A 57,671-nucleotide genomic window follows, 5' to 3' on the forward strand; every position below is an offset into this window, starting at 1 on the left:
TGGTTGTTTTACTGAAGCTCCGGTTTCAGCGAAGCAAGCCGGAGTACTTCACTTACCGCCAGACTGAATTGACTTGTTGTGGATGGCTGGATCTTCAGGTTTTCTGTGCCATTTACCATCATTTTCTTGTTCGTATTCATTCCTGACACTATTCCAAGCAACATCACGGGCGTCATCTTCGCTCATGCCATTTTTTTGGGCTGCATCGAATGCGGCCACAAAAATCTGCTGGGCGTGTTCAGGTAATTGTTCTCTGATTTCTTGTGGTAATTCATTTATTTTGTCAGGCATAAACCCACTCTTATTCCTGATAACTTGTTTGGGTATATCCTCAGAAAGTAAAATTTAAATTCCCTCTTTCTGTAATTAGAAATAAAAATTACAATTGCTATAATTTAATTACCAACTAATATAATCATGCCATTTTTCTGTCATTCTGGTGCTAATTCCCGGAACTTTTGTTAAATCTGCCAAAGATGTAAATTTCTGCTGCTGACGGGCATTGATTATCCTTTGTGCTAACTGCTGACCAATACCCGGAAGCGTGATTAATTCTTCTAAAGTTGCTGTATTGATATTTACCTGTTTAATTAATGATGTTGGTGCTTCTATCTGAGGACACTGTTTCTTCTCATCTGCAATTCTTTGTTGAACAGATGGCGGTACGCCTAGTCTAGCATCAGCATAAAGACGGTCAAATTCGCGGACATAATGGGCTGCAACAGTGGGACTGTCAATTACTAAAACTGTTTCATCATTACCATGATTGGCAGATGCTGACCAATTGTGAGAACCAGCAATTACAGTTTTTTGATCGATGACAGCAAATTTGTGATGTAACAAATCACCTTTAGCTAAGGTAGGTATGCCAACGGTAGTAATAGGGTTTTTCCAAGGCTTATTATCAACGTCATATTGACAATTATTACTTAGCGCCACTCCCATCATGTCTAAACCTTCACTATAGTAACGGTAAGCAAATTGGGAATCAATTAAAGCCCGAATGGGGATATTTTTTTGATGACGAGTTTCTAAAATGTTAGAAAGACGCTGTTCAGAAAAAACAAACAATGCCATATCAATAGATTTAGTTGCAGCATCTAAAGTTTTCCCAATTAAACCATTGCTAGATTTACTCCAAGGTTGAGTAGGTGAAGTAGGCGAAAAATAGATGGTAATTTTAGTTTCACCTAAGGTAATTATTTGAGGCGATCGCAATGGCTTTTTTAGACCAAATCGACTATCTGGCTTACCTCCTGGGCCATCCCCCCACATAATATTAAATTCTTCGGTAAATAAGGCAGCTAGTTCAGGACTGTCTATTTGCATAAAATTATTAGCATTGCCCAAACTACTCGGATTGGTATAATCACCGTGGACATCACTCAACGTAAAATTAGCTGAAGTTTTAATTACCAAACGATTATCGACAATCACAAATTTGTGATGCATCAAATTACTACCAGCAGAACCATCGGCTCTGTCATCTATCCAGGGTACTTGGGCATTATTTAAAATAACCAAGGCATCACGTTGATTAATTTCATCTTGGCTGAGTTTATGATCTTGATTGAGGTCGGCAAATTGAACAAATTCTTGATAATGTGCTTGTTCTCTAGGAGCTAATTTTTGCACTTCATCGGGTGTTAAGCTACTCCAAGGGCGATTATAGTTATCTTCTAAAATCACTCTCACTTTGATCCCCTCTTGGTGTTTCTTTGCTAGGGCTTGAGATATTTTTGGCAACCGTAATTCTTGTACTGCTACATCCACCGTAGACTTAGCTTGAGAAATAGCATCAATAATCTGCTGTTCTAAGTTATCCCCAGGGCGAGTTTGCTGGCGATAAGGTTCTTGGTATTCTGAGGATTGAGAATGATTAAAATAAACTTGAACCAATGGATCTTGCGGTAATGGGGCCAGCCGTTGACTAGAAGATTGGACTCTTTGACAAGCTGCGATCGCTACTATCAAAAAGAAGAGAAAAACATACTTGCGTTGAGGAAAAATATGCACGGTAATCTGCTAAAAATAGATGGGATATGAACACATTTATATTCGCCAAACTGAAGTATGCCAAATTTGGTAGATAAATAGCCAGATAAATAGTGTGAAAAAATCCACCCATTGATACAGAATGATTCAGATGTTTTCAGGATTTACCAACTGCTCTGTATATGCTGAAAATAGTAGGTATAGCAGTTCCCAATTAAATCAGGTTACTAGCCCCTAGCCTAAGCGCCTCTAACTCGTTGACAGTGTGTGATATGCAAATATACCTAGATTACAGCGCTACTACTCCCACTCGCCCAGAGGCGATCGCAGCTATGCAAGCAGTCCTCAACCAACAATGGGGCAATCCTTCTAGTTTGCATGAGTGGGGACAACGGGCAGCTACAATTGTGGAACAAGCGAGAATGCAAGTTGCAGGCTTAATTAATGCTGCTGATCCAGAATCAATTATTTTTACGGCTGGTGGAACCGAAGCAGATAATCTTGCTATTATGGGTGTTGCCCGATTGTATACTGCGCCGCAACACATAATTATTTCCCGTGTGGAACATTCCGCCATTACTGAACCTGCGCGGTTATTGGAGAGGTGGGGTTGGGAAGTGACGCGCCTTGAGGTAGATAGCAAAGGCAGAGTCAACCCCTTAGATTTAAAGACAGCGTTGCAAGATAATACAGTTTTAGTGTCTGTAATTTACGGTCAAAGTGAAATTGGCACAGTGCAACCAATTACCGAATTAGGTAATATTGCGCGTTCACATGGGGTTTTATTTCATACCGATGCGGTGCAAGTCAGCGGACGCTTACCTATAGATGTACAACAACTCCCTGTAGACTTATTGAGCCTTTCTAGCCATAAAATATATGGGCCACAAGGGGCTGGGGCTTTGTACGTCCGTCCTGGAGTGGATTTAGTACCCTTATTAGCTGGTGGTGGACAAGAAAGAGGATTACGTTCGGGGACACAAGCCGTACCTGCGATCGCCGGGTTTGGAGTAGCCGCAGAATTAGCCACCCAAGAACTACCCCAAGAAACGCCCCGATTAATTAAGTTACGCGATCGCTTGTTTGCTCAGTTAGCAGATATTCCTGGTTTAATACCCACAGGAGATTTTCAGCATCGCTTACCACATCACTTGAGTTTCTCTTTAGAACACGCCGACGGTAAAAAACTCAGTGGTAAAGCCTTAGTACGACAAATGAATTTGGCTGGTATTGGCATTAGTGCTGGCTCTGCTTGTCACAGTGGTAAACTTAGCCCCAGTCCCATACTTCTAGCAATGGGTTATTCCCAACAAGCTGCCTTAGGAGGAGTTCGCATAACCTTGGGACGTGACACCACCGCAGCCGATATTGATTGGACAGCAATGGTATTTAAACAAGTTTTACAAAGGCTGACACCGGATTTATCTTTAGCTAAAAGTTAAATATGAATGGCCTCTAATTAAAAATATAAGGCTTGTTTACGAATCAACTAAGCTAGAAGTAACGCTTTTAGATAGTCGATAAAATCATGGTTGAGCAAATTCTCATCAATGAAGATGACTTCTACATACCAGATGCCAACCAGCTAATCACTGAAGATGATACACCTGTGGACAATTTCGCATCTGCCAAACAACAACGCCTATTAGTTGGTTCTCTTTACAGTTCTTTACAAAACCAAATTTTGTTAGCTGAAGCTAATGTAGGTATTTACTATACAGACCTTCAGCCTGCAATTGTACCAGACGTTTTTCTGAGCTTAGATGTCCAAGTTCCCGACAATTGGTGGGAAAAAAACAATCGTTGTTATATGGTGTGGCGTTTTGGTAAACCCCCAGAAGTTGTACTAGAAATTGTCTCTAATAAAGAAGGCGATGAACTAGGCAAAAAACTAAGAATTTATGAGCATATGCGGGCGAGTTACTACATTGTCTATGATCCGACGCAGCAATTAGGAGAAAAAATACTGCGGGTGTATGAACTCAGGGGAAGACGCTACTTTGAAACGTCAGAAACTTGGTTAGAACAAGTCGGTTTAGGTATCACTTTGTGGTCAGGCGAATTTGAAGGTAGACAAGATACATGGTTACGCTGGTGCTACCAAGACAAAACTGTTTTACCTACTGGAGATGAACGCGCAGAACAAGAACATCAACGCGCAGAACAAGAACATCAACGCGCAGAACAAGCCGAACAACGCGTCCAACTGCTAGCAGAAAGACTTCGCGCTATGGGCATAGATCCTGATACTCTGTGAAGTACTCCGGCTTGCTTCGCTGAAACCGGAGCTTCAGTAAAACAACCATCATCGTTTCGCGTCTCATTCGTCGTTGCCACGTTGGGTATATCACAAAGATATTCGGGACTAAACCCGATCATGGTCTTACACAGCGTCTCTGGTATTGCTACCTTGATCTTCTCAAGGAAGAACCCGCGCAGCCATCCCACTTCCTGGGACAGTTTGATTACTTTCTCGTACACCTCTGTATGGCTTATTTTTACCGCAGGACGTAACCTTGCGAACCATTAAAAACACTTTGTGTCATTGGGCGAATTACAAAATTCTTCTACTCGCCCTTGAACCTTCTCCAACAAATCAGGATCATCCGCATCAAACCACTCAATTTGCGGATACGCCCGAAACCAAGTACGCTGACGCTTGGCAAATTGTCGCGTATGTAAAACTGTTAATTTTTTCGCCTCATCCAAAGAAATTTCCCCAGCTAAATATTGCTTAATTTCTTGATATCCCAAAGTATTCAACAAAGGTAAATCAGCACCGTACTTTTGACAAAGATATTCCACCTCAGCCACCAAGCCATCAGCTATCATTTGCTCAGTACGCTTGTGAATACGTTTTTCTAGCTTGTCTAGTTCACAATCTAAACCAATTTGCAAAATCGGATAATTGGGTGGGTTTTCTCCTTGTTGCTTAGAGATTGGCTTACCAGTAATATAAAATACCTCTAATGCTCGTAAGGTTCGCACAATATCATGAGGATGAATTTTTTGCGCTGCGATGGCATCTACTTGTTGTAGTATGCCATAAAGTGTACTTTGACCAAGAGATTCTAACTGCGATCGCAATGTCTTATCTGGTGCAACTTTGGGAATTTTCATCCCTTGAACAATGGAACGAATGTATAAACCAGTACCTCCAACCAACAACAATGGATTAGCCGGTAACGCTGTAATTAAACTTTGTGCTTGCTCTTGATAGTCAGCCACAGTCATCGTGTTTGTCGGTTCGCAGATATCTATTAAATAATGTGGGACTAATTTCTGTTCTGCCAATGTGGGCTTGGCTGTACCAATATCAAACTCACGGTAAACTTGACGCGAATCTGCGCTGAGAATTACAGAATCCCCGCCAATAGCCAAATTCACTGCCAAACCTGACTTACCCGTAGCAGTAGCACCACAAATTACAATCAATTTCGTCATTAACTCAGTAGTCAGTTGTGATTCTTTGCTTTGTATCTTGAACTTTTATCGGGTAACATCCCCTGTATCAACTTCTCATAAAAATGCCTTGCAGGTGGCAGTAAACCTTTTGTGTTAGAATCTTGAAGTTTTTTAATGTCTCTTAGCAAAAGCAATGGTTTTACCACCATTCTTGAAGTTAACTTTTATGACAAATATATAATAGTATCCCAAAGTATTCCCCCATTCCCCACTCCCTACTCCCCACCCTTCACATTGATGAAATTTGAAATCCTGGGGCAATCAATTCAAAAAACTTATGGGGATACATCCCCTATGTAAACTTCTCCCAAAAATGCCCTACAGTCGCCAGTAAGCCTTTTGTGTTAGAATCTTGGTGTGTTTTAGACTTTTTTGTTTTTGGGCGATTTCAAACCCACGCATCAGGAGAATTTTCATGACGAGCAGTTACAGTGCCGATCAGATTCAAGTTCTGGAAGGTCTGGAAGCCGTCCGTAAACGACCAGGGATGTACATCGGTACCACCGGGCCGCGAGGACTCCACCATTTAGTTTACGAGGTGGTAGATAACTCTATTGATGAAGCTTTGGCAGGTCACTGCTCTCATATAGAGGTAGAGATCAATGCCGATGGTTCCGTGACTGTAACAGATGATGGTCGGGGTATTCCTACCGATACTCACTCACGAACGGGTAAATCGGCTTTAGAAACTGTATTAACAGTACTCCACGCTGGGGGAAAATTCGGCGGTGGTGGCTACAAGGTTTCTGGAGGATTACACGGGGTGGGTATTTCTGTGGTGAACGCCCTGTCGGAAATGGTGGAAGTCACAGTTTGGCGAGATCACAAAGTTCATGTCCAGCGTTATGAACGAGGTTTACCTGTTACCGAACTGCAAGTCAAACCAGAAAAAGAGGGGAGAACCGGAACTTCTGTCAAGTTTAAGCCAGATACCCAAATCTTTACTAACAGCATTGAGTTTGATTACATTACTTTATCGGGCCGCCTGCGGGAGTTGGCATATCTAAATGCCGGCGTCAAAATTACCTTTGGCGATTATCGGTTAGAACTTCTCAAAAGTGATACACCCAGGATAGAAACCTACGAATACAAGGGTGGCATCAAAGAGTACATTGCTTACATGAACCGTGAGAAGCAACCACTGCATGAAGAAATTATTTATGTGCAGGGAGAACGCAACAATGTACAAGTAGAAGTTTCTTTACAGTGGTGTACTGACGCGTATACAGATAACGTGCTGGGTTTTGCCAATAATATTCGCACCGTTGATGGTGGTACACACCTAGAAGGTTTGAAGGCGGTGCTGACGCGGACATTAAATGCGATCGCCCGTAAGCGCAATAAAATTAAAGAAAATGAATCTAACCTCAGTGGCGAACATGTCCGCGAAGGTTTAACAGCAGTCATTTCGGTGAAAGTCCCCGATCCTGAATTTGAAGGACAAACCAAAACCAAGCTTGGTAACACCGAAGTTCGGGGTATTGTCGATTCTTTGGTGGGAGAAGTTCTGACTGAGTACTTAGAATTTCATCCTGGTATCGCTGACTCGATTTTAGATAAAGCTATTCAAGCCTTTAAAGCCGCAGAAGCCGCCCGTCATGCGCGGGAATTAGTGCGACGGAAATCTGTTCTCGAATCTTCGCCATTACCTGGTAAGTTAGCAGATTGCAGTTCTCGTGACCCCAGCGAGTCGGAAATCTTTATTGTGGAAGGCGACTCAGCGGGTGGTAGTGCTAAACAAGGACGCGATCGCCGTACCCAAGCCATCTTGCCTCTACGTGGTAAAATCCTGAACATCGAAAAAACTGACGACGCTAAAATCTACAAAAATAACGAAGTTCAATCGTTAATTACAGCCTTGGGTTTGGGCGTAAAAGGTGATGAATTCGATGTTTCCCAATTGCGTTACCATCGGATCGTCATCATGACCGACGCTGACGTCGATGGGGCCCATATCCGGACACTGTTGTTAACTTTCTTCTATCGGTATCAGCGATCGCTCATCGAACAAGGTTTTATATATATTGCCTGTCCTCCACTGTTTAAAGTAGAACGGGGACGCAATCATGAATACTGTTATAGCGAACGTGAACTACAACAGTACCTGGGGACTCTTCCCAGTAATGCCAACTACAACATCCAACGCTTCAAAGGTTTGGGTGAAATGATGCCACAACAACTCTGGGACACTACCATGAACCCAGAATCTCGCAAAATGAAGCAAGTGGAAATCGAAGACGCTGCCGAAGCTGATCGTATTTTTACAATTTTAATGGGCGATCGTGTGGCACCAAGACGCGAATTTATCGAAACCTATGGCTCTAAACTCAACTTCACTGATCTAGATATCTAATATCAAGCTAATATCAGTTTTCTCTGCACTATTTAAAAATTTGCAGTGAAATTGCTAATTAATTTATGGTGGGTAATTGTGAGAAAATTACCCATTATTTTTTGTGATTTTTATCAGGTATCTCTACCAAGGCAAAAATTTAAAAGACTATATCTTATCTCTTCTGATGGATGTACTTTTACAAAAGTCAGTTGATTTAGAAAATTAAATTATTGTAAGAAATATAGCAAAATGCTTTTGTAGCAAAGAATCGGTGTAAATTACTGTGTTCTGAAAACTTAATTAAACTTATTTATCAAAAAATACATCTTGATTTAGATGTTTAATAAATTACGTCGTTAGGCTGAGGAACGATATCCATAAAATTATTGACTATGGTCAGTAATTCCCTACTTAACAGGACTTTACTCAGAGCTATGAAAGTCAGTCAAAATACAATAGCAAAAGCATTGTTCAATATTCTTGGTGTAGGGAGCATAGTTGCTCTATCGGCCTGCGCCCCTCGAACTGTGACAGAAGTCCCCCCGGCTGCGCCTCCTGTCACAGAAACTCCAACTGCTACTGCTCCTCCTGTTGCCGATACGCGTACAGAAACAACTGCTGACCTTAATTTAGCCGAACTATCACAAGCCGCCGCCAGAGAAGGACAGTTTCAAACTTTAACACGGGCAGTGGAAGCCGCAGGCTTACAGGATCAATTGACAACCCCAGGGCCTTACACAGTTTTTGCACCTACTGACGCCGCCTTTGCTGCCTTACCCGCCGGCACTTTAGATAATCTCTTGCGGCCAGAAAACAAAGAAGAATTAACGAAGTTACTTGCCTACCATGTTGTACCTGGGCAAGTTACCTCTAGCCAACTGACATCAGGAGAAGTCAACACAGTTGAAGGTACCCCTGTTACTATCAATGTCGATAATGCTACCAATACAATCACCGTTAATGATGCCAGGGTAACTCAGGCAGATATCCCAGCTAAAAATGGCGTTGTCCACACAGTTGACCAAGTAATTCTGCCACCCAATTTTCCTGCTAGTTTGCAGAACAATTGAATACCACACTAATTTAAATTAGGCAAGACTCCCCGGTTAAAGATTCAGAAAAAATACCGGGGAAATTTTTTTGTGCATTTTAGTCTGTGAAAATTGTTTGATAGAATACATAAACATTAGATTACTAAAACTATCAGTTTTTTATGGTGAGTAAATGCATAAATAAAGAATGCTGTCAAGCTTTTCATTAAGAATACTTAAAAAAGTGCTTGAGGGTGATAGAGATGTATATCTCAAGTCTCTCGGTTTCTAGCTAATGAATGCGGATTTAATAAAATACAGACCCTCACCCCCAACCCCTATCCTGACAAAGGAAAGACGGGGTGATGTCAAAAACAAGATTTGTCTGTTATTCAATTCATCTTCCTAAGTGTTGAGTTCATGACTTGCACAAGTTAGAAAAGCATTTGTTATGCTTGAATAGCAAATGTCAATATTGTCCACAAATTTGCATTAGCTAAATTTCTTAAGGATTGAATATCAAAAAATCACAATATTTTCCTTGGGGTGGCAGTATTAAATTTAACAATTCAATTACGCAAATTAAGTTTGCAAATAGATTTTTCAGCGACAATATAACTGTTTTAGATTTTAACTTCTCCCTGCTAACACTAGATAGCAACTTGCTAATCTCTTCCAGTTTTACAGGAGTGAAGATGATTGTTTTGCCTGTATCCGATAAAGATTTGCCTTAAGTAAGCAAATATCTGTAATTTTAACTGTCAAATCTCTGCTGAATTGATTAAAATATCGGTGGATACAATAAGAACAGTTTGTCAAGTTTCATAGGGTGGAAATCTCAGCAGTGCGCTAATGTGTGAATAAGACCAAATTAGTCAAATCTCAATTGATCGCCTTTTGGCTGATGCCGCCATAGCCTCAACTCCTTAGTTCAGGTCTTTGGCATTTATCCAGTTAAATGTATTGAGAGGAGCATCACTATTATTGCTTGATTTAGTCTGTGGTCAGCCCCGTGTAACCTAAAAACTGATTCATATATGAAGGAATTGTAAAAATGGGTGCATTAATATTTCTGGCCTAAGCTAACATGAAAAGCATTGTTTCTAGGTAATTAATGTTTTGCATCATACCTAAAACTGTATAAGGGTGAATATGCTTTTCTGTCAATCTAAAGAGGATGTCACTAAAATTCCAAAAAGCTTTAGAGAAAATTTAAGGGTATGACTACCATTTCCCAGATCTTTTTGATAATAGTGGCTTTACCTTACTTAAAGGCATCATGATTAATACACAAAAAGAGTGCAATTTCTGTGAAACAGGCTACAATCGGAACAGTCTTTATAGGAAAATATGCCAACAGTCATATTTTATTTATATGGAGTGGTAGATTTTTTCATTAAGACCAGTCTTTTTTAGACAAGCAAGTTAAAAGTTGTGTGCTAAGACAATACAGATAACTTTTAACTAATGTGAGTTAAGTCGGCATCAACTGCGACTTTTCACACACACCAAAAAATCCGAAAATATCATAGGGAAATCAGCCTAAAACCCTATTTTCGGTGATTAACTAGCTCATATTTAAAAGAGCAGTAAACCCATCTTGAGTAATTGATTCTGCAAGGAGCATGAGGAACGCGGCATGAACCAGGCTAACAACGTACTCGAAAGCATTTATCAGCCTGACCTAGAAATAATGAATCAGCCTGAGCTCGAGTTAGAACTCTTAATCGAAGAAGAAGAAGAAGAAGAGGACTTGCTGATTAACGATGACGGCGACGATGAATTTTTAGAACCTCAGTCTGATGAGGACGACGCAAAGTCTGGAAAAGCCGCTAAATCGCGTCGTCGGACACAAAGTAAGAAAAAGCATTACACCGAAGATTCGATTCGCCTTTATTTGCAAGAAATTGGTCGAATTCGCCTGTTGCGGGCAGACGAAGAAATCGAACTGGCGCGGAAAATTGCTGATTTGCTGGAATTAGAAAGGGTGCGGGAGAGACTTTCTGAGCAATTAGAACGCGATCCTCGTGACAGCGAATGGGCAGAAGCAGTACAACTGCCATTGCCAGCGTTTCGTTATCGCCTGCACATTGGCCGCAGGGCAAAAGATAAGATGGTGCAATCAAACCTCCGTCTTGTGGTGTCAATTGCCAAGAAATACATGAATCGTGGCTTGTCCTTCCAAGACTTAATTCAAGAAGGTAGTCTCGGTTTGATTCGCGCCGCAGAAAAGTTTGACCACGAAAAAGGTTATAAGTTTTCTACATACGCTACATGGTGGATTCGGCAAGCAATCACCCGTGCGATCGCTGATCAATCCCGTACTATCCGCCTTCCGGTTCATCTCTACGAAACCATCTCGCGGATCAAGAAAACTACCAAGTTGTTATCTCAAGAAATGGGTCGCAAACCCACAGAAGAAGAAATCGCTACTCGCATGGAAATGACCATCGAGAAGTTACGGTTTATTGCTAAATCTGCCCAGTTGCCCATTTCACTAGAAACGCCTATCGGTAAAGAAGAAGATTCTCGATTGGGTGATTTTATTGAATCCGATGGTGAAACACCAGAAGATCAGGTTTCTAAAAACCTTTTGCGTGAAGATCTAGAAAAAGTCCTGGATAGCCTTAGCCCTCGTGAACGTGATGTTCTTAGACTCCGCTATGGTTTGGATGATGGGCGCATGAAAACCCTTGAGGAAATTGGCCAAATTTTCAATGTCACCCGCGAACGGATTCGACAAATTGAGGCTAAGGCTCTGCGTAAGTTGCGTCACCCAAATCGTAACAGTGTACTTAAGGAGTATATCCGGTAGTCATTAGTCATTAGCTATAGACATTTGTCTAATGACAAACAACTAAAAACCTGGTGGTCAACTGTACTACCAGGTTTTTATTTATTGTTTTATCTAGCTAATTCTGTATAGTTAGACTTACAGAATTCCCCAGAAATGAAGGAAGCCTTGACCAGAAAACAACTCAATTAGTGCAGCTGCTAAAAAGCCAATCATCGCTAGGCGACCGTTCCAAATTTCTGCTTGAGGTGTAAAGCCCCAAGACCAAGCGTTGCGGTCTGTGGTTACCTGATTAGTAGCGTTTGTTGCGTTTGTCATGGTTGGCACTCCAAACTAGATTTACGAAGTATTATTGCCTTATGTAAACTAATATAACAAACTTTTTCAGGATTGCTATGTTTATTTATATTTTCATTGCTAAATATTGACTTTATTTTAATTAATTGATACCAAAAAAAAGCATCTATCCTCAGATAGATTTACTAAAAATGAAAATATTTTTTGCATAAATCGGCGGACAATTATGCTCCTATTCCTCGAAAGGATGGGATGACCGCCGATTTTTTTGTTGTTAGTGATGCGATCGCACTTCGGCAACAGTGATAATTTTTTCATCATGGTTGAGATCAAGAATGCTTTCACCCTTGCCATCTCTACCCAAAATAGGCACTGTCTCCACATCTATTCGCACGACACGCTCTTTATTAGTCACCAGTGCTACTTCCCCAGAGGCGATCGCCTTGACCATTCCGGCTAATTTATCAGTTTTACTGGCAAATTTCAGCGATTGTGTGCCTAAATCACCCCGATTAGCCCGTTTTAAACTACTTACAGACAGGCGTTTTGCATATCCTTCTTCAGTCACCAGCAACAGGTTATCTTCTCCAGCCACAGTGACACAACCAACCATTTGCTGGTGTTTCAGTAGTCGGAATGCTTGTAAACCCATTGCCGTCCGGCCCATAATTGGTAGTTGTTCATCATTGGCGGGGAATTTTAACACGCGCCCACCTGAACTAGCTAAAATTAGATGGTCTTTGGGGGTAGTTAACTGAGTAAATAACAATTCATCATCTTCTTTAAGCTTCAAAATTGTAATTCCTCGACGAGTTAGGTTTGTCAATTCTCCCAAAGACAAGCGCTTAATCCGTCCCTGCTTAGTTAACAAAACCATCTGTCTTGTTTCCAAATTTTCTGGCAGGATCAGGCGACTGGTTACGGCTTCTTGTGCGCCTTGAGCAGTACTTGTGAGCATGGTAATCAGTGGTGTTCCCCGTGGCGAACGCCCAGTAGTGGGGGGAATATCGCCCACATTCACAGGGTAGACTTTACCGCCACTGGTAATTACCAGCAACTCTTTATGTGTATTAGTAATATCGGTTTGGATAATGAAGTCATTCTCATGCAGCCCGTTTTCAACTTTTGACTTTTTCCCTGACAACGGTAGGCGACGCACATATCCCCTGTTGGTAGACTCCAAGCTAATTTCTTCTGCGGGTTCAGCTGTTGGTAAATTTTGTAGTTCGGCTGCGGCGGCTTTGCTTTTACTTTTTTCTGCTCCTTTATTTTGAGGTAACTCTGGACTAATGTGAGTTAAGAGCTTAGTCCGCCGAGGATTGTTATATTTGCGCTTTAGCGATCGCAAATCTTTTTTCAGTGTTTTCAGTAATTCTCGGCGATCGCTCAGTAATATTTGCAGTAAAGCAATTTGTTCGCTGAGTTGTTCAAACTCTTGTTGCAAGTTGTGCTTTTCTAAATTGGTGAGGCGGCGTAATGGCATCGCTAGAATAGCATCGCCTTGTTCCTCACTCAATTCCAGTCGGCTACATAAGCTAATTTTTGCCGTACTACCATCAGCAGCCTGGCGCAAAATTTCAATTACCTGATCCAGTTGAGACAGTGCTTTGAGCAAACCTGTCACGATATGCAACCGACTTTCCGCCTTACCTAACTCATAACTATAGCGACGGTTGAGCGTATGCTCTCGGAATTTCAAAAACTCCTGCAACATCTGGCGCAAGCTTAACTGGCGGGGTTGTCCATCCACCAAAGCCAAAAGAATCGCCCCAAAGTTACTTTGTAAGGCGGTTTGGTGATACAAATTCTGAAGAAGTTCTTGGGGATTGGTATCACGTTTGAGTTCAATTACTACTCGCATTCCTTCGCGATCGCTTTCGTCCCGCAGATCAGAAATGCCTTGTATTCGTCCTTGATTTACTAAGTCTGCTACTTTTTCAATCCAACCAGCCTTATTCACTTGATAAGGCAATTCGGTGATAATAATTGCTGTCCGTCGCTTACTACCCCTGGTAGGTGCAATCTCCTCCAGGTTGGCGACTCCCCGCAGCAAAATTCCCCCCTTACCACTGGTGTATGCTTCCCGAATCCCTGAATTACCAACGATTTCTCCTCCGGTGGGAAAGTCAGGGCCGGGAATTATCTGCCATAATTTTTCATCTGACAAATCTGGTTGGTCGATTAAGGCAATTAAGCCATCAACTAATTCTCCCAAGTTATGTGGGGGAATATTTGTGGCCATCCCCACAGCAATGCCAGAACAGCCATTTAGTAAGAGAAAAGGCAACTGAGCAGGTAATACTGTAGGTTCTTGTTGGGAATTATCAAAATTACCAATAAATTCTACAGTTTCTTCGCCAATTTCTGCCAGCATACCCTCATAGCTGATGGGTGCGAGACGCGTTTCTGTGTAACGCATGGCGGCTGGGGGATCATTATCGACGCTACCAAAGTTGCCATGTCCTGCTAGTAAGGGATAGCGGCAGGAAAATTCTTGTACTAACCTGACTAAGGCATCATAAACTGATTGATCACCATGAGGATGATATTTACCCAGCACATCTCCGACTACACGGGCGCACTTACGATAGGGTCTATCTGGCGTTAAACCTAGTTCATGCATGGCATATAAAATCCGCCGATGCACTGGTTTTAAGCCATCACGCACATCTGGTAAGGCTCGCCCAACAATCACACTCATGGCATATTCTAGATAAGACCGTTGCATCTCCGTGTGCAGGGCTGTTGTGATTACCTGTCCCGTGGGGAGAAGGTTTAACTGTTTTGCCATGAGTTTTTTCCCTGAAATTTAATTACACAAAGGTCGCTTGAATGAAACACTGTAGCAAACACAGCATAACGGATGAAATGAGATTCCTAACACAATCTTGATAGTCAAAGGATAAATAGCAGTAGTATTATCCTTGATGACAGGAATGCAAATTGATGATTAAAAAGGAGCTAGACAACAGTTTTAGTCAGCTTGTTACCTCCCTCACCTCTATATATAAAATTCTCATGAAAACCGTTTTAATTGTTGAAGACGATCTGATTAACGCTCGTGTGTTTTCTAAAATTTTGACCAAACGGGGAGGTTTGGATGTGAAACATACCGAAAATGTGGAAGAAGTAATCAAGATTGCTCAGTCGGGAGAAGCAGACCTAATTTTGATGGATGTCTCTCTTTCTAGAAGCGTTTACCAAGGTCAATCTGTTGACGGAATCAAAATTACACAAATGTTGAAATCCGACCCGAAAACAGCAAACTTACCTGTTATTCTGGTAACAGCCCATGCGATGGAAGGCGATCGCGAGAACTTCCTCAAGCAAAGTGGTGCAGATGGCTACATCTCTAAACCTGTTGTCGATCATCAAAAGTTTGTTGAACAAATTATTGCCCTTCTCCCTACAGATATACACTAAACCTTGACTACTGCTGTCAAGAATATTCGCCCAAAGCATTCACTGGGCGAATAATTCTCGTTTTATTTAGTATACATGTACTATGTAATGATAGTACTCGGCAAGTGTCAATGTCATAAAAGGCAAAAAGCAAAGATTTTTAATTTTTGCCTCTAGGCTCTGTTGTCAGCATAATTCGTCATTGATATTTCTAGCAACTAGAACCTTTAATGACGAATTACGAACTAGTAATTATGTCTTATCTGGGTGCTGACGAGTTATCCTGTTGCTGTAGAGCAGCTTGAATACCCGGCAATTCTAAGAATTGTTTTGTATCAGATAACAGACGTTCACCCCAGAGGTTTTCCTTGAGGAAATCCAAATCACCATAGCGCTGATCGATACGCAGTGCAGTTTCTCCCATTGACAGAGCTTGTTGGCGGTCGCCTTTATTGTATAGTGCCACAGCTAGGGCTAATAAAGGCTCTGCCGCTTGCTTGTCGATATTCACAGAGGTACGCCATTGCTTAATTGCCCCATCGATATTACCCTGTTCATAATTAATTAAACCAATGTTGTTAATCGCGGGCCAGAATTTTTGATCTTGAGAGAAAGATTTATTATAATTGGCGATCGCTTCGGATAATCGACCCATCATGTAATAAGCATTACCCAAATCAAACAATCCCTCGGCATTATCAGGTTTTAACTTCAAGCCCTCCTTGTAATAATCCGCCGCTGCTTGGTACTTTTGCTGTTGGAACTGAGCGGAACCTAATGCAAATGCAACGTCCGGATTTTGAGGATTGAGAGATTTTGCTTTTTGCAATGCATTTGTAGCTGCATCATAATCTTTAGCTTGTAAATGCAAACCACCTAAAAGAAACCAAACTCTCTCATTTTTGGGAGCCAGTTGACTCGCCAATCTCGCCCGTGGTAAGGCCAAGTCAAATTGCTGGAATTGACCGAGTTGAGCCGCTTCTTGTGCTAGGCGCAACCCTTGTTGCTCCAACTTTGTTGCATCTAGCTGCACAGTATGGGGGAGCAACGCTTGTGCGTTCACTGCCTTGGGCATACTCCACAAGCTGCAAACTACCAGAAGAGAAATTAAACTAACATTTTTAGGCACACTACCGCCTCTTAGCCACAAATCAAGGAATCTTCCAGCTAGCTTAAACGATCTCTGCTTGAGAAGAAAGGCAAAGTTTACTGTCGCTAGTGCTGGCTGTATCAGCATATACTAATTATTCAAATTTCAACTTCAGTTTAGATGAACCAGAACGAACAAAGATTACTTGATTCATGGGCTGTGAATGCTCAACCGTGGACACGTGTAGTGCGTGAACAGCAAATTAAAAGTCGTACTTTGGTGACAAATGCCGCTATTGTCGCAGCTGTAGTGGAACTTGCACCCAGAACATTCTTAGATATTGGATGTGGTGAAGGCTGGTTATGCCGTGAACTTTGCTCACGTGGGTTTAATGGGTGGGGAGTTGATGGTACACCTGATTTGATTGAGTCAGCAAAATCTCTTGGCGATGTCCGCTTTGTAGTATCTGCATACTCGGATCTGCCATTACGGAAATTTGGCAGCATTCAGCAATTCGCCTGCTTCATCTGCAACTTTTCTATTCTGGGAGAACGCTCCTTGGGAGAAATAGCTGAAGCGGGACAGAGTTTGCTAGAGTCTCAAGGCAAAATAATTATTCAAACACTCCATCCTCTAATGACAGGTGATGACTTACCATACGCAGATGGTTGGCGTTCTACTTCTTGGCAAGGAATATCAGATGAATTGTTTCAACCTGCTCCTTGGTATTTTAGGACAATTGAATCATGGATTGCAGAGTTTCATCTCAGGAATTACCGATTAGTAAAGTTACAAGAACCTTGCCATCCCCAGACTCTGCAACCAGCTTCAATGATTTTTATTTTTGAACGACAGTGAATTAGATTTCAGCCATAAGTTGCAACTGTATTCATCCCTCGTATTCTAGATTTTTGGAAGTCAAATTCTGGTTAAAAACTAGAACATCAATTCTCAAAATAACAATATTCAAGGATTTTTAATGCATAAATTATCCAAATAAACAAACCGCAAAGGACGTAATTTACACAAACAAAAGAAAAAGAGAGAGAGTTTTTCCCAATTATAGATAGGCAACTGAAGTACACACGAACCTTTTTTGTTCAAGTGACGAATATTTTACGCCTACGCCACAATATTTATCCACCACAACCTGATGATTTCCGCTTAACTAACCAAGCTGATATTGTCAGTACCTTCACCAATGTGGTGGGTTTATTTACAATTATGGTAGTAGCCATCGCCCGTGCTTTGGTTAACCTACCAGCATTGGTTTTGGCAGATGAACCTGCGGGTGCTTTAGATACTGAAACTTCTCACGATGTGATGAATTTATTAACAGAATTAAATGAGCAAGGAATTACCATTGTGATTGTGACTCACGAACCAGATATTGCTGCTCAAACTAAGAGAATTATCCGCGTCCAAGATGGTTTAATTGTTGGCTAAAATTTCTGTTAACTATCTGCGATAGTAATGCTGGCGCTGATTCTGTTTGCAAAAATGTCACTGCATCAGCACGTATCGGTTCGATGCTCAATTCGGTTTTTAATATTTCAATTGTTTGCGGTTCTTGATTTAATAACCACCGGATGAAATCACGGGGATATTTTTCGGCGAGGATTTTACACAGGTTGTCATATTATGCCATCTATAAAGATTATTTTAGATTAAATTAGCTTATGAATAGTTCAACCATATTACATACTCTAATCGTAGATTTGCCCACTACTGTTAGGTCTTGCTGGATAATATTGATATTACGGTATGAAATTCCTAAAATAGACCAATGAAAGTAATTTTTCCTAGTTAACCAGTATCTCTGATTGTCCAATATCTGTTGGGAGAGAAAGCCTGTTTTTCGATACACTATCTAAGCAATCTGTCAATACGTAAGTGCTAAATATAATATGAATTTTCTCTTATACTGTGTGCATTTTACCGGGGTTGCCGTGGCGATCGCTCTTCTTGTCCCTACTTTAGCCAAGAGCGTCAATGCTCAAATTCCCGTAGAAACACCAGCTAATGCTGTACAAGTTCCCGATTTCCTCAACCCTAGTCCCAATCCACTGCAATTTCCGACAAAGCCAGAAGAAGTGAGGATTCAGGGCACTCAACCCATAACCTTGGTTCAGGCTTTGGAACTAGCAAAACGCAACAATCGAGATTTACAAGTAGCTATATTAGAACTAGAGCGTGGCCAGTCTGCATTAAGAGAGTCTCAAGCTGCTTTGTTTCCTAATGTTAGTCTTGGTACTAATTTGACTAACAGTGGTGAAGGTTTTACTGGGACTGCGGCTCAATCTAGTACTTCTTTCAACGGTCAAGCGCAAATAAATTATGACATTTATACATCTGGTAGTAGGCAAGCTAGCATCCGCGCAGCTGAGGAACGGTTACGGATAGATGAACTCTCTGTGGAGAACAGGTCTTTGGAAATTGAGTTGAATGTCATCACTCAATACTACGATTTACAAGAAGCCGATGAACAAGTACGAATTAATCAGTCGGCTGTAGAAAATGCCCAGGCTAGTTTGCGGGATGCTCAAGCTAGGGAACAGGCGGGAGTCGGGACACGGTTCGATGTGCTGCAATCTCAAGTAAATCTGGCTAATGCTCAACAAGATTTAACTAATTCTCAGGCGCGACAACAAATCGTCCGGCGACAGTTTGCTACTTTGTTAAGTTTGGCGCAGTCGTTCAATATCAGTGCAGCAGATCCTGTGCAAATAGCGGGTCTTTGGCAGCCAACGGTTGAAGAAAGTATTATCCAAGCATTACAAAACCGTCCAGAATTGCCACAACAATTAGCACAACGGAATATTTCCGAACAACAGCGACGACAGGCTTTGGCACGGCTAGGGCCACAAATCAGTGTGGATGGTAACTATAACATAGCTGATCGATTTGATGATGGATTCAGTGCTACCGATGGTTATTCAATAGCACTTAGAGGTAGTTTAAATTTATTTGATGGGGGTGCAGCTAGAGCAAGTGCAGCTCAGTCACAAATTAATATTGCGATCGCCGAAACGCAATTTGCCAGTCAGCGCGATCAAATTCGGTTCGATGTAGAACAATTCTATGCTCAATTGCAATCAAATCTAGAGAATGTGCAAACTTCTAGCGTGGCTTTAAATCAAGCTAGGGAAGCATTAAATTTAGCTAGGCTGAGGTTTGAAGCTGGTGTAGGTACTCAAACAGATGTGATTTTTGCAGAAAACGACCTCACCAGGGCTGAAGGTAATCGAGTCACAGCTATTTTAAATTACAATCGTGCCTTAGCTAATTTGCAGCGGAGTGTGACTTTGAGGGCGGCCAGCTAAAGTCCCATCAACAACCTCACTCTGTTTACCTCATATGCCTCGCTTGAGTCAGGACAGGGAACAATCTACTCATAGGTAAACTCAGGGTGAGGTGTGGATTTCACTCTATCAGGTGAAGGCGGGAAAAAATACTAAAAGTTAGTATAAAAACAGATTAAGCAACTATAAAGCTGATTTTCAGTCTAGTTGTTTAGTTGATGGATAGTTATTTTATTTCTGCACTTGCTGGCTCAGGCTACTATTTATGATGACGCAGATAGAAGTTCCCTTTATTGGCAAAGTCAAGTATCCTTTTCGCTGGGCAATGGGGTTAATAGTAGCAGGTTCAGTCGTTGTCGGTACAACTACTACATATCACCTTGTCAACCAGAGATCACGTGAACAAGATATCAGCCAATTAACTGTTCCTGTGGAAGCTCAAAATGTCACTTTGCGGATTACTGCTAGTGGTAAGGTGGTACCTGTTCAAAGTGTCAATATCAGTCCCAAAAACCCTGGTGTGGTGGCACAGTTATATGTGGAACAAGGCGATCGCGTCCAACAAGGACAAGTTATCGCCCGCATGGATGTGGGTGATATTCAAGCACAGATTCTGCAATACCGTGCCAATTTAGCTCAAGCACAGGCACAGTTAGATCAAGCCCTTGCGGGGAGTCGTCCCCAAGAAATTGACCAAGCTAGAGCTAGATTAGCCCAAGCAGAGGCACAATTAGCTCAAGCCCGTGCGGGGAATCGCGCCCAAGAAATTGCCCAAGCCCAAGCCCAAGTAAATTCAGCCCAAGCACAGGTGACTCTCACCCAATCACGGGTGAACCGCTATCGAGAATTAACCCAGCAAGGGGCAACTTCTCAAGACCAATTAGAGCAGTATATTAGTGAAGACCAAAGAGCAAAAGCTAGTTTAGATGAAGCCCAAAAACGACTGTCACTATTAGAAAGTGGTAGCCGCAATGAGGAAATCACAGCTAGGGAAGCTGCTGTTACTGAAGCCCGCGCCGCATTAATTCTGTTGCAAAATGGCAGCCGTCCAGAAGAAATTGCTCAACGTCAAGCAGCAGTGAAAGGGGCGGAAGCTCAAATCCAAGCAGCAGAAGTCAGGCTCCAAGATACAGTTATTCGTGCGCCCTTATCAGGAATTGTCACCCAGAAATACGCCAATGTTGGTGCATTTGTTACTCCCACAACTTCGGCTTCTACTAGTGCGTCGGCTACTTCCAGTTCCATTGTCGCCGTTGCTAAAGGTTTAGAAGTGCTAGCGCAAGTCCCAGAAGTTGATATTGGCAGAATTAAACAGGGACAGCAGGTAGAAATTGTCGCTGATGCCTATCCCGACCAAATATTTAAAGGTAATGTGCGTTTAATTGCCCCCGAAGCCGTAGTAGAACAAGGCGTGACATCCTTTCAGGTGCGGGTGGCGTTAGATACAGGTATAGATGAATTGCGTTCTGGCTTAAATGTAGATTTAACCTTCTTAGGCGATCGCGTCAGTGATGCTTTGGTGTTACCAACGGTAGCCATTGTCACAGAACAAGGCAGAACAGGGGTATTGGTAGCCGATGAGAAAAATCAACCCCAGTTCCGTGAAGTGACAATTGGCGCCCAAATCCAAGACCAAACCCAGATTTTACAAGGACTCCAACAAGGCGATCGCGTCTTTATCAACCCACCACAAGACTACATCACTGAAAGAGCCAAACAGCAGAACAACCAATAAAATTACGAATTACTTATGAATTTCCTCGAAAGTATGCAAATGGCAGGAAAAACCCTGCTATCAAATAAGTTGCGTAGCGCTTTAACGATGTTGGGAATTATCATTGGTAATGCTTCGGTAATTGCCATGATTGGTATTGGTGAAGGCGGACAAAGGTTTGTTGCCCAAGAGTTGGAGTCTTTAGGGCCAAACGTATTATTTGTGATTCCCGGTAATCGCGCCACGCAGCGCATTTCTTTAGATTTACCCAAGACTTTAGTATATGAAGATGCTCAGGCGATCGCCAGCCAAGTACCAACTATTGCGGCTGTGACTGCTGAGTTAAATAGTAGGCAGGTGGTAACTTACCGTAACCAAAACACTAATGTCAATATTATTGGTACAACTCCCAGCTTCTTAAGTGTGCGTGACTTTGAAACTGCCACAGGACGGTTCTTCAACGACATAGACATGAGGCGCAGTAACCAAGTTGTAGTGTTAGGTGCAGACTTAGCAGAAAGATTCTTTGGTAATAGTAACCCTGTGGGTCAGCAGTTGCGGATTAAAAATGCTAGCTTTCAAGTTATTGGGGTATTAGAGGACAAAGGCTCAACTTTAGGTGTTAATTACGATGAAGCCGCCTTAATCCCACTGAATACTATGGCTAACCGCATTGTCGGGCGAACTTCTCCCTATGGATTGGAGTTAACTTATATTGTCGCCTCAGCCACAGATGCTGAAAGTGTGGATGCAGCCCAGTTTCAAATCACGAATTTACTACGTTTGCGGCACAAAATTACTGGAGAAGACGATTTCACCATCAATACACAAAAAGATGCGTTGCAAACCGTTGGTCAAATTACAGGTGCATTAACCATTATGCTCGCTGCGATCGCCGGCATCTCATTATTTGTGGGTGGCATTGGCATCATGAATATTATGCTGGTTTCTGTCACCGAACGCACCCAAGAAATCGGGTTAAGAAAGGCAATTGGCGCTAACGAGCAAGATATTTTGCTGCAATTCATGATTGAGGCGGTGATTGTTTCCGTCATTGGTGGTTTAGTGGGGACTGCGGTTGGGGTGAGCGGGATTGTTTTGGTAGCAGCTGTTACTCCCTTAGAAGCGGCAATTTCTCCCATAGCCATAGCTACAGCCGTTGGTGTTTCTGGTGGAATTGGGTTATTTTTTGGTGTCGTTCCCGCACGTCGCGCTGCTAAACTTGACCCGATTGTAGCGCTCAGAAGTGCTTAGGAATGTGGATTTAATAAAATACAAAACCTCACCCCCAACCCCTTTCCTTACCAAGGAGAGGGGAGACTTTGACGCAAGTCAAAGGCGGGGTGAGGTCAAAAAACGTTGGGTCGTCGAGCGCACTTTCGGATGGCTGATGGGCTGTCGGCGATTAGTCCGAGACTATGAATTATTACCCGAAACATCGGAGACTTTTGTCTATCTTGCCATGATCCGTATTATGGTAAGGCGATTAGCCTAAAATTTGACCCTGCAAAACTTTTCAAACATCCTCTTACTACTTCTTTTGTAATTTCTTAATCATCACGTTTACTGAAAGGCAAATCCTGATTAATCGCTGCCATTTCCTCTGCTTCCAATTGATTAACTTCTCTAATATAAGAACAGAGAATTTGTTCTAAACGATTATTGTAAAAGCGGTGCAGACTGTGATTAGGCAGAGCCGGAAAACCTCGGCGTTTTTTGTGCCGTCCTCCCGCACCAGGATCAAAGCTTTGAATACCGTGAGCGATCGCCCACTCAATTGGTGCATAATAGCAAGCATCAAAATGTAGGCAATCTATCTCTTGAAAACTACCCCAGTAGCGCCCATATAAGCGATCGCCTTTATACAAACAAAAGGACATCCCTACAGGTTGACGCTCATCTTGCTCATGATACGCAGCAAAAAATAACACTCGATGACGATAATTATGGTGTAGCTGCTCAAAAAACTGCTTAGTTAAGTATTTGCTACCCCACCAGCCGAATTTGTCACAAGTATCCGCATAAAACTGATACATCAAAGGAAATAAAGACTTAGGAATTTCATCACCAGTCAATGCTTGTAGTCGTAACCCAACTTTTTCTACAGCTTTACGTTCTCTCTTGATATTGCGACGTTGATTAGCGTTGAATAATCCTAAGTAATCATCAAAAGTGTTAAACCCGACATTTTCCCAAATGTAGCTGTGATGTAACCAAGTTGTAAAACCTTGCCGTTCCAGCACTAGACGCCATTGGGGATCGACATACAGAAAATGACACCCAGAAATATGATTTTTCAAACAAAAAGCATCAATTTCATGCACCATCATTCCTGTAATTTCATCCTCATCTTCCCCCGGAGCAATTAAAAATCGATAGCCCTCAGCTGGAGTAAATGGAGTCATTCCTAGTAATTTAGGATAATATCGGACTCCGATGCGCTCGGCTAACTCTGCCCATTGGTGATCAAAGACAAATTCGCCATAACTATGACCTTTTAAGTACAGTGGCGCCGCCGCAATTAGTGTCCTGTCTCGCCACAGCGTCAAGTGATTTGGTAACCAGCCTGTTTTAGCCGTAGCACTCTGGGATATTTCTAAATTATTTAGCCAATCCCATTCTAAAAAAGGCGTATTGAGTGGTATTGCCAAAGCATCCCAAACACTTTGAGGCACTTCCGCGATTTTATTGATCCAAACGCTAGAGTAGTGAGGCTTAATTTGTTCCACCATTGTCAGGCTTTTCAGGGGAATGTAGGGACTGGGGGGATGAGATGGGGAGATGAAGAAGTATTTTTCTTGTCTCCTTTTGTTTCCACTCTCTACTCCCTATTTCTCTAATAAGGTAATCTAATCTGCTGATTGTTGCAGCCGATAGTGTAAAAATACTTCCTGCTCAACTTGGTGAACTTCTAGAAGTTCTAATTTTGGAGCTAATTGAGAGATAAAGCCTGTGCCTTCTACTGGTGTGGGGGCAGTGACACCACCTAAAATTAATGGGCATACTGTCAGCCAGAGTTCATCAATTAAATCTAATTCCAGCATAGAAGCTACTAATTCGCCGCCTCCCAAGACCACCAAGCGTGTTATATCTAGACATGCCAGGTGTTGCAAAGCCGCTGACATGTCAACCTTGCCCGTTGATGTGTCAAAAACTATAATTTTATTAAATTTGGGAGGATAATCATGTGTGGATTTTACCCACGTTGATTGAAGTGTGTTTTCTCTGGCTTGCCAAAGGCTTGCTCCCTTTGTTGTTGTTAGTAACCAACGTTCGATTGGCTGTTGAAAAAACTTAATTTCCGGATTAAAGTCAGCAGAGTGTGTAATCACTATATGAACCGGCTGGGCGGGCTTGCCTTCCTGCATTCGGTGTTGCAGCAGAATTGCTTGTGATACGGTAAGTGTTGTACCGTAGGCACGAAGAGTGCCAGCACCTAGTAAAACGGCATCAGAGGCAGCGATTTGTGCTTGTAGGTGCGCTTTATCAGCCCCTGAGCCAAACCGAGCAGGCGATCGCCTACAATCTGCTATCTTGCCATCTGCACTCATTGCCAAAACTACTGTGGTATGAGGACGGCGTTGCATCATAGGGTTGGTTGGATAGTCTGGATATTTTTCTTGCTAGTGTGTTGATTGCACAAAATCTCTACCTGCAAGCTACTGTTTACCAATGTCATAACTGGATCTATATGCAACACAAGTCACTTTCACATCTACCTTATACAAGTTTTGGTATAGCATGTTTTAGCTTATATGTTCAATTTTTCTTACTTTTGGGGATTGACAATCCGAGTTTAATAACTTAGTCAAATGTCTCCTTTAGCTGTTCTGATGGCATATCAGTGCTTTTGTGGTTTACAGATGCGAAGTGAGTTACTAGATGGCTAAGTCCCGTCAATCATCCTTTCGACGTATTTTAGTAACAAGAATTTTGCTTTTATTTGTCCCAGTTTTATTATTGGGAGAGATTGTGGCGTTGAATAGAGCCAGGTCTAGCCTGTTGAAAACTGCCCGTCAGAATCTTACAGAAAGCGCTATTTTTAAAGGTGAGAAAATTGCTAATGCGATCGCAGCCCTAAAAACTCAATTCTTAGCAATCAGTCAAACAACAGTTCTTCAGTCAGGTTCTGCCACCGAAATTCAAGAATACCTCACTTACCTAGCAGAACAACTACCAACTCACATAGAGTGCCTGCAATTAACTGATCGACAAAGTAACGAGATCATTGCCAGTACCTGTGGCGACAAAGTAATTGCCCAACAGAGTTTACCTTTGAGTAACAAAGTTAATATCCAGAAAATATTACCGCCAAAAGTAGGTACAACTGGTAAAAAACATACGCTTAATCAACTGCAATTGTTGTTTTCTGCCCCAGTCTATTCTCCAAATGGAGAGTTGCAGTATGTTTTGAGTGTTCAATCAACATTGTATAAGCAAACCAGTAATCAACCAGGGTCACTAACAGGCTCTACCTTGGTGATTGCTAGAGACGGAACGATTTTAGCCCATCCCGTGGCAGAACAAGTAGGGCGTAATATTCAAGAATACCCAGATGGTTCCAGGCTCAAAAGAATAGTTAACCATGCGATCGCTGGGCAAAGTAGTTCGCTCAATTTATCTTTGCAAGAAGGGCCAGAATTAGTAGCTGGCTATACAGTTATTGCCGATCCTCTGACAGAACAGCAGGGGCAACAATGGGTAGTTTTAGCTGTAACCACTGTGGATAATGCTTTGTTTGGTTTAGAAGAAATCAAACTTATCCTCATCGTTTTGACAGTTGGTTTAATTGGTGCAAGTCTGTTGGCATCATTTTATCTAGCTCCTTACCTAGCGAGTCCTGTAGAAAAATTGCGAGACTATGCCCTCAACCTGCACAGCCACCACGCTGCACAACCAGTACCCCAAGACTTCAACATCCGGGAGTTCAATCAACTGGCACAAGCCATAGACCAAATGCTGGAAAGGCTGAAAGCCTGGGCAGAAGAACTAGAAATTGCTTGGAAAGAATCCAAAACTGCTAACCAAGTTAAAAGTCAGTTTTTGGCGACAACTTCCCATGAGTTAAGAAACCCACTCAATGGCATTATTAACTGTATACGCGTAGTTCATGAAGGCATGTGCGATAGCCGAGAAGAAGAAATTGAGTTTCTCAAACGTGCCGATGACACAGCTATTCACTTGCTAGGGATTATTAACGAGCTACTAGATATTTCCAAAATAGAAGCAGGTAAACTCTCAGTAGTTACAGTACCTATTGATCTACGCCAAGTTCTCCTGGAGGTAATTAATTTACAATCAGTTAATGTTCAACGAAAAGGTTTGCAGTTAAAAACAGACTTGGGTAGTGATTTAATACCAGTGAAGGCCGATGCCGCCAAGTTGAAGCAGGTACTAATTAATATTATTGGCAACGCCACTAAATTTACTGACGAGGGCAGCATTACCATTGCCACAGCCATTCAACAAGATAGTTATGAAACATCTCAAGTAATAGTCACCGTTACAGATACAGGTTTAGGCATAGAACCTGCACAACAGCACAAATTATTTCGCCCCTTCGTGATGGTAGATGGTGGTACAACACGCAAAGTTGAAGGTACAGGACTGGGACTAGCGATTTCACGAAATTTAATGGAACTCATGGGAGGTAGCATTACTCTAGAAAGTGCTGGTCTTAACCAAGGTACAACTGTCAAGATTACTTTGCCGATGATTGATATTGACCAATTAACTACTCCCACAAAGAAAGAAGATTATCAAAAGTTGGGAGTCTCTACTGGAGATGAGGCGGTAGGGGAAGTTAACTCAGATGCTACTCATGAAGAAGACACTCCGTCTAACTCCAACGGGATCAATGAATCTCACCCAGTTGAGTTAGATGAAGAAGACACTCCGCCAAATTCCCACGGGATCAATGAATCTCACCCAGTTGAGTTAGATCAGGGAAAATTTGAACTACCACTTGTGGAGAATAATTATGAAATGAGTCTCCTACCGCCCCAACAGCCCCTTCCCCTTCTACCCTCGGCAGAAGCATATGCTAACCAAACTACTGAAAAGTAGAAAATTGTCCCCAGACACGAGTCTATTCTAGAAACACAGGTTGTCCGCCCTGGTTCAGCGATGCTGTCAAACCAGAGAGAATTTTTACTAGTTCTGTGCCTACCCAGCCAGATGAAATGTTGGCAGGAGTATTCTCAATCATACTGACAATAAAGCGATCGCACACCCGCTGTAAAGGTTCACCGGGTTCTATTTTTAACACCTCTCGCCTTTGATTCACAGGCAAAAATTGATTTCCTTGATGTTCAAATTCACCATGTAGCAAAGTTAAAGGTGATGAGGGTGACATTTCATCAAAAATCAAGCTACCGAGGCTACCCACAACCACAAGTCGTCGCTGTTTATCAGGGTTGAGCCAGCACAGGTGAATATATGCCTGAAAGTTATTTGGATATGTCAGTGTTACCCACACTAAGTCTGCTAATCCTGATACAGTCCCTATACTTCCTTTTCCTTGCAACCATACAGTACCTGTAGCTTGTACCTTCACTGGTACTTGACCCAGCCAGTTGTTAAAGATGGCAATATCATGAATGGCTAAATCCCATAAAGCATCGACATCTTGCCGGACTGGCCCTAAATGGGTACGAGTAGCATAACCATAACGCAGATCACCTAATTGACCTGCTTGAACTACACCTTGCCCTTGCTCTACGGCTGGATGAAATAAGTAAGTGTGGTCAACCATGAGTATTAAATGCTGCTGCTCTGCCAATTGGCAAAGTTCCAGACATTCTGCTGTGTCTAGAGTTAGGGGTTTTTCTGCCAAAACATGGTATCCCTGCTTGAGAGCGTCCTTAATTAAGGCATAGTGGGTTGTAGCTGGAGTGGCAATTACTACTGCTGTCAGTTCTGGTAGTTGCTGTAAAGCTTCCCACTCGGTAGTCAAAAGTATATTTTCATCCAAGTTAAATTGCTGCTTCGCTGCTACCAACCTTTCTGTATGAGGGTCTACTATGGCCACCACACTCACTTGGGGATGTGCTAAAAAAATCCGTAGTAAATGTACTCCCCAACGCCCAATACCAATAACAGCTATTTTAATTTGGTTAGTCATTAATCATTAGCCCTTCTCTACGAGACGCTACCGCGGTAAGCGCAGCTATGCCGTAGGCTTTACGGCTACGCTCATGGTAAATCATTAGTTATTAGTCATTGGTATAAAAATTACCAACAACTCACAACCGACATTTTACCCATATCTCGGCTGATACGCTGCCTATGAGTTCAGGAATTTTCCTGATTAGCAATTGCTAAAAAAGCTACTTTAGCTGCTGCTTGTTCAGCGGCTTTAATTGAGCGTCCCTTTCCTGCACCTAATTTATTTTCATGTAGCCAGACTTCAGCTGCAAAACGCTCTTGATTTTGATTAGTTTGATGAACTTCTACAACTCGGTACTCAGGTAAAACTTTAAATTGTGCTTGTGTCCATTCTTGGAGAGCCGCTTTGTAATTCAGTCTAGCTGGATCGAGGCGAATTTCTGTGGCTAGTTTTTGGAAATGATCATCTAGCCAAGGGCGAATTAATTCTAAATTATTTGTACTGAGGTAAAGCGCACCTAAAACAGCCTCAAAGGCATCGGCTAGTCTTGATTCTTGACCAACTTTATCACTGGTAGCACTACCTGCAACTAGCAAATATAACTCTAAACCATATTCTCTAGCTAATTGAGCGAGAATGCGATCGCTCACCAACACCGAACGAATTGCTGCAAAATCCCCTACTGGACATTCTGGATATTTTTCCCACAACACAACCGCCGCAGCTAACCGTACCACTGCATCACCCACAAACTCCAACTGTTCATAATTTGCCGAATCTGAAACAGTGGGATGAGTTAAAGCTAAATCCAACAGTTCCCATTTGATGGGTAATCCTGTTGGTAGACCTAACTTTCTAATTAAACTTTCAAGTTGGCGTTGGCGACGTGGATAAACAAGTGTCATCAAATGAAGATGGGGGAGATGAGGCAGATTATATAACTCTTAGCTTATTTTAACAACTGGCTGGGGACTTTTAAGACTAAGTTTAATTACTGCAATTCAAGTAAAAATAAAAACATCAAAAATTGAATTGCAATGATTGCAGGTATATTCATTAGCTTTACTGGATTAGACAGATTAATCAATAAAATCTGGACACCAGCTGACAAAGCTTTTAAAAAATGGTGCTATTTAGACATACTTAAATTTACCTATCTTGTTGACAAAAATCCAGTAGTGGCTGGTCAATGCGTAAGTCCTATAATGAATAAAAATTAGCATGGCCAATATGAGAGCCAGAATTGAAAACACAATACTTTTTCTCCACCATGAAGACTTACCCGAATTAAAAAAGGGGGGTTCTGTAGTCAGAAATTCATACTTTTGGGCGTTACGTTCAATTGCTGGTCGAGCTTCCCGTTATCGTGATTGGGAATATGAACCAGAGGTTTGGTTAGCATTGGCGCGCATGTTGTTGTCGTTCGCTGAATCTGGGTATTTAGGTTATAAAGAAACTTTTTTGGAGTTTCCCCTATCTCAAGGGGAAATTCCGGCTGTTTTACGAGATGTTTCAACTTGGGAATAGCTTGAGAGCTTTTCTATTTAACTTCTTCATACCAAATCCCTACTTTTTCAAAAGCAGCATAAGCAGATTTGAGAAATTGTACAACCCGCTGTTTACCAAGCACTCCAAATTCTTTATACTCTCGTGCTTCCGCAAAAGTCAAACGATGTTGGTCAATTAGATTTCTTTCTCTGTATGACAACTTAGGAAAATCCACCACCTTGATTTTATATTGTGTGACTAAATTCTGAATGGCAGCATCAGAATCAACATGCTCCCAATCATCGCACAACCCTAAATTTCTCACCAAAATATGCGGGATTTTTTCGCCGTAGCTATTCACCGACTGTGCAAACAAGTTGAGGCTATCATATCCGCCAGTAGACACAAACCACTTGCAAAAACTCACGCCCTCAGAACTTCCCAGTTCAAGTAACTGATTTCTTTCAATCCAGCTTTTGACGGCGCGATGGGATTGTGCAGCTAAATTTACAATCACTGGCTTAGACATGGCCATCTCAAAAATCTTATCAGCTTTATCGGCGTGCCGTTCATCTTCAGTAAACACAGCATACTGACATATTCCCTTATACACACCCGCTACATCAGGATTAGACCGATCAGTCTCCACAGGTACAAATGGTATTCTTTTATCCAAACAATATTGAATCATAGTTCTGGTGAGCAGAGATTTCCCTACTCCACCCTTTTCACCATCCACTAAATGAATCGTCGGCATAACAGCTACTCCTAACACTGATTGAAGTCATTTAAAATATCTGCAATTAGCTTAGTGGATGTTTGGAGTTTTACGCTGAGTAACTTTGTTAACTTTCTCAGATATGTGCTTTTTTTAAGGTTCAGGTGTTGGGTATTGGCAAAAGACTTGAGTGTTGATCAATTTTTTAGGACTGTTGTGGGTATCAATATATCATCTTGTAGTTTACCAATACCCAGAAAGCAAGCCTCGTCATCGTAGACTCTGGTTATACCAGAAAAATCCAGCGTCAGCGGAATTTTTTGTCCCTGACACCATTTTTGGGCTGTTGTCGCTGGTAATGTCAGCGTGGGTAAATGTTGTAAGGCTGCATCAAGAACACTGGGTTGAAATGTCTCGGCTTGCAATTGTGTTTCTAAATCGGTCAAGGTGAGACTGTCTGTTAAGTTGAAACCACTGCTGTGGGTACGGATTAAAGCGGCGAGAGTCCCGCCAGTTTCTAAGATTGCACCTAAATCGCGGGCGATCGCTCTAATATATGTACCACTACCACAGGCGATCGCAATATCCAATTCGGGAAAATCTCCTTCCCGCCAATCCATAATTTCTGTATGAAAAATTTCTACTATCCGTTTGGGAACTTCTACTGTTTCACCTCTGCGTGCTAAGTCATACAGGCGTTTACCATCTACTTGAATTGCACTATAAATAGGTGGTATTTGCTCAATTTTGCCTTGAAATGGTGCCAAGGCTATTTTCACATCTGCCAAATCCAATTTTGGACAAGGTTGAGAAGCAATAATTTCACCTTGCAAATCATCAGTTGTGGTACGCACACCGAACCGAATTGTGGCTGTATAGGCTTTGTTTTCTGGCAAATATTGTAATAATCTTGTAGCTTTACCCAAAGCAATAGGTAAGACACCAGTAGCGGCTGGATCTAATGTTCCTGCATGTCCCACACGTTTGAGGCGCAAGAGTTTCCGCACCCGCGCCACGCAGTCGTGAGATGTCCAGTCAAAGGGTTTGTTTAAGTTGAGAAAGCCTTGCACAGTGATTGGGGAGTTGGGAGTTGGGAGTGGGGGGAAGAAATTGTCTAATGAATAATGACTAAATTACGAATTACTTACCGGGTTGTTTTGGTAAACTGACGGTGAATGTGGTTCCTTGTCCTACTTTACTGGATAAGGTGATGTTGCCACCATGTAACTCTACACAAGCTTTAGCGATCGCCAGTCCTAAACCTGTACCGGGAATGGTGTCTACGTTGCTACCACGACTGAAGGATTGAAATAAGTTTTTTTGATCTGCCATCGGTATCCCAATTCCCTCATCTTTGATGTGCAATATCACAAGTGATTCTTTACCGATGAGGTGAAATTCTACAGTACCGCCTGCGGGGGAGTATTTAATGGCGTTGGAGATTAAATTTATAAAAATTTGTTGTAAAAGTCCGCGATCGCCCCAAAATCCTTTAATATTGCCAGTAATTTTAAACACTAATTCGTGACTTTCGCCTACTGCTTCTCGTTCTTGGTCTATGAGGTCAGAGAAAAATTGCAGTAAATCCAGCGGCATTGGTTTAAACTTGGCTTTGTCTAGTTCAAATTGGTTGACCAACAGCATATTATCCACAAGCTTGGACATATACCTAGCTTTCTGTTCAATGATGGATTGAAATCTTTTTTGTTTACCATCATCTAGCTGTTGACCATGTTTTACTAAAGTTGATGCAGCAGCCAAAATTGAAGTTAACGGTGTTCGACATTCATGGGAAACCGTAGCAATGATTTGAGATTTAAATATATTGAGTTGTTTTTCTTTCTTTAGTGCTGCTTGAGTTTGGGCTAATAATTCAGCTTGTTGAATTGCGATCGCCAGTTGCACTGAAACCTCATACAGCATCTGTGCATCATGAGTATGCCATTGTGGTTCCTCTGTATTATGAGAGGCTATCAACAAACCCCACAAATGAGGATTAGGGTCACCGTTATAACTTATATTAATGGGAACTACTAAATTGGCTTCGGTATTAAATTGTTCTTTCAGGCTAATAGAATTACTTAATCCCAGTTCATAAACGTAAGGCGTTGGGGATTGAGAATTGGGTACTGGGTACTGAGTACTGGGAGATGAGAAAGAAATATTGTGATACAAGCTCAACTTTTTTCCCCCTACTTCTTCTGCTTCTTCTGTCCCACTCCCGATTCCCCACTCACTACTCCCTAAAAAAACTGAAGAAGCAACAATTTTACTACCTGCGTCTGGAGCAAATTTATATACCATCACGCGATCGCACTGGAGAAGTTGCTGTACTTCTGCTACAGCGGTATTCAAGATTTGCTCTAGGTTCAGAGACTGACGAATTCGCAGCGCTGTCATGGCAATTAGGCGCTGTCGTTCCTGAATTTTACTTAGTTGGGCTTGTAAATACGACTGTTTAATGGCATTACGGACTGCTATTTGTAATACATCCGATGTCAGGTGTTGCTTAACCAAATAATCCAAAGCACCCTGTTTCATTGCTTGTACAGCCACCTCTTCATCACCACGCCCTGTTAACATAATCACGGGGACGGAGGTTTCAAATATTTCATGCTTGAGCTGATCGAAGAGTTCTAACCCACTCATATCAGGTAGGCAAAAATCAAGCAAAATCACATCACAGCGAAATTTTTGGCACAAAGCCAGTCCATCTTCTGCACAGTCTGCCTCTAAAATTTGGTAAGAATGGTGCGGATCTTTGAGAAGATATCGGCGATAAATTTTCCGATCTGCGGCACAATCATCAATGATTAGTAGCGTCCACGTGTCCAACATAAAATTTATGAGGTCAGGGAGCCATGTAGATCCCTTTTATCCAGATTATGTTTTGTTGCATAATTCTAAAAATAATATAAAATAAATATAAAATAAATCTTATTTCTTAATTAATTATAAAGCTATACTGGAGAAAATGACGCAAATCAACCGCAGGAAGACAAAAAGACACAACGACTCCCAGAGGAAAACGTCTCTGTGTCCTCTCAACCTTCCCGGCAATGCGTTTTTCCTTAATGCCCCATCAACAGACAATCCACAAATTAATCCCGGCGTGGCGGAGTATTGGTTTCCAGCCAGTAGTCAACAAAAGCCTGAATCGTCTTTTTTAGTTCCTGAGCATCCATCGGCTTTACCAAATATCCATTTGCGCCCTTTTGGTAGCATAATTCAATATCCTTGGGGTTCGAGGATGTGGTAAAAACAATAATCGGGATTTCTTTAAAACTCATATCTTGTTTGAGCCTCTCTAAGATGTCACGACCATCAATTCCTGGTAAGTTGAGGTCGAGCAAGATCACAGAGGGTCTTATAAGTACTTTAGAATGGCAATCGCTCTTCTGTTGATACAGCAGTTCTAAAACCTCATCCCCATTGGTACAGCGATGGATAGGATTCTGGACAGCCATCCGCCGCATCAGGCGTTGCAACATCCGAAAATCTTCATTGCTGTCCTCAACAACGAGCAGAGGCTCATGAAGTTTTGTTGTCATTACTTATTGGCTAAACGTAACAAAACGAAACATTTTTTGTACATATTTTAACAGAACGCGGCAATAAGTCTCTCACTATAGCTGAAAGCTTGGTAGTTGGATGAATTATGAGAAATAATTTGTAGTGGAATGACAAGCCTAAAATGGTTTGATAGATATAACTCTTGTAGTGCGGGCATCTTGCCTGCACCGGACGGGCGAGACGCCCATCCTACAAGATAAATTTAATGCAACATTTTAGCCTTGCCACCCCAGTAGCGTGTGTTAACCAAGTGCGATATCTAACGACAAGCCGCCAAGTGTCTACACACCTGGAAAAATTGCAGCAGATAACCAGCTATTTTTGCAGCGCTTGTTGAAAAGTCTTGATGGCATCAACATGATTCACCATATTAATGCAGCGTAACAACAAATCCAAATCTATCCCTTTGACCTCTTCACTACTAGACACCCTTTCATAGTGAAGTGCGTTGCCCTCTGAGCGCAGGTGATAAACTTCTAAGACACCATCTTCCCAGAACCACAGTTCCGGAATTTTTAGCCGCTTGTATGCTTCAAGTTTATTAATACCACCACTGGTAAACACCACCTCAATAGCAAGGTCAGGACGCACTCGACCAGGGGCAAGTTTGTAGGATTTATCTGCCTCTCGCTTAACAGCACCCGATTCACTTTCCAAGGTCATTGAGCCAGTTGGAGTAAAATCAAACCCTGCCATGAGCAGGTAAAGTTCCAACAAAGCGCCGATCCTTTCTTTGACAGTTTCGTGGGGTTCTCCTGGCATTCTGCGAATCTCCAAAATACCATCCAAGAAAGATAGCCGATACCCTGGACGGTCTAACAACTGCTCAACGGCTTTGAATTCTCTCCAAGTCAGTCCCTCAAACAAAAGGGGTAATTCTTTTGGAGGTGTAGCGATCGCTGCTGGTGTCATTTGAGTCTCCAGTCTGTTGCCAGATGAGAACTAATTGTTTATTTTAACTTTTTTTGGGAGCAAGCCTCGATTCGCATCACACAAGGGTGATGGCAGGTTCTCAATTAATTCAGCGTAAAATAGAATGCCGAGCCAACACCTAAGGTAGAGTCAACCCATATTTGACCATCGTGCAGCTCAACAATTTTTTTGACAATTGCGAGTCCTGCACCTGCACCCCCACCATACTTTTCCTGAGAATGAAGGCGCTTAAATAATCGAAAAATTGTTTCTAAGTGATGTTCGGGAATCCCAATACCGTTATCTCGGACATAAAAGACGAGGGGATGTTCATCTGTATCTAGGTAGCCAATTTCCACCCATTGGTTTGGCTTCTCGTTGTATTTAAAGGCATTACCAATGAGATTACTGAAGATTTCATTTACAAGAACTCGATCACACTGAATGGTTGGTAAGGGTCGGGGAATGCGAATATCTATAAACTGCGTTTCTTGGCGACTAGCACGAAAGACATCAATCACATGGTTAATTAATTCATTCAAGTTGGTTGCTTGGCGGTGCAGTTGTACTTGTCCTAACTGGGAGAGGCGCAAAAGAGCATTAATCAGCGTTTCCATCCGCACAGACAAAGTTACCACTGTCTCTAAGCACTCAATTCCTTCATCATCTAATACTTGGTTATAGTCTTCTAACAGCACCGTTGAGAAGTTATAGATACCCCGCAAAGGTTCCTTGAGGTCATGAGAAGCAGCGTAAGCAAAGGAAGCTAATTCTTGGTTACTGCGCTCCAACTCTAAGTTGATTTTGGCTAATTCATCGGCTTTAGATAGTACAATACCAACGATGGCATTCCGCAGAGCGATCGCACTATCAAGTTCACATTCTTGCCAAGGTAAGGAAGTTAAACGTACAGTTTCTTGCCATGCCGCAAAAGATTTGCGCGGACAAAGGGTAACACTACCATCAGCCTCAACTTTTAGCGAATCGTTGGGGTTTCCTGCCCAATTTACCGTTTGGATGACTTCAGGGCGAAACCAAAGAATATAGTAGCGGCGAACTTTAGAAATTCGCAATAGCAGTAAGCCACTTGCAGCATCTTTAAATGCAGTCGCCTCTGGGTAAAACTTCGGCAGAGAATCGCTAGCAAACAAGTTATCGTTAACTTGGGTATCTGCCCATTCAATTAAAGCTTGTACCTGATGAATATTTGGTGTTGTCCCCACCAAGGTAATTTCATTATCCAGGCAAACTGCCGCGCCAAAAGCACTAACTAAATCCAATAAGCGGATTTCTGGTTTGATGAGGGCATCGATAAAATTATCGGCTTGGGAAATGGACTCTAAAAACTCCGACTGGAGCGATTTTAGCTTGACCTTATAGTCCCATTGCGAATGACTAATTTTGTGTGCTAACTCCGAAGATGCAATCTGTCCCAAAAATTCGCATATCTTTTGCACTTCGTAAGGCAGATACTTGGGAGTTTGATGATGACAAGAGATTAATCCCCAAAGCTGCTGATTTTCAATCAGGGAAATTACTAACAGCGAAGTTACGCCCATGTTTTGATGATATTCAGCACAACACGCATCAAAACTTCGTAGCACAGAGTAGCTTAAATCAAGAGGAGGATTTTCTTGAGGAAGTAGTTGGACGGGTTGAGCATTGATATCGGGGATAAATCTCCAGCAACAGCGCTTGTATAATTCCCTGGCTGGTGCGGGAATATCTGTAGCTGGATAGTGGAGTCCTAAATATGTTGATAAGTCGTCACGTTTGACTTCAGCAACTACAGAACCTGCTCCTTGCTGGTCAAATTGATAAACCATCACTCGGTCAAATTCAGTAATTTCTTGGATTTGTTTGGCTACTAAATGCAAAAATTCCGTCAAATTTGATGTCTCTTGCATTTGAGCGATCGCTTCACCTGCCAAAGCCTGAAACTTTAGGAAACTCAATGCTAATGCCGCATCTTTAGGTTCTAGTTCTAGAATCACATAGTCTTCTGTACGGTGAGTAATACCGTAAAAGTAGCGATTCCTATGTAAAGTATTAATAGTAACTTCGAAAACTTTAGCACTACCAACTTTTTTCCCCAAACACTGCTTGACGACTGCAACCTGTTTAGCGTTAAGCAAGTAACTCAGGGGTTGTCCTAGCAAATCATCGACATCTTTGCCCAAATATTCTTGGGTGTTATTACTGACTTGCTGAATCTCTAGCTGGTTATTGAGTGCTAAGAGTACGCCATGAGGTTGAATAGAGCCAGGAATGTGAATGGGTATGCGATGGTGATTAGTCAAAGAAGTAGTTCGGGCAAAGTTATCTTCAGACTGGCTCATAAATCAACCGACATAAAGCTGATTTTTTGCAAAATGCAAATAAATTTCACATTTCTTAAGATTATATAGTGAATTTGTGATTGTTAAGATTTTTATGCTAAAGGCAGCCTGAGTGTTCTCTGGAGTTGGGCTAAGTAACATGAATTAAATAACATGCAAGTCTAGTTTTTGACCTCACCCCGCCTTTGACTTGCGTCAAAGTCTCCCCTCTCCTTACCAAAGCTACGGTGTACACACATCTCTGTGCTGGGTGCAAAATTTGGGTTGATCCCCCTAAATCCACGCCACTTGCTACAAGTCGGGAAACCCGCCCAACGCAGTGGCTCCCCTTCAAAAGGGGGACTTTGATTCTTTTCCCCCCTTTTTTCTACGCCGAAGGCGCATCCCCGAAGGGGTTTAGGGGGGTTAGGGGGGATCGAAACGTTGTTAGACAAATTAATAAGACTTGTGTGTACACTGTAGCCTTACCAAAGAGAGGGGTTGGGGGTGAGGTTCTGTATTTTATTAAATCCACATTCCTAAGTTAGGCTACGGCATCCTTGTTTATTTTTAACTGGTAGAGTGTGTTATGGACTTTAGTCCAATGTACCGGAAAACATTGATGGTGCGCGGCGCGACAACACACCCTACTTGTTAAGGATTTGGGGTGTATTCCTAGATAAAAATCGTTACCCGTAGCATGGCGACACCCACATCTAACATCCAGAAGCCAAAATTAACTATGGGGTTGGGAAACTTGGGTTTTAAGGAGTCACGATTTAGGGCTTGGGCTAACTCAGTTTGGCTGAAAGACTGGACAATACTCAAACCGAGAGATTCACTAGAAATAGTGTTGGTATAAGCGGCGTTGAGATAGGGGAGGTATTGTGATTTGTTAGCAACATGTGTTTGAAAGAAAGGTAAACTCAAAACATTCATGTAGTAACGCGCTTGGGAAGCATCCCCAACAACATCGCTGGGTAATGGGACTTGCTGGCTAGCTGGGTTACCATCACCAATTGTGGAAAAATGAGTTCCACCCAAAAGCATTACAAGATATTTGTGGGAATTGGTCAACCAGGAGAAAGGTTGAATTTGTTCATAGACAGCTGGTGCGACAGTATCATCACTACTACCGACAATCATCACGGGAATTTTAACTTGGCTTAAACCTGCTTCCCCAAAAATTGAACTAGTAATGGGGTTCACTGCGATCGCAGCTTTGATTCTGTCATCCTGCAAGTTATACTCTGGGTTGGACTTGCCATTTAACGCCAAAGCACTACATTGGAAGTGTAAAGACATATTCCAGGTTTTGTGTAGGACTTCTGGCTGACAGTCTTTTGCTAACTGTTCAAAGTTAATTGTCGCCCCAGCCAAAGCTAAAGCTGTGTAGCCACCCAAAGAGTGGCCGAATATTCCCACTTGTTGCAGATTTAACCGACCATGAAATCGTGCATCAGACTGGTTAATTGTCTCCAGTTGATTTAATACATATTTCACATCCAAAGGTCGGTGTTGAAATTCCTCTGGTTCGATAACTTCGCTGGCTTGTTTATTCAAAGATGATTGCAATTGTTTAGCATCGCTTCCCGGATGATTGGGCACCACTACAGCCAATCCGTGGGAAGCTAGATGTGTAGCTAAATATTCAAAGTTGCTACTGTCTGTACCCAAACCATGAGAAATCACAATTACAGGTGTGGGACTCTGGACATCAGGAATGTAAACATCAGTCAACAATAGCCGATGGCGTGTAGAGTCGAACAACCTCAGTGTGTGTTTTCGGGACTGAAACTGTCCTTGGCCACGTAAATCTGCTAGTTGTGAGAAATTTAAAGGTTTGGGGATGCTAGCAGCTTCTATATTAGACTTTTGGGTAACTGCGGCGATGGCCTGATTATTTTCTTTAACTACTTTCTCTAGTTCCCCGGCTATGGCGAAACTGCGCCTTAAATCAATGCGGATGCTGCTATGGGGGTATTTCCGCAACAGATTTAATAGTGTTAAACCTTCCGGTTCCCCAGAGGCGGAAATCAATGCTGACCTTAAGGCATAAAATCCGCGTTGCGGTTGTTGACGAGATTCGGGTTTAATTACTTTTGCTAACCGATGTAGCAACAATTCTCCTTGGGGTGTGTAGAGAAATTGTGAAACGACTACTGGACTTACTTTTACAGGTGTGAGTAAAATTCTCTGTAATTCTTGAAACTGTTTTGGTGACAGATATTGCTGATAAATTGCTAATTCATCTTCAATGACACCATTTTTGGCATAATTTGCTAAAGCACTAACTGAAATTGATATTTCTAGGGCAGAAAAAGATGTGTAAATTCGCTCTGCTGCCATCATAGAAGCATTCATAGCAAATGTTGGCAGCAGCATTGAAAGAACCAGCAAGAGCGAATTTTTGCTCAGGGTGCTTGTCCAATTATCAAACAAACTATTCATCGCTCAACTGTTTCGGTGATGTTGTTTCACTAGGCGTTGGCTTTGGTAGTTACTGAGACACCCTGGAAATTCAACTAATATTATTTGCCTTCGTCTGATGAATTGTGATTGAGTTTTTCTTTTGATAACAAGGTGAAAATTTAAATGTGGTAAAAACACATAGGTAGAGCAAAGATTCACCTAGTAAAAGATTAACTCCACTGGCTTGCACTCATTATGAAATCATAACAAATAAAAAATTACCTCACCTCAGTATTTATCATGTAAATTCGCTGTTAATTATCAGTTTTATTCCAGGCGATCGCTACTGAAATACATACCACTAATTCTGCACCTAATATGCCCATTAAGCTGAGGTGTTCTGCAAAAATCTCAACAGGTGTAATTACTGAATAAAATCAAGTTATCAGAAGACAAAAATATGACTACACTAACTATTTAAGCTTCTTTATGGTTTGATGAACGGCAACAATTCCATAAGTAATGAAGGTATTTAAAGCACAAAATAGTAAAACAAATGCCTAGAAAATATGCCAATTGATAATGGTTTACAGTTGAGCAAATGGCATGAATAATAAAGCACATGCACTATAAATAATCAGCATAATATTCATGGAAGACCAACTTTGTAATAATTGCTTTTGTGCTGCTGCACCTAAAACAATCCAAGAACTACCAAAAATATATTTACCTGGGGTTGTAATTAAATTTGTGTATTGATCACAAAAAAATGCGGCTTGATGAAATCAAAAATATATTTTCTTAAGACTTTTAAGTAAATATGCTGGGTGCAGCATGAGAACATTGGGGCGATCGCCAATCACACAATCCATTCTGAAGCGCGCTCACCTAAATCTAAAGGAATACTCACAGCTTTGCCCAGTCTAGGGCGATCGCGTGTTTGTTGAATAAATGTTTGTACTTGTACAGCGCTGCCTAAAGCCTGAAGATAGTTAGCCACACCGTCAAGATGCTCTTGGTACTCGGCCTCACTCAAAGGAAAAGAAGCTTGCTCCAGATACTTCCACATGACTTGGAGAAATATCTTACCCTGTGTACGTCGAAACTGAACATCGTACGAGTAGCCCCACTTGTCCAGCAATAGTTTACGTAATTCCTGTCCTGTCATAGATTTCCTCAATTAGATTTTACATTTAGTTATGATGTTACGTTCCGTAACTCAAGTATGATAGGGATATAAAGAAATGTAATGCTAACAGAAGAGATGCTACAAATATCTTGGAATAAAGAGTTTTAGCATCGTTGTAGGCGTTGGCATTTCCACCCAAACAGGAGTTGCTCAAGTACTGGTACTCTTGTAAGAATGCTTAACAAAATACACACAGAGCGCGTAGGTTATGGCTCAATTTTCTGAATCAATGGACGTTCCCGATATGGGGCGTCGTCAGTTCATGAATCTGCTCACTTTTGGCACTGTCACAGGTGTGGCTCTGGGAGCATTGTATCCCGTAGTCAAGTATTTTATTCCACCAGCTAGTGGTGGCGCTGGTGGCGGTACAACAGCAAAAGATGAGCTAGGCAACGATGTCACCCTCAGCAAATTTCTAGACACCCATAATGTAGGCGATCGCACCCTAGTTCAAGGACTCAAGGGCGACCCCACATATGTTGTGGTAGAAAGCAAAGAAGCAATTGGCGATTACGGCATTAATGCCATCTGCACCCACTTGGGTTGTGTTGTGCCTTGGAATGTGGCTGAGAACAAGTTTAAATGTCCTTGTCACGGTTCCCAATACGATGCCACTGGTAAAGTAGTCAGAGGCCCAGCACCACTGTCTTTGGCTCTCGCACACGCCAAAACAGAAGATGACAAAATCGTCTTGACCCCTTGGACTGAAACCGACTTCCGCACTGGCGAAGAACCTTGGTGGTCATAACACAGTGCTGAGTGCTGATTGCTGAGTCAAAACATGGCTCTTGACCAATGACCAATGACCAATTAATCAGAGAATCGTTGTCCTTATCGAGATGAGAAATGCCTGTACAACAGCGAGGTTAACTCGCACAGCTAGAGCAATTACCAAAACATTGCTCATAGCGATCGCTACCTTGACATTTTACTTCACTAGCGATCTAGCTCTTCCCCAAACCGCTGCTGCTTATCCGTTTTGGGCCCAACAAACCTATCCTGAAACCCCCCGCGAACCAACCGGGCGGATTGTTTGCGCTAACTGTCACCTAGCCGCCAAACCAGCAGAAGTGGAAGTACCCCAATCAGTGTTACCTGATACCGTATTTAAAGCGGTGGTGAAAATTCCCTATGACACTGGCGTGCAGCAGGTAGGTGCTGATGGTTCTAAAGTTGGCTTGAACGTTGGCGCTGTGTTAATGTTACCGGAAGGTTTCAAAATTGCGCCGGCAGATCGCATTTCTGAAGAACTCAAAGAAGAAGTCGGCGATGTTTACTTCCAACCCTACAGCGAAGAAAAAGACAATGTACTTCTTGTTGGGCCCATACCCGGTGAACAGTATCAAGAAATTGTCTTCCCAGTTCTTTCTCCCAACCCCGCAACTGATAAAAATATTCACTTCGGTAAATATTCAGTACACTTAGGTGCTAACCGTGGGCGTGGACAGGTTTATCCTACTGGTGAAAAGAGCAATAATACCGTTTACAATGCTTCCGCTACTGGCACAATTAGCAAAATTGCCAAAGAGGAAGATGAATATGGTAACGCCAAATATCTAGTCAACATTCAAACAGACTCCGGTGAAACCACTGTTGACACGATTCCCCCAGGGCCAGAATTGATTGTTTCTGAAGGTCAATCTGTAACTACTGGTGATGCTTTGACTAATAACCCCAATGTTGGTGGATTTGGTCAACAAGATGCAGAAATCGTATTGCAAGATGCTTCTAGAGTCCAATGGTTGATTGCTTTCATTGCTCTGGTAATGTTAGCTCAAGTTATGCTTGTGCTGAAGAAGAAGCAGGTGGAAAAAGTCCAAGCTGCTGAACTTAATTTCTAAAATCTTTGCTAAATTGATATTTTTAATGACAGGTGTAATACCTGTCTTTTTTTTATTTTAAGAAATCTGTTTCTAGGAACTTGTAGCTGCAACTGATAATCTTTGATTTTACAGCTTCTGAGAAATTATGCCAGCTATTCAATTTCAAAATAGATTTTTACTGATATTAGTACTTGCTATAACGTCCATCTTGGGATGTACCAAGGTGAACTCAAATATTCCTGGTAATGATTCAGCAATTGCCCAGAGTTCGCCGAAGCCAGCACCCCAAGAAATAGTTTCAGCCGGGGAAGTACGCGCTTTACCGGGCAAGTTGGATACAATCCCTGTATTTAATAGCAACAGCCCAGAATGGATCAAAACCGAGGGAATTTTACTTTCTACATTTCCTACTAATGGGAAAAAAGTACCCGCAGCACACCTTAATTTTCCTTTTCAGGGACGCTTTGACTTATTTGCCCACCACTACACCCATACTCCCAAGGATTTACAAACGCTTTACCTGGGTGTAATGATGCATAATCCTGGTAAAAAATCTGTAACAGTGGATGTGTTACAGGCAGCAAGTTATTTAATGGAGGATGCTCCCTTTGTGACCTTACCTACTTATGTAGAAAATAATGATGGGAAAGCGTACTCAGGGCCAGGGAATCGCGCTGTGAGTGATGTACTTCGAGGTATTCGCCAAGCTGATTTTCCAGCAAAACTGGTAATTCCCCCCAAAACAAGCCGAATGTTACTCAATCATCCTATAGCTGTGCGACATTTAGAAAAGCCTATCAATGGTCGCTCTAGCTTGTTGCGCCTACGGAGTAATGGCAAAGTTTATGCAGCTAGTTTGGCAACATTTGCTAAGAAAAATCCTGATGGTAGCGATCGCGCCCCTACTCTTAGAGAATGGCAAGCATTATTGGATACTGGCAACTTCGCCGGGCCAAGAGATAAAACCCCCACTCCTCCAGATGCTACCAGTGGACAATTAATTTATGGACGTGTAGCTGGTGTCTCTCAAGGTTCCCAGTGGCAAGCAAAGCTGGTGGATCATCCCAAGGCCAGTTATTTAACAATTCCTCAGCCGGGCAAAGGCATTTCTTATACTTTAGATACGCTGCGTAGTGGTCGATTGGGTACTGAACAAATCCAAACAGCAAAAATGCTGGTACGTTATGCCGATACAGCATATGAGGCGCATGGTAATTATGGCGTAGAATATAACCTCAATTTGCCCCTAAACAACAACACTAACCAAACCCAGAAAGTGACGGTTACCTTAGAAACACCGTTAAAAGAAGATAAATTATCTCAAGGTGGTGTGCGTTTCCGCAAACCATCCCTGGATTTTCCGTTTTTCCGAGGTACAGTCAAATTGCGCTATGTCGATGATCAGGGGCAACAAAAGACACGCTACGTGCATTTATGGCACAGAACCGGTCAAGTTTTAGAACCATTGTTGCAAGTTACACTACCACCCTCATCCCAGCGTCATGTACAGTTAGATTTAATTTATCCTCCAGATTCAACACCGCCCCAAGTAGTGACCGTGAGAACTCTCGTGGGGAGTAGGGAGTAGGGAGTAGGGAGTAGGGAGTGGGGAGTAGGGAATGGGTGAGAAAAATATCTCAACTACTTCCCGCCATAGAAAAAGGCAATTTCTTTTTCTTTTAGAGGTGCAAAACCTGCATCTATAAGCAACTTATCAAGTTCCGGTTGAGGAATGTGTTTGGCCCCAATTCGCACAATGCGCGATCGCATGGTATTTGATACGCCACTGCGTTGTCTATTGGCCTCTAATGCCATGACTTTGCTATACAGTTCTAACTTTGCAGGCGGAATGGTAGAACCATCAAAATCAATTCCCTGGGCGATCGCTTCATCAATAGCATCAGCACCTGTAGTTGCGGGATTTACTTGGTTAGTTTCAGCAGACATGGCAATTTGTTCTCAAAGCTATCAGGTAGATTTTACCAGTCTTACCGTCACCAAAAAATGCTTAGTGGGGGGAGAAAAAGTGTAAATCTATTACAATCTCGTCAAGCCCCAACAGATATTGAGAACATGACTAAACATCGAATTTTAATTTGCACCTTTTTAGCATTGACAGGGGGGTTATTTGGTGGTTACATCGGTGGACAGACCACATCGATGCTGCATCAGCAGAAATGTCAAAACCATTCTTGGGGTTTAAAGGTCATGTGTCAGGTTTTGGTGACCCCAGGAGCAGCATGGCAAGGTAGCACAACCGGAATCTGGTTGGGTACAGTTTTAGGAGCATTTGTTGGCGGTTCGATCACCCGTCTAGAGCGTTGATTGACTAGTTAGAAAAACTGCTCTGAATATCTGTTAAATTGTTGATTTTGGCACTAAAGGGTAGGCAATGTATGGAGTACGAGTTTCCAAAGCTGGCTGAATTTTATCAAAATGCGCTTCTCAATGACGTACTGCCATTTTGGGAAAAATACTCTATTGACTGGCAGCAAGGCGGCTATTTTACTTGTCTTGATCGTCAGGGACAGGTTTACGACACAGACAAATTTATTTGGTTGCAAAATCGCCAAATTTGGACTTTTTCTATGTTGTACAACCAGCTAGAAAAACGGGAAAACTGGTTGAATATTGCCAAAAATGGCGCTAATTTTCTGGCCCAACATGGCAGAGATGCTGATGGCAATTGGTATTTTGCCCTGAATCGTGCCGGTCAGCCACTAGTTCAGCCTTACAATATCTTTTCTGACTGTTTTGCGGCGATGGCATTTAGTCAATATGCTCTGGCTTCTGGAGAAGATTGGGCTAAGGATGTGGCTATGCAAGCTTACAACAACGTTTTACGCCGTAAGGATAATCCCAAGGGTAAATATAATAAAACTTATTCTGGAACACGCCCGATGAAATCCTTGGCTGTGCCGATGATTTTAGCCAACCTCACTTTAGAAATGGCATGGTTGCTACCCAGCGAAACCCTAGAAAGTGTTCTGGCTAGCACTGTTGAGGAAGTCATGACGGATTTTCTCGATCAGGAACGGGGGCTGATGTACGAAAATGTCGCCCTAGATGGTTCCCACATTGATTGTTTTGAGGGGCGATTAATTAATCCTGGTCATGGGATTGAAGCCATGTGGTTCATCATGGATATTGCCAGTCGCCAAAACGACACTCATACTATTAACCAAGCCGTTGATGTAGTACTAAATATCCTCAATTTTGCCTGGGACAGCGACTATGGCGGCTTGTATTACTTTATGGATGCAGATGGTCATCCCCCACAGCAACTAGAATGGGATCAAAAACTATGGTGGGTTCACCTAGAGTCTTTGGTAGCATTAGCAATGGGCGATCGCTTGACAGGGCGTGAGGCTTGTAGGGAATGGTATCAAAAAATGCACGATTATACTTGGACACACTTTGCCGATCCAGAATACGGTGAGTGGTTTGGCTATCTCAATCGTCGTGGTGAAGTACTATTAAACCTTAAAGGTGGGAAATGGAAAGGCTGTTTCCATGTACCCCGTGCATTGTATCTTTGCTGGCAACAATTTGCAGCGTTGAGTTGAATAGTACAAACTACGAATTAACTAATTGAATTAGTGATGGGAATTTCTATGCAAAATTCACAGCCTTGACCTAGTTCAGAAAGACACTTAATTTGACCACCATGTTTTTCCACAATAATTTGATAGCTAACAGATAAACCTAAACCAGTACCTTTACCGGGTTGCTTGGTGGTAAAGAAAGGTTCAAAAATGCGCGATCGCAGGTTTTCTGGAATACCACCACCATTGTCAACAATCCGAATTAAAACAGTATTGGTTCCTATTACTTGTGTACTAATAAAAATTCGCGGTTTATCAATTAACTTTCCTTTGGTTATTGATTCCTCTAAAGCATCAATAGCATTATTAATGATATTCATGAACACCTGATTCATCTGGGCTGCATAGCATAATACTGGAGGTAAATCGCCATATTCTTTCACTATTTCAATAGCAACAGCACCATCTTGTGATTGCAGACGATTTTGTAAAATTAATAGAGTGCTATCAATACCTTCATGAAGGTCAATAGGCTTCATGCCTGATTCATCAAGTCTCGAAAAACTGCGTAAAGACAAAACTAATTGAGAAATCCGCTCTGCCCCCATCATCATAGAGTTGAGAATTTTAGGCAAGTCATCAGCAATGAAATCTAAATCTAATTCTGCTGATTGCTGTTGAATTATTCCTGCGGCTTTGGGATACCTTTTCTGGTAAAAATGGAGCAATTTAAACAAATTTTCAGTATGTTCATTCACATAAGTAATATTCCCGTAAATAAAGCTAATGGGATTATTAATTTCATGGGCTACGCCAGCAACTAATTGACCTAAACCTGCCATCTTTTCACTTTGAATCAACTGGCTTTGAGTTTGTTGTAATTCCTTGAGGGTTTGGGCGATTTCTGCTTTTTGCCGTTGAGTCTGTTCTAGTAATTCTGCTTGCTGAATCCCCACGCCTAATTGAGTGCCAATCTGTACTAGCAAATCTATCTCATCTTCCTGCCAATCACGAGGTTTGGTGTTGTGATACGCTGCTAATAATCCCCAGAGTTTCTCGCCTTGAAAAATTGGTACAATCATCAATGCCCTAGCTAAAAGTGGCGTAACTAGGGGAATATGACTGAGATTATCATTGATATGATAAATATCGGGAATAACCAACATTTTTCCATCAGCAAAGTCTGAGCCTTGGGTTGATTGCAAATAGTCATCTGCAATCATTGGTAAAAGTTCTTGCACTGATGTCAAACTAGAAGCTAATGATTCAGCCACAAATTCACCACTCCAATCTGAATTGAAGCGATAGATTGTCACTCGATCAACTTCTAATAGCCGTTGGACTTCTTGAGTAGTAGCTTTAAAGATAGTGTCAATATCCAGCGACTGACGAATTTTTTCTACTGTTGCAGCTAATGTCTTTTCTCGTTGCGCTGCTTTGCGTTCTCGTTCAGCAGCTATAGCCAGTTTTTCGGCTTGCATTTGCACCTGTTGTAAGGACTCAGCCTGCCTTAAAGCTACTCCCAGTTGTACTCCCACTTGTGCCAACAAATTAATGTCCTCATTTTGCCAATAACGGGGCCGGGAGTTTTGATAAGCTACTAGCAATCCCCATAATTTTTCGCCCTGAGAAATAGGGACAAAAACTTCATTACGCGGATACTTTCCTGCTTGGGTTTCTGGTAAAAGAATACGTTCTGTCACAGGCTGGGGCTTAACTATGGGTATCCAACCATCAACTATGGAATCAGCGACAAATTCGCCACTCCAGTCAGGGTAAAAGCGATAAATTGCTACTCGTTCTACTTCTAATAACCGCAGAACTTCTTGAGTAGTGGTTTTAAAAATAGTGTCAATATCCAGAGATTGCCGAATTTTTTCGACAGTGTTCGCCAATCCCCGTTGCCTTTCCGCAGCTTTACTGAGTTCTGCTGCTTGAATATGCATTTTTTGTAAAAATTCCGCTTGCTGCAAAGCTACACCGAGTTGAGTCCCAACTTGGGTGAGCAAATAAACCTCATCTTCTTGCCAATCACGGCTGCCGGTGTTTTGATAGACAGCTAGTAAACCCCACAGTTTTTGACCGTGGTAAATAGCCATGATTACATAAGCTTTTGCCTGGTAACTCTCTAAAACTTCAATGTAACAGTCGCTAAAACCTGCATTGTAAATATCATTACAAATACGATAGACTTCACCTCTAGTAAAGTGACCACCTTTTGTATCTTGTAGGTAAGTATCTACAACTGGAATTTGAGCTAAATGTTTAACACTACATTCACTAACATTTTTATGGAATTTTGGATGCTGTAATTGCTCATCCATGAGGGAACACCAGCCTTCTCCCACAGATTCAAAGACGAATTCACCACTCCAATCTGGATGGAAACGATAGATAGCTACACGATCAACATTCAATAACTGCCGTAGTTCTGCGGTACTTGTGTAAAAAATGCTTTCCAGATCAAGGGTTTGACGAATTTTCTCTATGGTTATGGCTATGGTTTTCTGCCATTCTGCTGCTTTTTCTCGGGCTTTTGCTTCTGCTAGTTGTGCCGATTGGTTTTTTACCTGTTCTAAGTAATCGGCTTGCTGCAAAGCCACGCCCAAATGTTCAGCAATGAGTCGCACAAACTCAATCTCTGAGGTGTTCCATTGCCGAGGGCCACTACACTGATGAATACATAGCAATCCCCATAAATCCTGACCCTTCATCAAAGGAGAAGCTATATTGGCACGTACTTGGAATGCTTCTAGCATTTGGATATGGCAATCACTGACACCCGCCTCATAGATGTCAGCCATGACTTTAATTCGACCTTGCTGATACAGTCCCGCAAATTCCGCCGCAAAGCAATGGTCACGCAGTTTGGCTGTTAATGCCGAACTCCATTCTTCTCCCACATCTTCATAGATAAATTCTCCTTCCCATCCCAATTCAGGATAAAAACAAAATACCCCTACTCGGTCAGTATTTAAAAGCTGGCGTAATTCCGTAACTGTAGTTTTAAATATGACATTTATATCCAGAGATTCACGAATGCGGGCAATTACTCCAGATAAAGCTTTTTGTTTCTCGCTTTGATACAGAGAGAATGTCTCATCGGGCTGATTTTGTGGTGATTCTGAATTCGGTTGTATGGGTTTTATGGTAGGAGAGTTTTCCATTCCCAGTGCGAGTTTAAATAGCGAGGGTCTTCTATCTTAGAATGCCCTTAATGACTAGAAATTGAACATTCATATTTTACTTACAGAACAATGTAGGGACATGATAATATCATATCCCTACAAAAACATTGTGCAAGTTTCAGTAAATTATCGCCGTTTAACAGAGCTGCGTCGAAGTTCGCGTTTTTCATCTTCTCGGCGACGGCGATCGCGCCAATCTGCCAGCGTTAAATAACCAACACCACCAGTAACTGCTAATAGCAGCACTAGAGCAAGTAAAGCCAAAATACCCAGAAATGGACTTTCCACGATTTCCCTATAGTCCGTTACGTCCCCAAACTACCATTGAAATTGACCAAGTAAACACAACCAATAGTGATACCCAACCCAGTGTCAAAATCATAGTCTTACTTTCTCAATCATTACAAAACATCTCTAATACCCATCATACTGGGAAAAGGCTGTTGATTCTTAAAAAGAGGCGCTTAGACTAACTAGTTTTTTGGAATTTCACCCATTAATCAAAGGAAACGAAACTTCAGATATGCAACTGATGGCAGAACGTATAGAATCTCTTAAGGCGGGAATAACTGCGGGTTTTTCTCTGTGTCTTGCTTTTGTGATTACAAGTTTGGCTAACACTCTGCTACTGGCAAAATATTTTCCGTTACTTGCAAGTCTGCATCAGGATATTAATTGGTACTGGTGGCTGAGTGGGGGAATTGCTGGCTTTTCTGGTTTACTCTTTGGTGTTACCTACCGCTATATCATTCGCACAGATGAAAATTCTCACCTCAAATCTGGTGGTGTTCTGGCTTTTGGCTTGGTGCGGGGATTAACTCAGATTGAAGTTGGCGGAAGTTCGGTTAGTACAGTGTTACCTAATCTAGTGCTAGCTGGAGAAAGTGTGTTGTGGTTTGCAATGGGAGCGATCGCTCTCGATACAGCTATCCAAATCGGCTGGGTTAAACCTTTTGCATCGGGAAACTCAAGTTGAGTCACAGCAGTGATTAAGCGTGTATATGAGAAAAGTTACACTGAAATTATCACAACTTCGCCAGCAAAAACCTTATGTCAACACCTAATCGGTTGAAAACCCCTTCTTTTCTCCAGCAGTTACAGTGGGTGGCTGATCCTGTAAGGTATATGGAAAAAGCAGCCCAACAATATCCTGACATTTTCACGTCTCATGTCGTCGGTTTTGGTAACGAGATCGTATTTGTCAACCATCCCCAGGCGGTGCAAGAAATTTTAACCAACGATCGCAAGCAGTTTTTTGCTGCGGGTAAAGAAAATAAAATTTTGCAACCGTTATTAGGTGATTATTCGATGATTATGCTGGATGGCGATCGCCACAGAAAACGGCGACAACTGGTAATGCCATCTTTTCATGGCGATCGGATGCGAAGTTATGGTGAAATCATCAGTAATATTACCAAACAAGTCTGGAGTCAGTTACCGACAAATAAATCTTTTACTGCTCGTAATGTCACCCAAGATATCACCTTACAAGTCATGTTACAAGCAGTTTTCGGCGTATACCAAGGAGAACGCAGCCAACAACTAAAGAAACAACTAGAGCGGATGGCAGATGTGTTTCGCTCACCATTAAGTTCTAGTTTGCTCTTTTTTTCGTCTCTGCAAAAAGATTTAGGCGCTTGGAGTCCCTGGGGCAAGTTTTTCAGGGATAGACAGCAACTGGATCAGTTAATTTATGCTGAAATTTCGGAACGCCGCCAGCAGAACCGAGAAAATCGTATTGATATCCTTTCCTTGCTGATGTCAGCACAAGATGAAACAGGTAACTCCATGACAGATCAGGAGTTACGTGATGAGTTGATGACTCTGTTGTTTGCTGGATATGAAACCACAGCTACAGCAATGGCTTGGGCATTATATTGGATTCAAAAATATCCCGAAGTCCGAGAAAAACTGCTACAAGAACTGGATACCCTTGGTGATTCACCAGATCCCATGAGCATTTTCCGGTTGCCTTATCTAACGGCTGTTTGTCATGAAACCTTGCGGATTTATCCCGTGGCTATGTTGACGTTTCCCAGAATAGTACAAGAACCTGTTGAACTTTTGGGACATTCTCTAGATACTGGTACGATTGTAGTTGGCTCTATGTATCTTATTCACCAGCGTGAAGATTTATATCCAGAACCAAAACAATTTAGACCAGAGCGTTTTCTAGAACGTCAATTTTCTCCTTATGAATTTATCCCCTTTGGTGGCGGTGTGCGTCGCTGTGTGGGCGAGGCTTTGGCAGTGTTTGAATTGAAGCTAGTATTGGCAACAATCCTCTCACGCTATGAACTGGCATTGACTGATAATCAACCAGAAGTACCCCGCCGTAGAGGTGTTACCCTAGCACCAGGTCGTGGTGTCAATATGGTCATTACAGGTAAGCGATCTCCTTGCAGCAGCGATTCGCTATCGCATCAAAATTCTCCACTGAGTATGTCCACAAATTAAACCTACAAAAGTGGTAAATAACTCATTGGTAATATAATTAAAATCTAATTGCGTACAGGGTAGGTCGAAAATCCTTCTCTTGTGCGCTGTCTTTTTACTCAGCACTCAGCATTTTCGATATGGAATCCCTAACCTCTCGTATGCAGACGGTGCAGTCGCCCATTATTCCTGTGGTTGGGGAATTGATTAAAAATTCTCCTGGCACTATTTCTTTGGGACAGGGTGTGGTTTCATATAGTCCACCTCCTGAAGTGTTAGAACTTTTATCTAAGTTTCTTGCGGAACCAACTAATAATTTATACAAAGCAGTTGAGGGTATTCCCCCATTATTGGCAGCACTAGGGGAAAAGTTGCAAACCTTCAACGGCATTGCCATTGATGAAGATAACAGTATTGTAGTAACTGCGGGCAGCAATATGGCGTTTATGAATGCCATTTTGGCGATTACTTCCCCAGGCGACGAAATTATACTCAATACACCTTATTATTTCAATCATGAAATGGCCATCGCCATCGCTGGTTGTCATGCAGTATTGGTAGCAACAGACGAAAATTACCAACTGCGGCCACAGGCGATCGCTCAAGCAATTACACCGAAAACACGGGCGGTAGTCACAATTTCACCGAATAATCCCACTGGGGTTGTTTATTCGCAAGCAGCGTTGCAGCAGGTAAATCAAATTTGTGGTACTCATGGCATTTACCATATTAGCGATGAAGCCTATGAATACTTTACCTACAACGGGGTAAAACACTTTTCCCCTGGTGCTTTTAGTGGTGGTAGAGATTACACAATTTCTCTTTACAGTCTTTCTAAAGCTTATGGTTTTGCCAGTTGGCGCATTGGTTATATGGTGATTCCTCAACACTTGCTGGTGGCTGTGAAAAAAATCCAGGATACGATTTTGATTTGTCCACCAGTTGTATCCCAGTATGCAGCCTTAGGTGCATTGCAAGCTAAACCGGAGTATTTACAGAAAAATATCGGTGCGTTGGCACAGCCCGCCGTAGGCATCGCTCAAGTACGAGAAATAGTCATAGATGCACTCAATAACCTACAAGGTACATGTAGCATTGCTGCGGCCAATGGTGCTTTCTATTTTTTCCTCAAAGTGCATACCCAAATTGATGCTTTTGAATTAGTTAAAAGATTGATTCAGGAACATCAAGTAGCAGTCATTCCTGGTACAACCTTTGGGATGAAAGACGAATGTTATCTGCGGGTTGCTTATGGTGCGCTGCAAAAAGATACTGCTAAAGAAGGTATAGAAAGATTAGTGCAAGGTTTACACAAGATAATCAAATGTTAACTCGCGGCTAAAGTTGGAGCATTGCCTAATTGATTGCTGTTAATCGTATCCTGCTGCTTGGAGTGGCTTGATTACATCTTGTGGCAAATCTGGTACATAACAACAGGCTATCAGATGAATTCAGAAACTTTCATGATATTTCATGAGTCTGATGTTTCAACTTATACAAAAAAAGATAAATGTCTGACTCCACTCAGGGTATTCCCGGTTTACCTGATTTGACACATCCTACAGAGCTAATTCAGTTTGGCTCTCAGGTACTGCAAGCTTCATTGTTATTGGTATTTTTAGTCATAGCTTTAGGCATAGCGATCGCTGTTGTAAGTTTTTCTCTGCGTCGCTATCAATCGGAACAGGTATTTTTCGTTGGTGAGTGGTCTATTCGTTACTCCCAAATTTTGAAGGGATTGCAGCATCTAACTGTAGTATTGGTGCTGTTAGTGGTAGGCTTCTTTCTCTGTTCCACTCTGAGCAATCGATATCACCACTGGGAACAAGCAAAGGTGGCTCAAGTAGCTCAAAGTGTTGCTGGTGAAAAGTTAGAGCAAATTGCCCCCCGACTCCGCTATGTGACACAACAACCATTCACTTATACAACCCAAGTTGATGGCAAAATTATCAAGGTAACTGATACACAAGAGGTTAGTCGCTATCTGGCATTATCTGGATCACAAATTCAGGTAAAGCTTGATCAAAACACAGATGTTCAAGGACGCAGTAACATTTATCGTGCAGATTATACTGCGGATTATAAAATTATTAACAGACTAAAAGATATTAATAATTTCTTCTTTGAAGCACCACCACCCAACGGTTACTCATTACTTTCTAACTATAAAGTTGAGCGAGATCAGACGCGATTAGAACCCAATAATCCGGGGGAATATAGCTTTCCTTTCAGCTTACAACCAGGAGCGGAAACTAATTTTCGCGTTACCTATCAGGCGCAAGGAGGATCACGCTGGGTATATGACAGCGCTGGACAGTTACTCTCTAATTTCCGCCTGACAGCAATTGCCAACTTTGCTTCTGCTGATTTTGCCAGTGGGATTGTTCCTAATGAGACGAAAGTTGATAGAAGCAGCACAGAATTTATTTGGAAATTTGATGATAATGTAGCAGTGAGAAACCCATTTGGTGTGTTTACCAACACAAACCCCATTCATGACACGGGGATTATTCCCCGGCTATTATTATTAGCACCAGCGATATTTCTGTGGTGGATCTTGTTGCTGTATTGGTCATTACCCATGAGTATCAAAAATGTAGCGATCGCATCTGGTATTTTCTTTGCTTGTCTACTGACTTTGACTTATCTCAGTCGTTTTATAAATGCACAGTTAGCTTGGGTAATGATTTCCCTAATATTATTAGCACTGACATGGGGTTTAGGTTACAACCGCAATGCGTCTCTTGCTGCCATTATTTGCACCATAGCTGGAGCAGTATTGCCAGTTTTCGGATTATTAGTACCATTCAGTGGTCTGACTCTCAGTGTTGCAGGCTTGCTTTCAGTTATTTGGTTAGCAGTGCGTCACTGGTATGGCTGGTATAGTTTACAGATAGAAGATACAGTACGTTGATAAAAGTTTTAGTTAGGCTAATCAAGAATAAAGATATTCGACCTGTTGCGGAGTATGAAGTCGCTCTTACCCCCAATGCTCAAAAAAGAATTCTTGAGCAAGTATTACCTAAGTACAGTCCCAACAAATAGAATTCTCAATTAAATTGCAGGAAACGTATCGTCTTAATCTATCAGGCAACTACTATAAATCATGGCAAAGATAGCAGATAACAGGATATAGTAAAAATTTCTTAATTATTTCAGAGTAAATACGGCTCTAAGTGAGCTTTTAGTTACTCTATCTTTTAAGAAGAATAGCTACTTTTTATAAGCGATCGCACAATGGACGACAGCAAAGCATTATTTGATTATTGGTATGACCGAGTACGATTAAAAAACCATGAGTTAATTGCAGATACTCAACACGTCCCAACCCAAAAACTGCGCCATGAATGTACTAACTACGACGAACTTCGTTCTATCCCTGAAGTTCAACAATTAGATGAACTAGAGCGTAGCAGAGTTATTGCTGTTATAAAGTACGAATGTACTGCTAAAGTTTTACAAAATCGGGCTGGTCGTCTGCGCGATCGCGCTCATGAGCTTGAAGCAGCTTGTCATGAACAAGATCAACAAAAATCTAAGCTTCTTGGTCTTATCAAAGCGTTACAAGAGAAACTATTTGGTAAGGACAAAGAAATTAACAAGTTAGAAGCACGAATTGCCTCGTTAGCAGCTGAAAATGAAGCTTTGCGATCTGAAGCAGAAAATAGTAAAGCTGAGGCAGAATTACGTACAGAATTAGAGAATTTACAAAAGAAATACAATGCAGTTGAGAAGCGAAGACAGGAGTTAGCTAAGAATAATCAGAGTTTAGGTGGAAGAGTTGCCCATACTAAACGGTATAAGCAGCAAAGAGATGAAGCACTAGCTTTCATTGAACAGCAGAAACAGCAGATTGCTATGTTAGTTCTAGAGAGTCAGCGTCTTCGTAAGGAGAATGAAAAGCTTTATAAAAAATTAAACCAACTAGAGCGATAAAATGTTCTAAACGTGAGACGCTCAATACTAAATATGAAACTTCAAGAGCTAAAAACTAAAGTCTACGAGTTAGCTAAGGTAAATACTACCAAACAACTCAAGACGAAGTATAAGGAGATTCAGACGCTAGATATGCGTCTAAAAACCTCTTGGCAAGACACTCTTGCTATTATTCAAAAATCCCAAAGTGAGTATGAGGAGTGGGTGAAAAATCCACCGGAGGAATACAAAGAACTTTTCTCTGAGATTACAGAAGCTTTGGAAATATATGATCAAAAATCAGTACAGACAAAAAAGTTAGCACAAAAAATTGTATTAATAGCCGATGATCTTGAAGAATTAGCAGAGGAATTTCAAACCGAAGCAGAGCAAATAAAGCAAGAAGTTGAAGTAAATAAACGCATTTCAAAAAAAGCCAGGTTTAACTAGTTTTGGTATTATATTATAGGCAATCAAACTTTGGCAATTTCTAATAAATTTACTGTTATCAGACAATAAAATATCCAAGAATATGTATTATTAGATATGGATATTAGTATCGTGATGCCTCACCTTAAATTTGTAAGTTTACACCAAGTATGCACAGGTGATCCTCTATGAGTTCCTTACCTAATTGCATTGGGTACGTGAAAGGGAACACTCCACGTAAAAGACGACCTACAGCTTGAACGATTACCCCAGCAGTGGTTGCGGCTAAGTCTTCCTGGGAAAAAAATAGATAAATAATAGTACATAAGTATCAATAAACCAGATAATAGAAAGGTATTGCTGAAATTAGTAGCACTCCCTCATGCCTCGCAAGTCAAAGTCAAAGTTAGCTTTGGTTTTACAGTCTAATTCTGATGGCCAACCTATTGCAGGTGTCGGCTCTGGTGTAGGATTAGAGTTTATTAAAGCCTATTTTCCGGAAGCTAAAAATACAATTCGTATTGCTAGTGCTTACTTTAGCCTGGTTGGATACAAGTTGGGCCGTAAGTATGTGGCATCGGAGGTACAATTTCAAATCCTAGTGGGTCGGGAGGAAGGAAAGCATGTCCGAGCCACTGTCATTGATGAGATTACGGCAGATTTGGGGCAGTGTGATACAGATCTGTGGAGAACAGTTTTTGAATTAGTTGAACGCATGAAATCCGGACGCTTCATTATTCGAGATGCCCGCGAAATGCAAGTGCCTTTTCACTGTAAATTTTACATCTGTGATTCAAAGCTAATATGGCATGGTTCATCAAACTACAGTCGTAGAGGACTTTGTCAATCAGCAGAGCAAGTGAGCGTTAGCCACGATTCTGAGCGGATCTGTTTGTTTACAAATTGGTATGATGATGTTGCTCAAAATGCCCAAGATTTACTAGCTGAACTGATCAAAAAATTAGAGGATTGGCTTAATCTCGCCACCCCATTCGAGGTTTATCTTAAAACACTTTTTCTGCTCAATAACTTAGCTGAATATCCTTTGTGTTCAGGTGCGTATTCTCCTGTTTATTATCAGAAGGGTGTAATTGCACGCGCTCTTCGTCAAGCTAATGAGTATGGTGGCGCACTTATCATAGCTGCGACTGGTCTGGGTAAGACTGTTATAGGTGCTGAAATTGCTTTGCGT

The 57,671-nt window shown here is 41.8% G+C and carries 46 protein-coding genes and 3 pseudogenes (1 of these 49 running past the window's edge); 27 read left to right on the top strand and 22 right to left on the bottom strand.

The window, feature by feature from the left end; all coding sequences use genetic code 11:
- Positions 1-48 precede the first annotated feature (48 nt).
- The gene (locus tag ACM0OT_RS13230; protein WP_414564807.1) at positions 49-291 is read right to left on the bottom strand and encodes a ChaB family protein; all 243 of its coding nucleotides are present in this window, start codon (positions 289-291) and stop codon (positions 49-51) included.
- 108 nt (positions 292-399) lie between these two features.
- Positions 400-2,016: a phospholipase D-like domain-containing protein gene (locus ACM0OT_RS13235; RefSeq protein ID WP_414564808.1), complete on the bottom strand. Its 1,617-nt coding sequence runs from the start codon at positions 2,014-2,016 to the stop codon at positions 400-402.
- A gap of 251 nt (positions 2,017-2,267) precedes the next feature.
- Between ACM0OT_RS13235 and ACM0OT_RS13240 the strand changes: the two genes are divergently transcribed.
- Both ACM0OT_RS13240 and ACM0OT_RS13245 read left to right on the top strand, forming a co-directional pair.
- Entirely contained in the window at positions 2,268-3,437 is a 1,170-nt protein-coding gene (locus ACM0OT_RS13240; RefSeq protein WP_414564809.1) for a cysteine desulfurase family protein, read from the top strand.
- An 86-nt stretch (positions 3,438-3,523) separates the two neighbouring features.
- Positions 3,524-4,252 carry a Uma2 family endonuclease gene (locus ACM0OT_RS13245; RefSeq protein WP_414564810.1) on the top strand — a complete coding sequence of 243 codons (729 nt, stop codon included), beginning with the start codon at positions 3,524-3,526 and terminating at the stop codon, positions 4,250-4,252.
- Positions 4,253-4,521: 269 nt separating this feature from the next.
- On the opposite strand, the gene miaA is transcribed toward ACM0OT_RS13245, so the two are convergent.
- Positions 4,522-5,439 carry a tRNA (adenosine(37)-N6)-dimethylallyltransferase MiaA gene (gene miaA / locus ACM0OT_RS13250; protein ID WP_414564811.1) on the bottom strand — a complete coding sequence of 306 codons (918 nt, stop codon included), beginning with the start codon at positions 5,437-5,439 and terminating at the stop codon, positions 4,522-4,524.
- Between the two features lie 436 nt (positions 5,440-5,875).
- Here miaA and gyrB point away from each other — a divergent pair, with 436 nt between their 5' ends.
- From gyrB to rpoD, 3 genes are all read left to right on the top strand, one after another.
- Complete coding sequence (gene gyrB, locus ACM0OT_RS13255) at positions 5,876-7,813, top strand: DNA topoisomerase (ATP-hydrolyzing) subunit B (RefSeq protein WP_414564812.1); 1,938 nt, start codon at positions 5,876-5,878, stop codon at positions 7,811-7,813.
- 416 nt (positions 7,814-8,229) lie between these two features.
- Entirely contained in the window at positions 8,230-8,865 is a 636-nt protein-coding gene (locus ACM0OT_RS13260) for a fasciclin domain-containing protein (RefSeq protein ID WP_414564813.1), read from the top strand.
- A 1,600-nt stretch (positions 8,866-10,465) separates the two neighbouring features.
- Entirely contained in the window at positions 10,466-11,641 is a 1,176-nt protein-coding gene (rpoD, locus tag ACM0OT_RS13265; protein WP_414542366.1) for an RNA polymerase sigma factor RpoD, read from the top strand.
- A gap of 117 nt (positions 11,642-11,758) precedes the next feature.
- Here the strand turns inward: rpoD and ACM0OT_RS13270 are convergent, their stop codons facing one another.
- Entirely contained in the window at positions 11,759-11,938 is a 180-nt protein-coding gene (locus ACM0OT_RS13270; RefSeq protein WP_414542365.1) for a chlorophyll a/b-binding protein, read from the bottom strand.
- 253 nt (positions 11,939-12,191) lie between these two features.
- The gene (gene gyrA / locus ACM0OT_RS13275; RefSeq protein ID WP_414564814.1) at positions 12,192-14,708 is read right to left on the bottom strand and encodes a DNA gyrase subunit A; all 2,517 of its coding nucleotides are present in this window, start codon (positions 14,706-14,708) and stop codon (positions 12,192-12,194) included.
- 227 nt (positions 14,709-14,935) lie between these two features.
- Between gyrA and ACM0OT_RS13280 the strand changes: the two genes are divergently transcribed.
- On the top strand, positions 14,936-15,340 hold the full coding sequence (locus ACM0OT_RS13280; RefSeq protein WP_414542363.1) for a response regulator: 405 nt from the start codon (positions 14,936-14,938) through the stop codon (positions 15,338-15,340).
- Between the two features lie 238 nt (positions 15,341-15,578).
- On the opposite strand, the gene ACM0OT_RS13285 is transcribed toward ACM0OT_RS13280, so the two are convergent.
- Positions 15,579-16,448: a tetratricopeptide repeat protein gene (locus ACM0OT_RS13285; protein WP_414564957.1), complete on the bottom strand. Its 870-nt coding sequence runs from the start codon at positions 16,446-16,448 to the stop codon at positions 15,579-15,581.
- 141 nt (positions 16,449-16,589) lie between these two features.
- On the opposite strand from ACM0OT_RS13285, the gene ACM0OT_RS13290 reads away from it, so the two are divergent.
- The 7 genes and pseudogenes from ACM0OT_RS13290 to ACM0OT_RS13320 all read left to right on the top strand — a co-directional run.
- Positions 16,590-17,267, top strand: coding sequence for a class I SAM-dependent methyltransferase (locus ACM0OT_RS13290; protein ID WP_414564815.1), 678 nt, complete (start codon positions 16,590-16,592; stop codon positions 17,265-17,267).
- Between the two features lie 243 nt (positions 17,268-17,510).
- Positions 17,511-17,651: pseudogene (locus tag ACM0OT_RS13295) on the top strand (ABC transporter substrate-binding protein); the annotation flags it as partial.
- A pseudogene (locus ACM0OT_RS13300) lies at positions 17,640-17,855 on the top strand (macrolide ABC transporter ATP-binding protein); the annotation flags it as partial. The pseudogenes ACM0OT_RS13295 and ACM0OT_RS13300, both read left to right, overlap by 12 nt.
- Before the next feature lie 461 nt (positions 17,856-18,316).
- Positions 18,317-19,732, top strand: a complete 1,416-nt coding sequence (locus tag ACM0OT_RS13305; protein WP_414564816.1) for a TolC family protein — start codon at positions 18,317-18,319, stop codon at positions 19,730-19,732.
- Between the two features lie 244 nt (positions 19,733-19,976).
- Positions 19,977-21,446 (top strand): efflux RND transporter periplasmic adaptor subunit, encoded by a 1,470-nt coding sequence (locus ACM0OT_RS13310; protein WP_414564817.1) that lies wholly within the window; start codon positions 19,977-19,979, stop codon positions 21,444-21,446.
- A gap of 15 nt (positions 21,447-21,461) precedes the next feature.
- Positions 21,462-22,679, top strand: coding sequence for an ABC transporter permease (locus ACM0OT_RS13315; RefSeq protein WP_414564818.1), 1,218 nt, complete (start codon positions 21,462-21,464; stop codon positions 22,677-22,679).
- Positions 22,680-22,758: 79 nt separating this feature from the next.
- Positions 22,759-22,920: pseudogene (locus ACM0OT_RS13320) on the top strand (transposase); the annotation flags it as partial.
- A gap of 55 nt (positions 22,921-22,975) precedes the next feature.
- Here the strand turns inward: ACM0OT_RS13320 and ACM0OT_RS13325 are convergent.
- A complete protein-coding gene (locus ACM0OT_RS13325) occupies positions 22,976-24,157 on the bottom strand; it encodes a GNAT family N-acetyltransferase (protein WP_414564819.1) in 1,182 nt (393 codons plus the stop codon).
- 117 nt (positions 24,158-24,274) lie between these two features.
- Complete coding sequence (locus tag ACM0OT_RS13330; protein ID WP_414564821.1) at positions 24,275-25,015, bottom strand: RibD family protein; 741 nt, start codon at positions 25,013-25,015, stop codon at positions 24,275-24,277.
- A gap of 292 nt (positions 25,016-25,307) precedes the next feature.
- On the opposite strand from ACM0OT_RS13330, the gene ACM0OT_RS13335 reads away from it, so the two are divergent.
- The gene (locus ACM0OT_RS13335) at positions 25,308-27,491 is read left to right on the top strand and encodes a sensor histidine kinase (protein WP_414564822.1); all 2,184 of its coding nucleotides are present in this window, start codon (positions 25,308-25,310) and stop codon (positions 27,489-27,491) included.
- Between the two features lie 22 nt (positions 27,492-27,513).
- On the opposite strand, the gene ACM0OT_RS13340 is transcribed toward ACM0OT_RS13335, so the two are convergent.
- Positions 27,514-28,548 (bottom strand): Gfo/Idh/MocA family protein, encoded by a 1,035-nt coding sequence (locus ACM0OT_RS13340; RefSeq protein ID WP_414564823.1) that lies wholly within the window; start codon positions 28,546-28,548, stop codon positions 27,514-27,516.
- Positions 28,549-28,718: 170 nt separating this feature from the next.
- A complete protein-coding gene (gene rnc / locus ACM0OT_RS13345) occupies positions 28,719-29,438 on the bottom strand; it encodes a ribonuclease III (RefSeq protein ID WP_414564824.1) in 720 nt (239 codons plus the stop codon).
- Positions 29,439-29,763: 325 nt separating this feature from the next.
- Between rnc and ACM0OT_RS13350 the strand changes: the two genes are divergently transcribed.
- The gene (locus ACM0OT_RS13350; protein ID WP_414564958.1) at positions 29,764-30,060 is read left to right on the top strand and encodes a hypothetical protein; all 297 of its coding nucleotides are present in this window, start codon (positions 29,764-29,766) and stop codon (positions 30,058-30,060) included.
- 13 nt (positions 30,061-30,073) lie between these two features.
- Here ACM0OT_RS13350 and ACM0OT_RS13355 read toward each other — a convergent pair whose 3' ends face one another.
- The 8 genes from ACM0OT_RS13355 to ACM0OT_RS13390 all read right to left on the bottom strand — a co-directional run bounded on the left by ACM0OT_RS13355 (position 30,074) and on the right by ACM0OT_RS13390 (position 41,122).
- Positions 30,074-30,778, bottom strand: coding sequence for a mobilization protein (locus ACM0OT_RS13355; RefSeq protein ID WP_414541541.1), 705 nt, complete (start codon positions 30,776-30,778; stop codon positions 30,074-30,076).
- 158 nt (positions 30,779-30,936) lie between these two features.
- A complete protein-coding gene (truB, locus tag ACM0OT_RS13360) occupies positions 30,937-31,809 on the bottom strand; it encodes a tRNA pseudouridine(55) synthase TruB (RefSeq protein WP_414564825.1) in 873 nt (290 codons plus the stop codon).
- A gap of 70 nt (positions 31,810-31,879) precedes the next feature.
- Positions 31,880-33,577: an ATP-binding protein gene (locus ACM0OT_RS13365; protein WP_414564826.1), complete on the bottom strand. Its 1,698-nt coding sequence runs from the start codon at positions 33,575-33,577 to the stop codon at positions 31,880-31,882.
- A 263-nt stretch (positions 33,578-33,840) separates the two neighbouring features.
- Entirely contained in the window at positions 33,841-34,290 is a 450-nt protein-coding gene (locus tag ACM0OT_RS13370) for a response regulator (protein ID WP_414564827.1), read from the bottom strand.
- Positions 34,291-34,627: 337 nt separating this feature from the next.
- A complete protein-coding gene (locus ACM0OT_RS13375) occupies positions 34,628-35,224 on the bottom strand; it encodes a Uma2 family endonuclease (protein ID WP_414564828.1) in 597 nt (198 codons plus the stop codon).
- 104 nt (positions 35,225-35,328) lie between these two features.
- A complete protein-coding gene (locus ACM0OT_RS13380) occupies positions 35,329-37,563 on the bottom strand; it encodes an ATP-binding protein (RefSeq protein WP_414564829.1) in 2,235 nt (744 codons plus the stop codon).
- 654 nt (positions 37,564-38,217) lie between these two features.
- Complete coding sequence (locus ACM0OT_RS13385) at positions 38,218-39,993, bottom strand: alpha/beta hydrolase (protein ID WP_414564830.1); 1,776 nt, start codon at positions 39,991-39,993, stop codon at positions 38,218-38,220.
- Positions 39,994-40,813: 820 nt separating this feature from the next.
- The gene (locus tag ACM0OT_RS13390; protein ID WP_414541533.1) at positions 40,814-41,122 is read right to left on the bottom strand and encodes a DUF3067 family protein; all 309 of its coding nucleotides are present in this window, start codon (positions 41,120-41,122) and stop codon (positions 40,814-40,816) included.
- A gap of 229 nt (positions 41,123-41,351) precedes the next feature.
- Between ACM0OT_RS13390 and petC the strand changes: the two genes are divergently transcribed.
- The 3 genes from petC (at position 41,352) to ACM0OT_RS13405 (ending at position 44,554) form a co-directional block, all read left to right on the top strand.
- Entirely contained in the window at positions 41,352-41,891 is a 540-nt protein-coding gene (gene petC / locus ACM0OT_RS13395; protein WP_414541532.1) for a cytochrome b6-f complex iron-sulfur subunit, read from the top strand.
- A gap of 91 nt (positions 41,892-41,982) precedes the next feature.
- Positions 41,983-42,984: a cytochrome f gene (petA, locus tag ACM0OT_RS13400; RefSeq protein WP_414564831.1), complete on the top strand. Its 1,002-nt coding sequence runs from the start codon at positions 41,983-41,985 to the stop codon at positions 42,982-42,984.
- Between the two features lie 127 nt (positions 42,985-43,111).
- Entirely contained in the window at positions 43,112-44,554 is a 1,443-nt protein-coding gene (locus tag ACM0OT_RS13405) for a DUF3370 domain-containing protein (RefSeq protein ID WP_414564832.1), read from the top strand.
- 53 nt (positions 44,555-44,607) lie between these two features.
- Here ACM0OT_RS13405 and ACM0OT_RS13410 read toward each other — a convergent pair whose 3' ends face one another.
- A complete protein-coding gene (locus ACM0OT_RS13410) occupies positions 44,608-44,913 on the bottom strand; it encodes a DUF4090 family protein (RefSeq protein WP_414564833.1) in 306 nt (101 codons plus the stop codon).
- A gap of 126 nt (positions 44,914-45,039) precedes the next feature.
- Here ACM0OT_RS13410 and ACM0OT_RS13415 point away from each other — a divergent pair, with 126 nt between their 5' ends.
- On the top strand, positions 45,040-45,291 hold the full coding sequence (locus tag ACM0OT_RS13415) for a hypothetical protein (RefSeq protein WP_414564834.1): 252 nt from the start codon (positions 45,040-45,042) through the stop codon (positions 45,289-45,291).
- A gap of 71 nt (positions 45,292-45,362) precedes the next feature.
- On the top strand, positions 45,363-46,532 hold the full coding sequence (locus tag ACM0OT_RS13420; protein ID WP_414564835.1) for an AGE family epimerase/isomerase: 1,170 nt from the start codon (positions 45,363-45,365) through the stop codon (positions 46,530-46,532).
- A gap of 17 nt (positions 46,533-46,549) precedes the next feature.
- Here the strand turns inward: ACM0OT_RS13420 and ACM0OT_RS13425 are convergent, their stop codons facing one another.
- From ACM0OT_RS13425 to petN, 3 genes are all read right to left on the bottom strand, one after another.
- The gene (locus ACM0OT_RS13425; protein WP_414564836.1) at positions 46,550-49,678 is read right to left on the bottom strand and encodes a GAF domain-containing protein; all 3,129 of its coding nucleotides are present in this window, start codon (positions 49,676-49,678) and stop codon (positions 46,550-46,552) included.
- Between the two features lie 147 nt (positions 49,679-49,825).
- On the bottom strand, positions 49,826-49,987 hold the full coding sequence (locus tag ACM0OT_RS13430) for a hypothetical protein (protein ID WP_414564837.1): 162 nt from the start codon (positions 49,985-49,987) through the stop codon (positions 49,826-49,828).
- Positions 49,988-49,994: 7 nt separating this feature from the next.
- Positions 49,995-50,081 carry a cytochrome b6-f complex subunit PetN gene (gene petN, locus ACM0OT_RS13435; protein ID WP_013189847.1) on the bottom strand — a complete coding sequence of 29 codons (87 nt, stop codon included), beginning with the start codon at positions 50,079-50,081 and terminating at the stop codon, positions 49,995-49,997.
- A gap of 141 nt (positions 50,082-50,222) precedes the next feature.
- Between petN and ACM0OT_RS13440 the strand changes: the two genes are divergently transcribed.
- From ACM0OT_RS13440 to ACM0OT_RS13470, 7 genes are all read left to right on the top strand, one after another.
- Positions 50,223-50,675, top strand: a complete 453-nt coding sequence (locus tag ACM0OT_RS13440; protein WP_414564838.1) for a hypothetical protein — start codon at positions 50,223-50,225, stop codon at positions 50,673-50,675.
- Between the two features lie 74 nt (positions 50,676-50,749).
- A complete protein-coding gene (locus ACM0OT_RS13445; RefSeq protein WP_414564839.1) occupies positions 50,750-52,156 on the top strand; it encodes a cytochrome P450 in 1,407 nt (468 codons plus the stop codon).
- 119 nt (positions 52,157-52,275) lie between these two features.
- A complete protein-coding gene (locus tag ACM0OT_RS13450) occupies positions 52,276-53,466 on the top strand; it encodes a pyridoxal phosphate-dependent aminotransferase (RefSeq protein ID WP_414564840.1) in 1,191 nt (396 codons plus the stop codon).
- A gap of 179 nt (positions 53,467-53,645) precedes the next feature.
- Positions 53,646-55,049: a hypothetical protein gene (locus ACM0OT_RS13455; protein WP_414564841.1), complete on the top strand. Its 1,404-nt coding sequence runs from the start codon at positions 53,646-53,648 to the stop codon at positions 55,047-55,049.
- 323 nt (positions 55,050-55,372) lie between these two features.
- On the top strand, positions 55,373-56,071 hold the full coding sequence (locus ACM0OT_RS13460) for a hypothetical protein (RefSeq protein ID WP_414564842.1): 699 nt from the start codon (positions 55,373-55,375) through the stop codon (positions 56,069-56,071).
- A gap of 33 nt (positions 56,072-56,104) precedes the next feature.
- Positions 56,105-56,500 carry a P-loop NTPase fold protein gene (locus ACM0OT_RS13465; protein WP_414564843.1) on the top strand — a complete coding sequence of 132 codons (396 nt, stop codon included), beginning with the start codon at positions 56,105-56,107 and terminating at the stop codon, positions 56,498-56,500.
- A 361-nt stretch (positions 56,501-56,861) separates the two neighbouring features.
- Positions 56,862-57,671: the 5' end (the start) of a helicase-related protein gene (locus tag ACM0OT_RS13470; protein ID WP_414564844.1), read on the top strand. The gene runs 2,106 nt beyond the window's last position; 810 of the gene's 2,916 nt are visible here — the first part of the coding sequence; it begins with the start codon at positions 56,862-56,864; the stop codon falls past the right edge of the window.

The sequence above is a fragment of the Anabaena sp. CCY 9613 genome, assembly GCF_963920895.1.
GTDB lineage: Bacteria > Cyanobacteriota > Cyanobacteriia > Cyanobacteriales > Nostocaceae > Cyanocohniella.

Excerpts from the sequence above, each read along its gene's own strand:
- ACM0OT_RS13425 (WP_414564836.1), bottom strand. The coding sequence starts at position 49,678 with ATGGAAAACTCTCCTACCATAAAACCCATACAACCGAATTCAGAATCA.
- ACM0OT_RS13375 (WP_414564828.1), bottom strand. The coding sequence starts at position 35,224 with ATGACACCAGCAGCGATCGCTACACCTCCAAAAGAATTACCCCTTTTG.
- ACM0OT_RS13455 (WP_414564841.1), top strand. The coding sequence starts at position 53,646 with ATGTCTGACTCCACTCAGGGTATTCCCGGTTTACCTGATTTGACACAT.
- ACM0OT_RS13270 (WP_414542365.1), bottom strand. The coding sequence starts at position 11,938 with ATGACAAACGCAACAAACGCTACTAATCAGGTAACCACAGACCGCAAC.
- ACM0OT_RS13350 (WP_414564958.1), top strand. The coding sequence starts at position 29,764 with ATGAGAGCCAGAATTGAAAACACAATACTTTTTCTCCACCATGAAGAC.
- ACM0OT_RS13315 (WP_414564818.1), top strand. The coding sequence starts at position 21,462 with ATGAATTTCCTCGAAAGTATGCAAATGGCAGGAAAAACCCTGCTATCA.
- ACM0OT_RS13365 (WP_414564826.1), bottom strand. The coding sequence starts at position 33,577 with ATGTTGGACACGTGGACGCTACTAATCATTGATGATTGTGCCGCAGAT.
- ACM0OT_RS13420 (WP_414564835.1), top strand. The coding sequence starts at position 45,363 with ATGGAGTACGAGTTTCCAAAGCTGGCTGAATTTTATCAAAATGCGCTT.
- ACM0OT_RS13355 (WP_414541541.1), bottom strand. The coding sequence starts at position 30,778 with ATGCCGACGATTCATTTAGTGGATGGTGAAAAGGGTGGAGTAGGGAAA.
- ACM0OT_RS13245 (WP_414564810.1), top strand. The coding sequence starts at position 3,524 with ATGGTTGAGCAAATTCTCATCAATGAAGATGACTTCTACATACCAGAT.
- ACM0OT_RS13325 (WP_414564819.1), bottom strand. The coding sequence starts at position 24,157 with ATGGTGGAACAAATTAAGCCTCACTACTCTAGCGTTTGGATCAATAAA.
- petA (WP_414564831.1), top strand. The coding sequence starts at position 41,983 with ATGAGAAATGCCTGTACAACAGCGAGGTTAACTCGCACAGCTAGAGCA.
- ACM0OT_RS13310 (WP_414564817.1), top strand. The coding sequence starts at position 19,977 with ATGATGACGCAGATAGAAGTTCCCTTTATTGGCAAAGTCAAGTATCCT.
- ACM0OT_RS13230 (WP_414564807.1), bottom strand. The coding sequence starts at position 291 with ATGCCTGACAAAATAAATGAATTACCACAAGAAATCAGAGAACAATTA.
- ACM0OT_RS13445 (WP_414564839.1), top strand. The coding sequence starts at position 50,750 with ATGTCAACACCTAATCGGTTGAAAACCCCTTCTTTTCTCCAGCAGTTA.
- ACM0OT_RS13340 (WP_414564823.1), bottom strand. The coding sequence starts at position 28,548 with ATGACTAACCAAATTAAAATAGCTGTTATTGGTATTGGGCGTTGGGGA.
- ACM0OT_RS13460 (WP_414564842.1), top strand. The coding sequence starts at position 55,373 with ATGGACGACAGCAAAGCATTATTTGATTATTGGTATGACCGAGTACGA.
- ACM0OT_RS13405 (WP_414564832.1), top strand. The coding sequence starts at position 43,112 with ATGCCAGCTATTCAATTTCAAAATAGATTTTTACTGATATTAGTACTT.
- ACM0OT_RS13330 (WP_414564821.1), bottom strand. The coding sequence starts at position 25,015 with ATGATGCAACGCCGTCCTCATACCACAGTAGTTTTGGCAATGAGTGCA.
- ACM0OT_RS13380 (WP_414564829.1), bottom strand. The coding sequence starts at position 37,563 with ATGAGCCAGTCTGAAGATAACTTTGCCCGAACTACTTCTTTGACTAAT.
- gyrB (WP_414564812.1), top strand. The coding sequence starts at position 5,876 with ATGACGAGCAGTTACAGTGCCGATCAGATTCAAGTTCTGGAAGGTCTG.
- miaA (WP_414564811.1), bottom strand. The coding sequence starts at position 5,439 with ATGACGAAATTGATTGTAATTTGTGGTGCTACTGCTACGGGTAAGTCA.
- ACM0OT_RS13280 (WP_414542363.1), top strand. The coding sequence starts at position 14,936 with ATGAAAACCGTTTTAATTGTTGAAGACGATCTGATTAACGCTCGTGTG.
- ACM0OT_RS13440 (WP_414564838.1), top strand. The coding sequence starts at position 50,223 with ATGCAACTGATGGCAGAACGTATAGAATCTCTTAAGGCGGGAATAACT.
- ACM0OT_RS13240 (WP_414564809.1), top strand. The coding sequence starts at position 2,268 with ATGCAAATATACCTAGATTACAGCGCTACTACTCCCACTCGCCCAGAG.
- ACM0OT_RS13370 (WP_414564827.1), bottom strand. The coding sequence starts at position 34,290 with ATGACAACAAAACTTCATGAGCCTCTGCTCGTTGTTGAGGACAGCAAT.
- ACM0OT_RS13290 (WP_414564815.1), top strand. The coding sequence starts at position 16,590 with ATGAACCAGAACGAACAAAGATTACTTGATTCATGGGCTGTGAATGCT.
- ACM0OT_RS13260 (WP_414564813.1), top strand. The coding sequence starts at position 8,230 with ATGAAAGTCAGTCAAAATACAATAGCAAAAGCATTGTTCAATATTCTT.
- petN (WP_013189847.1), bottom strand. The coding sequence starts at position 50,081 with ATGATTTTGACACTGGGTTGGGTATCACTATTGGTTGTGTTTACTTGG.
- rnc (WP_414564824.1), bottom strand. The coding sequence starts at position 29,438 with ATGACACTTGTTTATCCACGTCGCCAACGCCAACTTGAAAGTTTAATT.
- ACM0OT_RS13450 (WP_414564840.1), top strand. The coding sequence starts at position 52,276 with ATGGAATCCCTAACCTCTCGTATGCAGACGGTGCAGTCGCCCATTATT.
- gyrA (WP_414564814.1), bottom strand. The coding sequence starts at position 14,708 with ATGGCAAAACAGTTAAACCTTCTCCCCACGGGACAGGTAATCACAACA.
- ACM0OT_RS13385 (WP_414564830.1), bottom strand. The coding sequence starts at position 39,993 with ATGAATAGTTTGTTTGATAATTGGACAAGCACCCTGAGCAAAAATTCG.
- ACM0OT_RS13305 (WP_414564816.1), top strand. The coding sequence starts at position 18,317 with ATGAATTTTCTCTTATACTGTGTGCATTTTACCGGGGTTGCCGTGGCG.
- ACM0OT_RS13335 (WP_414564822.1), top strand. The coding sequence starts at position 25,308 with ATGGCTAAGTCCCGTCAATCATCCTTTCGACGTATTTTAGTAACAAGA.
- ACM0OT_RS13415 (WP_414564834.1), top strand. The coding sequence starts at position 45,040 with ATGACTAAACATCGAATTTTAATTTGCACCTTTTTAGCATTGACAGGG.
- rpoD (WP_414542366.1), top strand. The coding sequence starts at position 10,466 with ATGAACCAGGCTAACAACGTACTCGAAAGCATTTATCAGCCTGACCTA.
- ACM0OT_RS13465 (WP_414564843.1), top strand. The coding sequence starts at position 56,105 with ATGAAACTTCAAGAGCTAAAAACTAAAGTCTACGAGTTAGCTAAGGTA.
- petC (WP_414541532.1), top strand. The coding sequence starts at position 41,352 with ATGGCTCAATTTTCTGAATCAATGGACGTTCCCGATATGGGGCGTCGT.
- ACM0OT_RS13410 (WP_414564833.1), bottom strand. The coding sequence starts at position 44,913 with ATGTCTGCTGAAACTAACCAAGTAAATCCCGCAACTACAGGTGCTGAT.
- ACM0OT_RS13390 (WP_414541533.1), bottom strand. The coding sequence starts at position 41,122 with ATGACAGGACAGGAATTACGTAAACTATTGCTGGACAAGTGGGGCTAC.